52 protein-coding genes and 1 riboswitch (2 of these 53 running past the window's edge) are annotated in these 56,024 nt (G+C 63.7%); of the genes, 26 read left to right on the top strand and 26 right to left on the bottom strand.

Annotation, left to right across the window (positions count from 1 at the left end):
* The 4 genes from NDB2M4_RS04930 to NDB2M4_RS04915 all read left to right on the top strand — a co-directional run.
* Positions 1-3,982, top strand: partial view of an alpha-2-macroglobulin gene (locus NDB2M4_RS04930; RefSeq protein ID WP_072371879.1) — the 3' portion only. 1,349 nt of this gene lie to the left of the window's left edge; only the last 3,982 of its 5,331 coding nucleotides appear in the window; its start codon lies beyond the left edge, outside the window; it ends in the stop codon at positions 3,980-3,982.
* Positions 3,983-3,999: 17 nt separating this feature from the next.
* Positions 4,000-6,270 (top strand): penicillin-binding protein 1C, encoded by a 2,271-nt coding sequence (pbpC, locus tag NDB2M4_RS04925; RefSeq protein ID WP_072371876.1) that lies wholly within the window; start codon positions 4,000-4,002, stop codon positions 6,268-6,270.
* Positions 6,271-6,307: 37 nt separating this feature from the next.
* Entirely contained in the window at positions 6,308-7,372 is a 1,065-nt protein-coding gene (locus NDB2M4_RS04920; protein ID WP_083555773.1) for an extracellular catalytic domain type 2 short-chain-length polyhydroxyalkanoate depolymerase, read from the top strand.
* A 152-nt stretch (positions 7,373-7,524) separates the two neighbouring features.
* Positions 7,525-8,472, top strand: coding sequence for a hypothetical protein (locus NDB2M4_RS04915; protein WP_072370850.1), 948 nt, complete (start codon positions 7,525-7,527; stop codon positions 8,470-8,472).
* Positions 8,473-8,487: 15 nt separating this feature from the next.
* On the opposite strand, the gene NDB2M4_RS04910 is transcribed toward NDB2M4_RS04915, so the two are convergent.
* From NDB2M4_RS04910 to lysA, 3 genes are all read right to left on the bottom strand, one after another.
* The gene (locus tag NDB2M4_RS04910; RefSeq protein WP_072370847.1) at positions 8,488-9,198 is read right to left on the bottom strand and encodes a hypothetical protein; all 711 of its coding nucleotides are present in this window, start codon (positions 9,196-9,198) and stop codon (positions 8,488-8,490) included.
* A 74-nt stretch (positions 9,199-9,272) separates the two neighbouring features.
* Complete coding sequence (locus tag NDB2M4_RS04905) at positions 9,273-11,936, bottom strand: TIGR02302 family protein (RefSeq protein ID WP_072370844.1); 2,664 nt, start codon at positions 11,934-11,936, stop codon at positions 9,273-9,275.
* A gap of 103 nt (positions 11,937-12,039) precedes the next feature.
* Positions 12,040-13,308 carry a diaminopimelate decarboxylase gene (gene lysA, locus NDB2M4_RS04900; protein ID WP_072370842.1) on the bottom strand — a complete coding sequence of 423 codons (1,269 nt, stop codon included), beginning with the start codon at positions 13,306-13,308 and terminating at the stop codon, positions 12,040-12,042.
* Between the two features lie 85 nt (positions 13,309-13,393).
* Between lysA and NDB2M4_RS04895 the strand changes: the two genes are divergently transcribed.
* Positions 13,394-14,092: a class I SAM-dependent methyltransferase gene (locus tag NDB2M4_RS04895; RefSeq protein WP_072370838.1), complete on the top strand. Its 699-nt coding sequence runs from the start codon at positions 13,394-13,396 to the stop codon at positions 14,090-14,092.
* Positions 14,093-14,095: 3 nt separating this feature from the next.
* Here the strand turns inward: NDB2M4_RS04895 and NDB2M4_RS04890 are convergent, their stop codons facing one another.
* Positions 14,096-14,317 carry a lipoprotein gene (locus NDB2M4_RS04890; RefSeq protein WP_072370835.1) on the bottom strand — a complete coding sequence of 74 codons (222 nt, stop codon included), beginning with the start codon at positions 14,315-14,317 and terminating at the stop codon, positions 14,096-14,098.
* A gap of 105 nt (positions 14,318-14,422) precedes the next feature.
* Positions 14,423-15,832 carry an argininosuccinate lyase gene (gene argH / locus NDB2M4_RS04885; RefSeq protein ID WP_244536045.1) on the bottom strand — a complete coding sequence of 470 codons (1,410 nt, stop codon included), beginning with the start codon at positions 15,830-15,832 and terminating at the stop codon, positions 14,423-14,425.
* 54 nt (positions 15,833-15,886) lie between these two features.
* On the opposite strand from argH, the gene NDB2M4_RS04880 reads away from it, so the two are divergent.
* The gene (locus tag NDB2M4_RS04880; RefSeq protein WP_072370832.1) at positions 15,887-16,537 is read left to right on the top strand and encodes a TlpA family protein disulfide reductase; all 651 of its coding nucleotides are present in this window, start codon (positions 15,887-15,889) and stop codon (positions 16,535-16,537) included.
* Positions 16,538-16,714: 177 nt separating this feature from the next.
* On the opposite strand, the gene NDB2M4_RS04875 is transcribed toward NDB2M4_RS04880, so the two are convergent.
* The gene (locus tag NDB2M4_RS04875) at positions 16,715-17,203 is read right to left on the bottom strand and encodes a hypothetical protein (protein WP_139247087.1); all 489 of its coding nucleotides are present in this window, start codon (positions 17,201-17,203) and stop codon (positions 16,715-16,717) included.
* A 172-nt stretch (positions 17,204-17,375) separates the two neighbouring features.
* Between NDB2M4_RS04875 and dapD the strand changes: the two genes are divergently transcribed.
* The 4 genes from dapD (at position 17,376) to NDB2M4_RS04855 (ending at position 20,791) form a co-directional block, all read left to right on the top strand.
* Positions 17,376-18,230 carry a 2,3,4,5-tetrahydropyridine-2,6-dicarboxylate N-succinyltransferase gene (gene dapD / locus NDB2M4_RS04870; protein ID WP_171988024.1) on the top strand — a complete coding sequence of 285 codons (855 nt, stop codon included), beginning with the start codon at positions 17,376-17,378 and terminating at the stop codon, positions 18,228-18,230.
* Between the two features lie 21 nt (positions 18,231-18,251).
* Positions 18,252-19,013, top strand: a complete 762-nt coding sequence (locus NDB2M4_RS04865) for a hypothetical protein (protein ID WP_072370826.1) — start codon at positions 18,252-18,254, stop codon at positions 19,011-19,013.
* Between the two features lie 157 nt (positions 19,014-19,170).
* Positions 19,171-20,340 carry a succinyl-diaminopimelate desuccinylase gene (dapE, locus tag NDB2M4_RS04860; RefSeq protein ID WP_072370823.1) on the top strand — a complete coding sequence of 390 codons (1,170 nt, stop codon included), beginning with the start codon at positions 19,171-19,173 and terminating at the stop codon, positions 20,338-20,340.
* 103 nt (positions 20,341-20,443) lie between these two features.
* A complete protein-coding gene (locus tag NDB2M4_RS04855; protein WP_244536044.1) occupies positions 20,444-20,791 on the top strand; it encodes a cyclic nucleotide-binding domain-containing protein in 348 nt (115 codons plus the stop codon).
* Positions 20,792-21,070: 279 nt separating this feature from the next.
* Here the strand turns inward: NDB2M4_RS04855 and NDB2M4_RS04850 are convergent, their stop codons facing one another.
* A complete protein-coding gene (locus NDB2M4_RS04850; protein WP_072370817.1) occupies positions 21,071-21,733 on the bottom strand; it encodes a pyridoxamine 5'-phosphate oxidase family protein in 663 nt (220 codons plus the stop codon).
* A 209-nt stretch (positions 21,734-21,942) separates the two neighbouring features.
* Between NDB2M4_RS04850 and NDB2M4_RS04845 the strand changes: the two genes are divergently transcribed.
* Positions 21,943-22,428, top strand: coding sequence for a hypothetical protein (locus NDB2M4_RS04845; protein WP_139247086.1), 486 nt, complete (start codon positions 21,943-21,945; stop codon positions 22,426-22,428).
* A 43-nt stretch (positions 22,429-22,471) separates the two neighbouring features.
* On the opposite strand, the gene NDB2M4_RS04840 is transcribed toward NDB2M4_RS04845, so the two are convergent.
* Positions 22,472-24,067: a S1C family serine protease gene (locus NDB2M4_RS04840; protein ID WP_072370811.1), complete on the bottom strand. Its 1,596-nt coding sequence runs from the start codon at positions 24,065-24,067 to the stop codon at positions 22,472-22,474.
* Positions 24,068-24,238: 171 nt separating this feature from the next.
* On the opposite strand from NDB2M4_RS04840, the gene NDB2M4_RS04835 reads away from it, so the two are divergent.
* The 5 genes from NDB2M4_RS04835 to NDB2M4_RS04815 all read left to right on the top strand — a co-directional run bounded on the left by NDB2M4_RS04835 (position 24,239) and on the right by NDB2M4_RS04815 (position 27,946).
* Entirely contained in the window at positions 24,239-24,631 is a 393-nt protein-coding gene (locus tag NDB2M4_RS04835) for a hypothetical protein (protein WP_072370808.1), read from the top strand.
* Positions 24,632-24,718: 87 nt separating this feature from the next.
* Positions 24,719-25,363 (top strand): zinc uptake protein ZrgA, encoded by a 645-nt coding sequence (locus NDB2M4_RS04830; protein ID WP_072371864.1) that lies wholly within the window; start codon positions 24,719-24,721, stop codon positions 25,361-25,363.
* Positions 25,363-26,097, top strand: a complete 735-nt coding sequence (locus NDB2M4_RS04825) for an ABC transporter ATP-binding protein (RefSeq protein ID WP_072370805.1) — start codon at positions 25,363-25,365, stop codon at positions 26,095-26,097. The genes NDB2M4_RS04830 and NDB2M4_RS04825 overlap by 1 nt, the downstream gene beginning before the upstream one ends.
* A complete protein-coding gene (locus tag NDB2M4_RS04820; RefSeq protein ID WP_072370802.1) occupies positions 26,094-27,368 on the top strand; it encodes an ABC transporter permease in 1,275 nt (424 codons plus the stop codon). Before NDB2M4_RS04825 ends, NDB2M4_RS04820 begins: the two co-directional genes overlap by 4 nt.
* 11 nt (positions 27,369-27,379) lie before the next feature.
* Positions 27,380-27,946 carry a DUF3299 domain-containing protein gene (locus NDB2M4_RS04815; protein ID WP_072371860.1) on the top strand — a complete coding sequence of 189 codons (567 nt, stop codon included), beginning with the start codon at positions 27,380-27,382 and terminating at the stop codon, positions 27,944-27,946.
* A gap of 7 nt (positions 27,947-27,953) precedes the next feature.
* On the opposite strand, the gene NDB2M4_RS04810 is transcribed toward NDB2M4_RS04815, so the two are convergent.
* The 3 genes from NDB2M4_RS04810 to NDB2M4_RS04800 form a co-directional block, all read right to left on the bottom strand.
* Positions 27,954-28,250, bottom strand: coding sequence for a hypothetical protein (locus NDB2M4_RS04810; protein ID WP_139247116.1), 297 nt, complete (start codon positions 28,248-28,250; stop codon positions 27,954-27,956).
* A gap of 93 nt (positions 28,251-28,343) precedes the next feature.
* Positions 28,344-28,550, bottom strand: coding sequence for a hypothetical protein (locus NDB2M4_RS04805; protein ID WP_072370796.1), 207 nt, complete (start codon positions 28,548-28,550; stop codon positions 28,344-28,346).
* Positions 28,551-28,613: 63 nt separating this feature from the next.
* Complete coding sequence (locus tag NDB2M4_RS04800; protein ID WP_072370793.1) at positions 28,614-29,675, bottom strand: 2'-deoxycytidine 5'-triphosphate deaminase; 1,062 nt, start codon at positions 29,673-29,675, stop codon at positions 28,614-28,616.
* A gap of 87 nt (positions 29,676-29,762) precedes the next feature.
* A riboswitch (SAM riboswitch) is annotated at positions 29,763-29,841 on the top strand.
* An 88-nt stretch (positions 29,842-29,929) separates the two neighbouring features.
* On the opposite strand from NDB2M4_RS04800, the gene NDB2M4_RS04795 reads away from it, so the two are divergent.
* From NDB2M4_RS04795 to NDB2M4_RS04780, 4 genes are all read left to right on the top strand, one after another.
* Entirely contained in the window at positions 29,930-31,144 is a 1,215-nt protein-coding gene (locus NDB2M4_RS04795) for an O-succinylhomoserine sulfhydrylase (RefSeq protein WP_072370790.1), read from the top strand.
* 125 nt (positions 31,145-31,269) lie between these two features.
* A complete protein-coding gene (gene apaG, locus NDB2M4_RS04790; RefSeq protein ID WP_072370787.1) occupies positions 31,270-31,662 on the top strand; it encodes a Co2+/Mg2+ efflux protein ApaG in 393 nt (130 codons plus the stop codon).
* Positions 31,663-31,678: 16 nt separating this feature from the next.
* Positions 31,679-32,854 carry an acetylornithine deacetylase gene (argE, locus tag NDB2M4_RS04785; protein ID WP_072370784.1) on the top strand — a complete coding sequence of 392 codons (1,176 nt, stop codon included), beginning with the start codon at positions 31,679-31,681 and terminating at the stop codon, positions 32,852-32,854.
* A 110-nt stretch (positions 32,855-32,964) separates the two neighbouring features.
* A complete protein-coding gene (locus NDB2M4_RS04780) occupies positions 32,965-33,345 on the top strand; it encodes a c-type cytochrome (RefSeq protein ID WP_244536043.1) in 381 nt (126 codons plus the stop codon).
* Between the two features lie 25 nt (positions 33,346-33,370).
* On the opposite strand, the gene NDB2M4_RS04775 is transcribed toward NDB2M4_RS04780, so the two are convergent.
* The 3 genes from NDB2M4_RS04775 to NDB2M4_RS04765 are packed head-to-tail and all read right to left on the bottom strand — an operon-like array spanning position 33,371 to position 36,491.
* Entirely contained in the window at positions 33,371-34,363 is a 993-nt protein-coding gene (locus NDB2M4_RS04775) for an Hsp33 family molecular chaperone (protein ID WP_348533031.1), read from the bottom strand.
* The gene (gene argF, locus NDB2M4_RS04770; RefSeq protein WP_072370775.1) at positions 34,345-35,292 is read right to left on the bottom strand and encodes an ornithine carbamoyltransferase; all 948 of its coding nucleotides are present in this window, start codon (positions 35,290-35,292) and stop codon (positions 34,345-34,347) included. The genes NDB2M4_RS04775 and argF overlap by 19 nt, the downstream gene beginning before the upstream one ends.
* 32 nt (positions 35,293-35,324) lie before the next feature.
* Positions 35,325-36,491: an aspartate aminotransferase family protein gene (locus tag NDB2M4_RS04765; RefSeq protein ID WP_072371851.1), complete on the bottom strand. Its 1,167-nt coding sequence runs from the start codon at positions 36,489-36,491 to the stop codon at positions 35,325-35,327.
* A 730-nt stretch (positions 36,492-37,221) separates the two neighbouring features.
* Here NDB2M4_RS04765 and NDB2M4_RS04760 point away from each other — a divergent pair.
* Positions 37,222-37,761 carry a GcrA family cell cycle regulator gene (locus NDB2M4_RS04760; protein WP_072370773.1) on the top strand — a complete coding sequence of 180 codons (540 nt, stop codon included), beginning with the start codon at positions 37,222-37,224 and terminating at the stop codon, positions 37,759-37,761.
* A gap of 149 nt (positions 37,762-37,910) precedes the next feature.
* Here NDB2M4_RS04760 and phoB read toward each other — a convergent pair whose 3' ends face one another.
* From phoB to NDB2M4_RS04725, 7 genes are all read right to left on the bottom strand, one after another.
* Positions 37,911-38,597 carry a phosphate regulon transcriptional regulator PhoB gene (gene phoB, locus NDB2M4_RS04755; RefSeq protein WP_072370770.1) on the bottom strand — a complete coding sequence of 229 codons (687 nt, stop codon included), beginning with the start codon at positions 38,595-38,597 and terminating at the stop codon, positions 37,911-37,913.
* Positions 38,598-38,619: 22 nt separating this feature from the next.
* A complete protein-coding gene (gene phoU, locus NDB2M4_RS04750; RefSeq protein ID WP_072370767.1) occupies positions 38,620-39,330 on the bottom strand; it encodes a phosphate signaling complex protein PhoU in 711 nt (236 codons plus the stop codon).
* 89 nt (positions 39,331-39,419) lie between these two features.
* Positions 39,420-40,241: a phosphate ABC transporter ATP-binding protein PstB gene (gene pstB / locus NDB2M4_RS04745; protein ID WP_072370764.1), complete on the bottom strand. Its 822-nt coding sequence runs from the start codon at positions 40,239-40,241 to the stop codon at positions 39,420-39,422.
* Between the two features lie 23 nt (positions 40,242-40,264).
* On the bottom strand, positions 40,265-41,998 hold the full coding sequence (gene pstA, locus NDB2M4_RS04740) for a phosphate ABC transporter permease PstA (protein WP_072370761.1): 1,734 nt from the start codon (positions 41,996-41,998) through the stop codon (positions 40,265-40,267).
* Complete coding sequence (pstC, locus tag NDB2M4_RS04735; RefSeq protein ID WP_072370758.1) at positions 41,991-43,382, bottom strand: phosphate ABC transporter permease subunit PstC; 1,392 nt, start codon at positions 43,380-43,382, stop codon at positions 41,991-41,993. The genes pstA and pstC overlap by 8 nt, the downstream gene beginning before the upstream one ends.
* A gap of 113 nt (positions 43,383-43,495) precedes the next feature.
* On the bottom strand, positions 43,496-44,530 hold the full coding sequence (locus tag NDB2M4_RS04730) for a PstS family phosphate ABC transporter substrate-binding protein (protein ID WP_072370755.1): 1,035 nt from the start codon (positions 44,528-44,530) through the stop codon (positions 43,496-43,498).
* 224 nt (positions 44,531-44,754) lie between these two features.
* Complete coding sequence (locus NDB2M4_RS04725; RefSeq protein ID WP_171988023.1) at positions 44,755-46,116, bottom strand: ATP-binding protein; 1,362 nt, start codon at positions 46,114-46,116, stop codon at positions 44,755-44,757.
* Positions 46,117-46,253: 137 nt separating this feature from the next.
* Between NDB2M4_RS04725 and ppk2 the strand changes: the two genes are divergently transcribed.
* A complete protein-coding gene (gene ppk2 / locus NDB2M4_RS04720) occupies positions 46,254-47,129 on the top strand; it encodes a polyphosphate kinase 2 (protein WP_072370752.1) in 876 nt (291 codons plus the stop codon).
* Positions 47,130-47,169: 40 nt separating this feature from the next.
* Positions 47,170-47,655 carry a cupin domain-containing protein gene (locus NDB2M4_RS04715; protein ID WP_072370749.1) on the top strand — a complete coding sequence of 162 codons (486 nt, stop codon included), beginning with the start codon at positions 47,170-47,172 and terminating at the stop codon, positions 47,653-47,655.
* A gap of 13 nt (positions 47,656-47,668) precedes the next feature.
* Here NDB2M4_RS04715 and NDB2M4_RS04710 read toward each other — a convergent pair whose 3' ends face one another.
* Positions 47,669-48,544: a hypothetical protein gene (locus tag NDB2M4_RS04710; RefSeq protein ID WP_072370746.1), complete on the bottom strand. Its 876-nt coding sequence runs from the start codon at positions 48,542-48,544 to the stop codon at positions 47,669-47,671.
* Positions 48,541-50,301, bottom strand: coding sequence for an AAA family ATPase (locus NDB2M4_RS04705; RefSeq protein WP_072370743.1), 1,761 nt, complete (start codon positions 50,299-50,301; stop codon positions 48,541-48,543). The genes NDB2M4_RS04710 and NDB2M4_RS04705 overlap by 4 nt, the downstream gene beginning before the upstream one ends.
* Positions 50,302-50,459: 158 nt before the next feature.
* Here NDB2M4_RS04705 and NDB2M4_RS04700 point away from each other — a divergent pair, with 158 nt between their 5' ends.
* A complete protein-coding gene (locus NDB2M4_RS04700; RefSeq protein WP_244536042.1) occupies positions 50,460-50,999 on the top strand; it encodes an MmcB family DNA repair protein in 540 nt (179 codons plus the stop codon).
* Positions 51,000-51,018: 19 nt separating this feature from the next.
* Here NDB2M4_RS04700 and NDB2M4_RS04695 read toward each other — a convergent pair whose 3' ends face one another.
* Positions 51,019-51,588, bottom strand: coding sequence for an ActR/PrrA/RegA family redox response regulator transcription factor (locus NDB2M4_RS04695; protein ID WP_072370741.1), 570 nt, complete (start codon positions 51,586-51,588; stop codon positions 51,019-51,021).
* 253 nt (positions 51,589-51,841) lie between these two features.
* The gene (locus NDB2M4_RS04690; protein WP_348533030.1) at positions 51,842-53,200 is read right to left on the bottom strand and encodes an ActS/PrrB/RegB family redox-sensitive histidine kinase; all 1,359 of its coding nucleotides are present in this window, start codon (positions 53,198-53,200) and stop codon (positions 51,842-51,844) included.
* Between the two features lie 234 nt (positions 53,201-53,434).
* Here NDB2M4_RS04690 and NDB2M4_RS04685 point away from each other — a divergent pair, with 234 nt between their 5' ends.
* Together NDB2M4_RS04685 and NDB2M4_RS04680 are read left to right on the top strand one after the other, a co-directional pair.
* The gene (locus NDB2M4_RS04685; protein WP_072370730.1) at positions 53,435-54,043 is read left to right on the top strand and encodes an SCO family protein; all 609 of its coding nucleotides are present in this window, start codon (positions 53,435-53,437) and stop codon (positions 54,041-54,043) included.
* Positions 54,044-54,234: 191 nt separating this feature from the next.
* Positions 54,235-54,981 carry a M48 family metallopeptidase gene (locus NDB2M4_RS04680; protein WP_072370728.1) on the top strand — a complete coding sequence of 249 codons (747 nt, stop codon included), beginning with the start codon at positions 54,235-54,237 and terminating at the stop codon, positions 54,979-54,981.
* A 6-nt stretch (positions 54,982-54,987) separates the two neighbouring features.
* On the opposite strand, the gene NDB2M4_RS04675 is transcribed toward NDB2M4_RS04680, so the two are convergent.
* Positions 54,988-56,024, bottom strand: partial view of a transglycosylase domain-containing protein gene (locus NDB2M4_RS04675; RefSeq protein ID WP_072370725.1) — the 3' portion only. It continues 931 nt past the right edge of the window; the window shows 1,037 of its 1,968 coding nt (coding positions 932-1,968); its start codon lies beyond the right edge, outside the window; it ends in the stop codon at positions 54,988-54,990.

The following is a 56,024-nucleotide window of genomic DNA, read 5'->3' as shown; positions in this document are numbered from 1 at the left end:
GGTGCTGGGCACGGCAAAGACCGACGCACGCGGCTATGCGCGCTTCGAGGCCGGGCTTGTGCGTGGCGAGGGCGGTCTGCAACCGGCGATGCTGGTGGCAGAGAATTCCCGCGGCGAATACGCATTCCTCGATCTCACATCTGGTGCGTTCGATCTGACGGATCGCGGCGTGAAGGGCCGTGAGGCACCGGGGCCGCTCGACGGCTTCGTCTACACCGAGCGCGGCGTCTACCGACCGGGCGAGGACGTGCACCTTGCGGCGCTGGTGCGCGATGCGACGGGCAAGGCGGCGACTCTCCCCGTAACGCTGATCGTCACCCGGCCGGATGGCGTCGAGCATGCGCGCTATACGCTGAAGGATCGCGGATTGGGCGGTCGCGACATCACGCTGCCGCTGGCGCCTTCGGCCCAGACTGGTACGTGGCGTGCAAAGCTGCACACCGATCCGAACAAGGATGCGATCACGCAGGTTTCGTTCCTGGTGGAAGACTTCGTGCCTGAGCGCCTCGACATGAAGCTCGAGCCGCCGACTGCCGCGCTGACGCCGCAGGAAACGCAGACGATCAAGGCGACGGGCCGCTACCTCTATGGTCCGCCGGCCGCCGACCTCGCCATCGAGGGCGACATCATCGTCAAGCCGTCGAACAAGGACGTGGCGGGATATCCTGGCTTCACGTTCGGTCAGGCGGACGAACTGATCGAGCCGGTGCGCAAGCCGCTCGACGGTGTGACGACGACCGACAAGGATGGCGTTGCACAAGTTGCCGTGACACTTCCTGCCGTGCAGCAGACCGCAAAGCCACTCGAGGCCAGCGTCGTGTTGCGGCTGCGCGAGACGGGCGGGCGCACGATTGAACGCAGCGTGACTATCCCCGTCGATCTGAAGCAGCCGCGCATCGGCCTCAAGCCGCTGTTCAAGGGCTCGGAGCTCGATGAGAAGCAGACAGCAGGCTTCGAGGTCGTCGCGCTCGACGCCGAGGGCAAGCGCATTGCTGCCAATGGGCTCAACTGGGTACTGAACCGGCTCGACACGAGCTGGCAGTGGTATCGCCGGGACGGGCAGTGGAACTACGAGGCGGTGACGCTGACGCGCAAAGTTGCCGACGGCACGCTCAACGCCGCGGCGGACGGTGCGTTCGCGAAGATCGAAGCGGGCGTCGACTGGGGCCGCTACAAGCTCGAGGTGACATCGGCCGATCCGAGCGGACCTGCTGCCAGCATGACGTTCAACGCCGGCTGGTACACGACGGCGGATGAGGCCGAGAGCCCGGAAGTGCTCGACGTGGCACTCGACCGCGCGAGCTACAAGGTCGGCGAGACAGCGAAGCTGCGTATTGCCACCAAGGTGGGAGGCAAGGCTCTGATCTCGGTGCTCTCGGATGGTTTGCTGTCGCAGCAGGAAATCGAAGTCCCGAACGGCGGCGGCGAAGCCGAGGTGAAGGTTGGCGAAGAGTGGGGTCCGGGCGCCTACGTCACGGCGATGCTCTATCGTCCGCTGGATGAGAGCCTGAAGCGCATGCCCTCGCGCGCCATCGGCGTTGCTTGGCTCGGTCTCGACCAGGCAGAAAAGACGCTGACGGTATCGATCAATGCGCCGGAAAAGATCAAGTCGGGCACGACTCTGACTGTTCCGGTGAAGCTCGAAGGTCTCAAGCAGGGCGAGGAGGCTCGTCTCACGCTTGCGGCGGTCGATCTTGGCATCGTCAATCTCACCCGCTTCAAGACGCCGGCGCCGGAAAGCTGGTTCTATGCGCAGCGCCGCATGGGCCTCGAAATCCGCGACTTCTACGGCCGGCTGATTGACGGCATGCGCGCAGAACGCGGCACGCTGCGTTCGGGCGGTGACGGCGGCGCGGACATGGGTGCGCAAGGCAGCCCGCCCGTGGAAGAAACTGTCTCGCTGTTCTCCGGCATCGTCAGTGTCGGCGCGGATGGCACGGCGACTGTCAGCTTCGACATTCCTGACTTCAACGGCACGGTGCGACTCATGGCCGTTGCCTGGAGCGCGAACAAGCTCGGGCATGGCCAAGCGGACGTCATCGTGCGCGACGCCGTTGCGTTGACCGCGTCTGGTCCGCGGTTCCTGACACTTGGCGATGAAGCGCGTCTCGACATCGCCGTGCATAATGTCGAAGGGCCGGATGCTGCCTACAAGCTCGACCTGACGACGCCCGGCGCCGATGGTGAGGGTGCGGACAAGTCTGTCCACACCGCTAGCCTCGACCTCAAGGCGAACGAGCGCCGTGCGGTGCAGGTGCCGGTCAAACCGACCGACGTAGGCATCGTCAACTACGACATTCGCGTAACCGGCCCGAACGGCATCGATGTCAAGCGTCACCTGACGTTCGATGTGAAGCCGCCGGCCGCGGACGTGAAGCGCACGACGATCGCCAAGCTGAAGCCGGGCGCGAATATCACGCTCAGCCCTGACCTGGTGCACGACATGATCGCCTCGCGGACGCGCGTGTCGATGAGCGTCGGGCCGATGGCAACGCTCGACATCCCCTCGCTGCTGACCCAGCTCGACCGCTATCCCTACGGTTGCGCCGAGCAGACGGTGAGCCGCGCACTGCCGCTTGTCTATGCGAATGCGGTGGCGGCTCAGCTCGGCATCGCGCCGGACAAGGAGTTGAAGGAGCGGGTGCAGAAGGCGGTCGATCGCGTGTTCGAGATGCAGGATGCCAGCGGTGCATTCGGCGTGTGGGGGCCGTCGTCGACGGATCTCTGGCTGACCGGATACGTCACCGACTTCCTGACGCGCGCGAAAGAGCAGGGCTTCGACGTGAACCCGCAGGGCTTCACGCAGGCGCTCGACCGGTTACAGAACTTCATCGCCTACGCGGAGGACTTCCAGAAGGGCGGCGAAGACCGGGCTTATGCGCTGTACGTGCTGGCTCGCAACGGCCGCGCGCCGATCGGCGACCTGCGCTACTACGCAGATACGCGTCTTGACCGCTTCTCGACGCCGCTCGCGAAGGCACAGCTCGGTGCGGCGCTTGCGATGGTGGGTGACAAGGTGCGTGCCGAAACCGCGTTCGGCTCGGCGCTCGACGCGCTCGATCTGCCGGAGGCAACCGGGCTCGGCGGCTACCGTGCCGACTATGGCTCGGACCTGCGCGACAGCGCAGCGCTGGTGACGCTGGCAACGGAAACGCGTGTTTCTAACGTCGAGGCACCCAAGCTCGTCAACGTGATCGCCAAGGCGTACACGGGGCGCAGCTATACCTCGACTCAGGAGCAGGCGTGGCTGCTGCTGGCTGCGAATGCGCTGGCCGAGGAAGGCAACGACCTGAAGCTGATCGTCAACGGTGCGCCGGTCGTCGGTGCGGTGACGCGAGCGATGTCGGCGGGCGAGCTTCTGAAGTCTCCGTTGAGCGTGACCAACGATGGTTCAGCGCCGGTCGATGCCGTCGTGAGCGTGGTTGGCTCGGCGTTGACGGTCGAACCAGCGGTCTCGAAGGGCTTCACCATCGAGCGCACTTTCTACACGCTCGACGGCAAGCAAGTTGACCTCAAGAGCGCGACAGGCGGCGAAGGCGAGATCAAGCAGAACGAGCGCCTCGTCGCGGTTGTGAAGATTGAAGCGAAGGAGCCGGGCGGCCGCGTGATGCTGGTCGACCGGTTGCCCGCTGGCTTCGAGATCGACAATCCGCATCTGGTCGACTCGGGCGATGTGAAGGCTCTGCCCTGGCTGAAGACCTCGGTGCAGCCGGAGCATTCCGAGTTCCGCGACGACCGGTTCGTTGCCGCGTTCAACTTCTCAGGCGCGAATGTCGAGCAGGTAAGCCAGCAGTCGGAGTCGACGCCTGACGGGCAGACCAACACCAAAGGGCCGGCCGCTTCTGCGACCGTCGCCTATCTGGTGCGGGCAGTGACGCCGGGCACGTTCGTCCATCCGGCTGCGACGGTTGAGGATATGTACCGGCCCGAGCGTTACGCGCGCTCGGCGGCGGGCAAGCTCTCCGTCACGGCGGGCAAGTGATGGCAATGGGCGCGTTGATGAGAAAGCTGCTCCACCTATTTCCCTCCCCCCTTGCGGGGGAGGGGCAGGGAGGGGGGAGATTAAAGGCGGCATCCGGCTGCACCACCCCCACCCCAACCCTCCCCCATCGAGGGGGAGGGCGAAAGACGTGGGGGCGCGCTGCTGCATTTAGTGTTGCAGCGCTCGCTGGCCTATGCGGGCTGGGTTTCGGCGCAGGGTATGTTGCGCTCGAGGAGATCGGGCCGCCGGACCTCAAGCAGACGGAGAACATCTCCACCATCGTGCTCGATCGCAAGGACCGCTTGCTGCGCGCATTCACAACTGACGACGGGCGGTGGCGGCTGCCTGTCGAGGTTTCAGACGTAGATGAGCGCTATCTGGCGATGCTGATGGCGTTCGAGGACAAGCGTTTCTACCAGCACGGCGGCGTCGATATGCGGTCGATGGCGCGTGCGGCGGCGCAGCTCATCGGCAATGGGCGCATCGTGTCGGGTGCGTCGACGCTGACGATGCAGGTCGCGCGTCTTGTCGAAGGAAAGTACGAGCGCTCGAGCCGGGCGAAAATCCGCCAGATCGCGGGCGCGCTGCAGCTCGAGCACTTCCTGTCGAAGAAGGAAATCCTGGCGCTCTATCTGCGACTGGCACCGTTCGGCGGCAACATTGAAGGCGTGCGCGCGGCGTCGCTCGCCTATTTCGGCAAAGAGCCGCGCAGGCTTTCGGTCGGAGAGGCGGCGCTGCTGGTCGCTCTGCCGCAATCGCCGGAGTGGCGGCGGCCGGATCGCAACCCCAAGGCCGCGCGTGTCGCCCGCGACCGCGTGTTGCAGCGCGCAGTTGAAGGCGGCGTGATCACGGAGGCAGAGGCGGAACGAGCTTCGCACGAGCCGGTGCCGACGGCGCGGCGCGCATTCCCGAAGCTGGCGCCGCATCTTGCCGAAGCCGAGGTGATCGAGAAGCCAGCCGAGAGCGTGCATCACCTCACGATCGACCGAGGCGTGCAGCGTGCGCTGGAGGGGCTTGCCGAAGAGCAGACAAAGCTTCTGGGCCAGAAGCTCTCGGCGGCGATCCTCGTCGTCGATCACACTACGGGCGAGGTGATCGCGCACGTCGGCTCGGCCGGATACCTCGATGATGCGCGGTTCGGTGCCATCGACATGGTGGGCGCGACGCGCTCGCCGGGATCGACGCTCAAGCCCTTCATCTATGGTCTTGCGTTCGAGTCCGGCCTCGCGCACCCGCAGACGCTGATCGAGGATCGGCCGGTTCGCTTTGGCAATTACGCGCCGAAGAACTTCGATGAAGACTTCCACGGCACCGTCACCATTCACGACGCGCTGGCGCAATCGCTGAACATCCCGGCGGTGAAAGTGCTTAATGCGCTCGGTCCCGGCAAGCTCGCGGGACGCTTCAGGAAGGTCGGCGTCGAAGCCATGTTCCCCGACAGGAGCCAGCCGACGCTGGCGATGGCTCTGGGCGGCGTCGGCCTGACGCTGCGCGATATCGCGACGCTTTACACCGCGCTCGCGCGCAGCGGTGATGTGACGCCGCTGATCTACCGCAAGTCCGATCTCAAACAGTCGGCGGAAGCGTTGATTCACGGGAAACAGGCGGAGCGCAAGCGGCTGATGTCGCCGCTGGCAGCCTGGTACGTGACAGACATCCTGAAGGATGCACCACCGCCGCTGAACGCGAAGGCCGGCCGCCTCGCATACAAAACCGGCACGTCGTACGGATATCGCGACGCCTGGGCGGTTGGCTACGACGGCCGTCATGTGGTGGCGGTCTGGGTGGGGCGCCCGGATGGTGCGGCGACGCCGGGATTGTCGGGCCGCGTTGCCGCGGCGCCGATCCTGTTCGATGCCTTCGCGCGTCTCGGCGAGCGACGCTCGGCGCTGCAAAGCGCGCCGGCTGGTGCCCTGCGGGTCACAGGCTCCGAGTTGCCGCCACCTCTCAAGCGGTTTCGCGAGAACGGCGTCGAGGCTGTACAGGGGCCATTCCTGGAGCCGCGCGTGGCAATCTCCTATCCGCCAGATCGCGCGGAGGTCGAATTGGAGGCCGATGATCCGGTGCTGCTAAAGGCCAACGGCGGCGTGCTGCCGCTCACCTGGCTGGTGAACGGCGCGCCCATCACGTCCGATCCGCGCGCGCGGCAGGTGGTCTGGCAGCCGGACGGCAACGGCTTCGTCAATTTCTCTGTCGTCGATGCCAAAGGCCGCGTGGACCGCGTGACCGTGCGCCTGAAGCCGACGGCACAGCTCGTTCCAATGGCGGCAGAGGCGCAGAAGCGTTAGTGTTCGCCAGGAGCCATAAAGCAGCGGCGCAGCGGCGATGAAAAGACTGATACCGGCCATTCTTCTGGTGCTGACGGTTGCTGCCGCAGGTTGCAGCGAGCAGCCGGCCGCCGAGCTACCCGCGCTGGAGGCGAACCGAGCCGAGACTTCCGTTTCGGGCATCTCGTCAGGCGCCTATATGGCCGGGCAGTTCGAGATGGCGCACGCCAAGGAGGTCGTCGGCGCGGCAATCATCGCGGGCGGCCCTTACGGCTGCTCGGAGAGTCTCTATGCCGATGTCATCCCCGGACCGGGTACGGCGCTTCTGAACCTGACAAAGGCGATCAACGGCTGCATGCAGAACGCGCTGCAAGCGTTCGGCGTGCCGAACCCTGCGCTGCTGGCACAGCGCGCGAGCCGTCTCGCCGAGCACGATCGCATCGATCCGATTGCCGATGTGCTGACCGACCGCGTCTATCTCTTCAGCGGGAAGAACGACACCACAGTGGTGCCAGCGATCGTCGAAGCTGCGCGCAACTTCTATGTCGACGTGGGCGTTCCGGACGCAAACATCCTTTTCGTGTCGGACATTTCTGCCGGGCATGCGTTCGTCACCGACGATCGCGGCCCCGCGTGCGACTATACCGGCAAGCCGTACATCGTCGATTGCGACTACGATCAGGCGGGTGCGCTGCTGAAGCAAATCTATGGCGACCTCAAAGCGCCGGCTGACGTAGCTACCGGACGTTTGATGGCGTTCGATCAAGCTGCCTTTACGAAAGACCTCTCCAATCACGGGATGAGCGATCTCGGCCTCGTCTACGTGCCGCGTGGATGCGAGGCGGACGCAGGATGCCGCGTTCACATCGCCTACCATGGGTGCGGGCAGAACCGCACTTTCGTCGGCGATGCCTTCGCGCGCGATTCCGGTTTTGCACGCTGGGCGGACGCCAACAACATCGTTGTTCTGTTCCCGCAGACGGCGGCGACGCCGGTCAATCCGCAAGGGTGCTGGGACTGGTGGGGATATACCGGTGCGGACTACCTGACGCGGAAAGCGCCGCAAATCATTGCGGTTTACCGCATGCTGGAACGCCTCTCGGCGCCGCGCACCTCTTCTTGATATCCCTCACGTTCTTCCGACGCGGCAACGCGGCACAGCGGGTCCGCCGCGGGGTCCATTGGCGGGGCGGGCCAGCTCGCATAACTTGCGCCGCAGCATGCGCCGGCCGGCCACGGGCTGCCCGCAATAACGCATTGAGAAGGGGGACGCCGATGGCGCAACTACTCACGCTCGGCTGGACGGGCGAGGCGCCTCGATCGCCGGGACGGCGCACGTTCGATGTCGCCGCGGCGCTGGCGGCCGGGGTGATGATCACCGTGTCAACAGCCGCGGCCGTCATGGAGCAGGCGCGGATCGACGACGAGCCGGCACAGGCGCAGGGGAGGAAGGCCGGCGCCGGCAGCTCTGTTGCGGTCGGCAACGAGACGACCATCGGCGCCTACACAGGCGTTCCCTACACGTACCCGACTGCCGCGCACATCAAAGGCGCAGGCGACAATCCCGCGACGGACTTCACCATCGATCCTGTCGGCTGGTACACGGACCCGTTCAAGAGTCCGATCTATTACGGGGCGCGCGTTGCGCGTTGGTTCTCAGGCGGGAAGACCGGTACGGGCGTCGACTTCATCCATTCGAAGGCGATCGCGCCGCTGGACGACGAGGCCAACTTTTCGGGCACGCTCGACGGACAGCCGCTGCCAGCGCGTGCACGCATCCGCGATGTGGTGAAGAAGCTAGAGTTCTCACACGGCCACAACATGCTGCTCTTGACCGGCTTCCTGCGGCTCCCGAGCATCGGCGCGCGGATCAGTCCGTATGTCGGTGCGGGTGGCGGCGTGCTGCTGCCGCACACGGAGTTCGCGTACACAAATGGCAGCCGTCCGCGCACCTACGAATACAATTATGCAGGCCCCGCGGGGCAGGCGCTGGCGGGCTTCGAGATACGGCTTTCAAGGCTATCGGTGTTCGTCGAATACAAGTTCACCTACGGCCATTACGGCGCGCCGCTCAGCGAGGCAGAAGGGAGCTGGCTGCCGCTCGATCTCTGGCGGCAGGTGTCACGCTGGTTCGCAGGCGAAGCTCCCGCCGGTGGCCACATCTCGACGGAGGTGGTGAGCCATCAGGTGGTCAGCGGACTTACGGTGCGACTGGCGCGATAAGGATGGGCCGGGCGCTCAGCCGCGACACATCGCGGTGCAACCGGGCGCGGGCGCGAGATAGATGGTGCGGTCCTCGTGCATGAGGACGTCGCCAATCGTCTCGGTGACGATGCCGCTTTTCGATTCCCACAGGTCACGGCCCGTCTGCCAATAGCCACCGGTGTTCTCGATGATCGGCTTCAGGCGCTTCAGCCATTCGGCGGAGACGCCGGCCGGTACGTAGTAGCGGTCGTGGAACTGATCGATGGAGCTCTTGCCTGGCGCGCCAGTCTGCACCTCGTCGACACCGCCGGTGAGCTTGCGCCTCCAGGTGCGATGGAAGAACCACAGGCTGCTCAACGCGGCACGGCGATTATCGCTGGCGAGGAAAATCGGAATGCACGCGGACGCGCAGGTCGAGCCCTGATCGACGATGGTCGTCAGTTTGTGCGTTTCCTTGATGTGGTGCAGCACGGCAATGGTGCCGGCCATATAGTCGACGCGCCCGCCGCAGGACTTCAGCGAAAGCTCAACGGATTTGACGCGGTGCTTGTTGGCCTCGAACGCGTCGTCGATCGCGGTGGCCATCTTCTTGTTGACCTTGCCGGTCCAGCTCAAGACCAACTTTTCGCTGCCGACAATCCTGGCTGGCGAAAGCCGGCCGTCGGCGCAATCGTCGCCCGCCTCGGCAGGCTGCCACGGCAACGCGAACAACACGATGATGAAGAGAGCCCCCAGGGTACGCATGCCCCAATTGCTCCGCCACTCTCGTGGCGAAAAAAGGGTAAAGCGATGTTAACCAAGATAATGGTGAACGGGACTCAGAACCGGCGGAGCAAGCGCTCGTAGTAGTCCAGCTCCTGGGTGGGACGGGCTGGCTGGGCGAGGCGGCGGCGCAGCTCTTCGAGGATTTCGCGCGCGCGCTGCATGTCGATCTCGTCGGGCACCTTCACCGAGTTGCCGGCATCAGGGCCCTGGAAACGCTGCGGGCGGCCGAGCGGATCGCGCGGCTGATTGCCGTTCTGGCCGTAACGCGATGAGCCTTCCTTGGACATGCCTTCGGCCATCTTCTGCGCGCCCTGGCGCATCTGGTCGAGTGCTTCGGACTGATCCGAGAGCGCAGTGTCCATGTCGTTTTCTTCGAGCGACTTCTCGGCGTTTTCCATGGCGTCGCGCGCCTTGTTGAACTCGTCCTGGCCGGCGCCAAGCTCATCCAGCTCGCGGCGCAGTTTCTCGAGCTCGTCTTTGAGTGCCTGCTGCTGCTCGCTCAGGCTGCCTTTGCCGCCTTGCTGCCCCTGCTGTTGGCCTTGCTGCTGCCCGCCCTGGCCTTGGCCCTGCTGACCTTGGCCGCGCTGACCCTGCTGGCCGCTCTGCCCTTGCTGGCCGGGCATGCCTTGGCCCTGACGGCTGCGGCTCTGCTGCTGGCCATTCTCTCCGGGCATGGTGCCGCCGGGGGTCTGCTGCTGGCGGCGGTTCTCGCGATAGGTGTCGTCCATCAGGCGCTGCTGGCGTCCGACAAGACCGCCAAGCTCATCGAGCTTCTTCTGCATCTGCTGGCCGCGTTGGGCCTGCTGCTGGGACTGCTGACCCGACTGCAGACGCTCGAGCAGGTCGCGCAGCTCGGCAAGCATCTGCTGCGCCTGATCGCGCGAGCCGGACTTGGCCATGTTCTCCAGATTTTTCATCATCTGGTCGAGGTCTTGCTGGCTGATCTGCTGGTCCTGCTGGTCGAGGCCTTCGGGCGGAGCCTGATCCTGAGCGTTCTTCGCCATTTGCTGCATGTACTTGGAGAGCGCCTCGCGCAGCTCCTGCATGGCCTGATCGATCTCGCTGTCGGGCGCGTTCTTTTCGAGCGCCTCCGCGAGCTTGTCCTGAGCGTCCTTCAGCGCCTTCTCGGCTTCGGAAAGGTCACCGTCCTCGATGCGCAGGGCCATCTCCCACAGGCCATCGGTGATGCTCTTTAACCCTTCGCTAGAGGTGTCGCGGTCGAGGTTGCGCATCGCGGTGCGCAAGCCGAGGTAGACGGCCGTTGAATCGATGAAGCCTTCCGGCTCGATTGTCAGCGCATCGAGCGCGCGCTTGGCGAGCGGGGCGTAGCGCGGATCATCCATAAGCTTGGCGCGCTGCTCGACGACGGCACGGGCGAGCGGCTTCTTGAAGATGCGCTGAGGCAGCACAAGGCGCATAGGCTTGGAGCGGCCGACGTTGCCGGCGATGTCCTTGGCTTCGAGGGTCAATACGACCTCGCGCCCGGCGTAGGGGTGCGGACCGAAGTCGATATAGGTCTCCGCCTGCTTCTGCGAGGGACGCGGCAGGCGCAAGGTGATCTCGGGCGGTGGCTCATGCGGCGGGCGCGGGCCTTGGAGCACCTTGGGCTGAGCCCACGCCTTGCTGGGATCGACCGGCTTCTCTGCGCTGCGATCGCGTTTCACATCGGCGCTGGCGGAGACGACGCCGTAGTCGTCCTCGACGGTATAGGTGAGCTTCATCGAGCCGCGGCGTGTGCGCTCGGGCGCCTTCGCCACGGCGATGACCGGCGGCTTATCCGGCCGGACGTAGAATGCCCAGCGCGCCAGCTCGACGCCTCCGGCGAGGACACGGATCTCGGCCGACTTACGCAGCTCGTAGCGGATCTCGGAGATGTCGGCGCTCGGCGCGGTCGACTTGCCGGCATCGGGCGCCTTGGCTTCGACGTGCTGGCGCTCGGTCGAACCTTCAGCGAAGACGTCGAGCGAAGGCGCGCCGAGCCCCTTGCCGCTGGTGCGCACGATCAGCACGCTGCGATCAGGCACGTCATAGAGCTTGGGTTGAGTCTCAGCCGCGGCGGGGCCGCGAGCGCCATCGGCCAGCATGACCGGAGCCTTGCCCGTGTAGGAGGGCGGCGTCACCCAGGCATCGAGGCGAGCTTCGGCAATAGCCTTGGCAGCGTTGAAACGGAAAGCGGAGCGGAGGCGGTCGGACGCGCTGTCGCCAACGAGGACCAGCAGGGCGACAACGCCGAGAACGAGCAGCCCGCGCAGGGCGACGGGGTCCTGCCGGTCAGCGCGTGGTTGAGGCGGGCCGACGCGCAGCTTAGCGAGGGCCGCCGAGAGGCGCGCCCGATGCGCCTGCCAAATGGCGGCGGTGCGCGGGTCATCGGCATTGGCGGTGACAGTGTCCTCATAGGAGGACGCGGGACGATGGGGGACGCCCGAAACGCGTTCGATGCGGCGGACGGCCTCCTCGCGTGCCGGGTAGGGCGTGCGCAGCGCGTAAAGGACGGCGGCGACAGCCGCGATCGCGAAGGCCGCCAGCGCGATGTAATGCAGCGGGTCGGACATCAGCGGCCAGATGCCGGCGAGCGAGACCAGCAGGAAGAAGCCGACAAGGCCGAGAAGGATCCAGATGCGCGGCCACAGGCGCTCAAAGAAGAGCGCGAAACGGCTCATGCGCACTTTGCGTGCGAACTTGGCGTCGATGGGGGAAGCTGCCTGCGGCTCCGTCATGGGCGGAACGATACCCGGAACATTGCGGCGGGCCTAGCGGCGCTCCGCCGCGTAAGGATTAAAGTTTGGTCATTCTCGCGTGATCTGGCTTGGGCTGCAGGCCCTATTTGAGCCAAGCGGGAAGCTTGTCCAGGGCGATCTGGGCGTCGGGGGTAACGCGCGGGCGGACAACGGCATATTCATCGCCGTTCACCAGTACTTCGGGCACCAGAGAGCGCGTGTTGTAGGTCGACGACATGACGGCCCCGTAGGCGCCGGCCGTCATGACAGCGATGAGATCGCCGGAGCTGAGCGGCGGGAGCTTGCGGTCGAGAGCGAGATAGTCGCCCGTCTCGCAGACAGGCCCGACAATGTCCTGCACAATCGGCGGCATCGCGTTCTTTGCCTCGTCCACGGGCCAGATCTCGTGCTGCGCCTCGTAGAGGGTGGGGCGGATGAGGTCGTTCATAGCCGCATCTACGATGGTGAACGTCTTGTCGACGCCTTCCTTCGAATAGATGACGCGGCTGACGAGCACGCCGGCGTTGCCGGCAATGACGCGGCCGGGCTCCATGACGATCTTGAGCTTCAGGGCCCCGAGTTCTTCTTTCACGATGGTGGCGTAAGCGGCGGGTGGCGGGGCGACCTCGCCCTCCGACATGTAGGGCACGCCGAGGCCGCCGCCGATGTCGAGGTGGACGAGCTTGTGCCCGTCAGCGATCAATTCGCTGGCGAGCTCACGCATCAAGCGAAAGGCGTTGCGGAAGGGCTCCAGCTGCGTGATCTGGCTGCCGATATGCATATGAATGCCGGTGACGGCGATGCCGGGCAACTTGGCAGCTGCGGCGTAAATGCGGCGCGCATCGGCATAAGGGATACCGAACTTGTTCTCGGCCTTGCCGGTGGAGATCTTGGCGTGCGTCTTGGCATCAACGTCGGGGTTAACGCGCAGGGCGACGTGCGCAGTCTTGCCAAGGCTAGAGGCGACCTCGCTCAGAGCGCGCAACTCTGGCTCGCTCTCGACGTTGAACCCTAGTATGCCCTGCTGGAGCGCATAGGCCATTTCCTCTCGGGTCTTGCCCACGCCGGCAAAGATGATCTTGTCGGCGGGCGTGCCGGCAGCGAGGGCGCGGCGGAGTTCGCCTTCGGAGACGACATCCATTCCGGCGCCGAGGCGGGCGAGCGTCGCCAGTACGGCCTGATTGGAGTTGGCCTTTACCGCGAAGCAGATGAGCGCGTCCTGGCCGGCAAACGCCTCGGTGATGACCTTGTAATGCCGCTCCAGCGTGGCGGTGGAATAGCAGTAGAAGGGCGTTCCGACCTCGTCGGCGAGGCGTGCGAGGCTCACGCCCTCAGCGTGCAGCACGCCGCCGCGATAATGAAAATGGTGCATGAGACGGGGTCTCTCGTTGGCAGCGAGCTGCTAAGTCGTGCGCCGCTAATAGCGGGAGAGAGCAGGCAATGGCAATGGCGGGACGATGAGCGAAGTAAAACAAGCAGATCAGGTGGGTGTCGCGACGGACCTCGAGCGGTCCGTGGGGGTTCCGCTCGCTGAGTTCAATTTCACCATCGCCGGCCGGACGTGGCGCATCGAGGCGGCGCGGGACCATGCCTCGCTGCTGAGCGCGGTCGAGACCTACGCGGCTTTCCCATTCGGCCTGCTCGTATGGGAGTCGGCGCAGGCGCTGGCCGAGGCGCTGGCGGCAGAGCCCGATCTGGTGGCCGGCAAGACGGTGTTGGAGCTGGGTACCGGCGTAGGACTGCCCGGCATCGTGGCGCGCTCCCTCGGAGCCGCAGCGGTGCGGCAGACCGACAACGTCGCTCAGGCCCTGACGCTGTGCCGGGTGAACGCGCAGACCAACGGGGTCGAGGGCATCGAGCTTGCGCTCGCCAACTGGGATGCCTGGACCGACACGCGGACTTACGACGTGATCATCGGCTCGGACGTGTTGTACGAGCGGACGGCGCATGCGCCGCTGGCGGCGATCCTGGAGCGCAACCTTAGTCCCGGCGGCCGCGTGCTGATCGCCGATCCGGAGCGGCAGGATACGCCACTGTTTCTCCGCGAGTTGGAGTCGGCGGGGTGGAAGTCGACCCGGCGGCGGAGGGAGGTCCCGTCAATGATGCCGGGCGGCGCCGACATGGTCGACGTCGACATCATCGAGCTTTGGCGGTGATGATTAGCGCAGCAGCGGGTCGAGGATGAAGCCGTCGTGCGGCTTCGGCGGGGCGGCGCTGCCCGGCTGGGTGCCGGCAGCCTCGGCCGACTTGGCGGTGCCGTCAGCTTTGGCGGTGGGCGGCGGATCGAGCGAGCCACGGACGCCGCAGCCACCGAAGCCGAGGCAGAGCCCGGCCGCGATAAGCACGGCAACCATTGCCTTCGGTGTCAACGATACGCGCATGTCCCCGACGACCCCACTCCACGCGGCCAGCGCTGGCTAACGCCGCATAGCCAAGGAACCCCACCGCAAAGGCGGATCTAGGGCGCCTTGGCACCTTTGGCATTTCTAGCCCTTCGACGGGGCCTTTTCCAACCGCTTCCGCCAGGAGGCCGCCATTTTGGCGACGTTCTGTGGCGCAGTTCCCCCATGACTGATCCGGCTCGCTACCGAGTTCTCAGGGCTCAAAACCGTGAAAACATCGGCAGTTATGCGGGGCTCGATGGCCTGCATGGCGGGAAGCGGCAATTTATCCAGAGGAAGATTGTCGGCCTCGGCGGCGGCGACGATGCGGCCGGTGACGTGGTGGGCGTCGCGGAACGGCATCTTGAGGACGCGCACGAGCCAGTCGGCGAGGTCAGTCGCCGTCGAATAGCCGCCGCCAGCGGCAGCCAGCATCGGTGCCGCCTGAGGTTGCATGTCATCGACCATGCCTGTCATCGCCGCTAGGGCGAGGGCGAGGCTGTCGAGGGCGTCGAACGCGACCTCTTTATCTTCCTGCATATCCTTGGAATAGGCGAGGGGCAGGCCCTTCATCACCATCATCAGGCTCTGAAAGGCACCAGCGATGCGGCCGACCTTGGCACGCGAAAGCTCTGCGGCATCCGGATTGCGCTTCTGCGGCATAATCGAGGAGCCGGTGGTGAACTTGTCGGTCAGCTTGATAAAGCCGAACTGCGGCGTCGACCACAGCACGATCTCCTCGGCGAAGCGCGACAGGTGCATGGCGCAGATCGAGGCGGCGGCCAGCGTTTCGAGGATGAAATCGCGGTCGGAGACGCTGTCGAGCGAGTTGTCGGTCGGCTTGGCGAAATCGAGTGCCTTGGCCGTCGCGTGGCGATCGATGGGGAACGAGGTGCCGGCGAGCGCGGCGGCGCCGAGCGGGCATTCGTTGAGGCGCGCGCGGGCATCGGCGAGGCGGCCGCGGTCGCGCCCAAGCATTTCGACGTAGGCCATCAGGTGGTGGCCGAAGGTGACCGGCTGGGCGGGCTGCAGATGCGTGAACCCAGGCATTACCGTGCCCGCGTGAGCTTCAGCCTTGCGTACGAGGGCGAGTTGCAGCGCCGCCAGGGCAGCATCGAGGCCGTCGATGCGCTCACGGACGTAGAGCTTGAAGTCGGTCGCGACCTGATCGTTGCGCGAGCGGGCCGTGTGCAGGCGTCCGGCGGGCGTGCCGATGACCTCCTTAAGCCGGCTCTCGACGTTCATGTGCACGTCCTCGAGCGCGCGGGAGAACGGAAAATCGCCTTTCTCGATCTCGGCTCCGACCTTGCCCAGGCCGTCGATGATCGCCGCGGCGTCGGCCTTCTCGATGATCCCGGCGTCGGCAAGCATGGCGGCATGCGCCTTGGACGCGCGGATATCCTGCGGGGCCATACGCTTGTCGAAGCCGATGGAGGCGTTTATCTCCTCCATGATCTCGGCCGGAGACACCGTGAAGCGACCGCCCCACATGCTGTTCGCAGGCTTGTCCGTCACGGTTTTCTGTTCTCCGTAAAGGCCGCTCGATGAATGCTCGGCGAAAGAAGGCACATGAGCGATCATTCCCAGCCAAAGAAGCCAGACCGCTCGTTGGTCTTCGTTTGGATCGCCGCGCTAGCGGCTATCGTTGCGTTCGCGGCGGTATACGTCACGATGGGCGGCCCTGACAATCAAGGTGCGGCAACTTCCGGCGGGAAGGCGCACGAAGCGGCGGCACGGGGCAATCCCCTGTCCACCGGCGCGATGACGACGTTCGTGTTCAAGCCGCAGCCCGAGGCGCTGCCGGATATCCGATTTGTTAACGGCCAAGGCACGGAAGTGGGGCTCGACAGCCTGCGCGGCAAAGTCGTGCTGCTGAATGTTTGGGCGACTTGGTGTGCCCCCTGCCGCGAGGAAATGCCGGCGCTGAACCGGCTGCAGGAGGCGTTGGGCTCGGACAAGTTCGAGGTGGTGGCGCTGGCCGTGGACAAGAGCGGCATCGAGGGGGCGCGCAAGTTCCTCACCGACATCAAGGCCGACAAGCTCGCGGTCTATGCGGATCCCACCGCCAAGGAAGGGACGACGCTGAAAGTCATTGGCATGCCGACGACGATCCTGATCGATGCGGACGGGAAAGAGATCGGGCGGCTGATCGGCCCGGCGCACTGGGACAGCGCGGATGCTAAGCGGCTGATCGAAGCGCAGCTGCCGAAGCAGGGGTAGGGGGGCGAGACTCTGGTGTTTTGTCATCCCGGGCGAAGCGAGCATCGCGAGCGAGACCCGGGACCCAGCACAGGCCCCCGAAAGCTGTTTCGTGGCTGCGCCGCTCTTTGCGCTTGATCCCGGATTTCGGCTTTCGCCGCCTCCGGGATGACAGAACCTAGGCTGGTTGCGGGCCGGTTAGAAGAAGAAGCGGGAAGCCAGAGAGAATGCGGCGAGCGCGAGGGCACCGAAGAACAGGACCTCGTTGCGGCGGGCTGCGAACTCGATGCGGTCGATGTGGGCGCCAAGGCCGCTCAGCTCGGCGAGCTTGCGATCCACCGGCTCGAACGACTTGTAGGTGAGGCCGGCGAACTTGCTGCGATCCCCCTCGATGGCGTCTAGCCGAGACTTCAGGTCTTTGCAGGTACGCTGAAGGTCGGTGATCTTGTAGTCGCGGGAATTTTCGAGGCTCATTTCGAAAGCCTGGAAGCGCTTGTTGCGGCTCGCCTCCTCGGCCATCTCGGCGATAGTTTCGCGGGACTTCTCCAACTCGCGCTCGAGGCGGGCGATGGTGCCGCCGATGCGCTCGAACTGGATGGCCGCTTCGGCTACGAAGCCTTCCTTGCCGACCCACTTGCCGCTCGCGACGCGAGGGGCAACTGCAACCACTCTCTCACTCTGCAACACGACGCAACTCCACCCACGCCACGCAACTCCCGGAACCTTTTTTGAGTATCGCGTGATGGGCTTAACACCGCGTATCCAATTGAAGATATGAGCGAAAGAATTCGTTCGCATTGACACGAAATTACCCGCGGGCGACAACGCGGGCCGTTAACAGACAAAGACGGGGAAACCGATGTCAGCAAGCGTGAACACGACCGAGTTGCAGAGCGCCATCGAGGCCATGTGGGAAGAGCGCCAGGGCATCTCGTCCGGCACGACCGGCGTCGTTCGCGATACGGTCGATAAGGCGCTTGATTTGCTGGACAAAGGCATCGTCCGGGTAGCCGAAAAGGGCTCGGATGGTTGGACCGTCAATCAGTGGCTGAAGAAGGCGGTGCTTTTGTCGTTCCGCCTCAACGACATGGTGCCGATCTCCGGCGCGCCGGGCGGCGCGACCTGGTGGGACAAGGTGCCGTCCAAGTTCGACGGCATGACGCCGGACGATTTCCGCCGTGCAGGCTTTCGCGCCGTTCCGGGCTGCATCGTGCGGCGCTCGGCGTACATCGCGCCGACCGTTGTGCTGATGCCGTCGTTCGTCAACCTCGGCGCCTATGTCGACGAGGGCACGATGGTCGACACCTGGGCGACCGTCGGCTCTTGCGCGCAGATCGGCAAGAACTGCCACATCTCTGGCGGCGCAGGTATCGGCGGTGTGCTGGAGCCGCTGCAGGCCGGCCCTGTCATCATCGAGGACAACTGCTTCATCGGCGCCCGTGCCGAGGTGGCCGAGGGTGTCATCGTCGGTGAGGGCTCGGTGCTGTCGATGGGCGTCTATCTCGGTGCGTCGACGACGATCATCGATCGGGCGACAGGCGAGAAGTTCTTCGGCAAGGTGCCGCCGTACTCGGTGGTGGTTTCCGGCACGATGCCGGGCAAGCCGCTGCCGGACGGCACGCCGGGGCCGAACCTCTATTGTGCGGTGATCGTCAAGAAGGTCGACGCCAAGACGCGGTCCAAGACATCGATCAACGAGTTGCTGCGCGACTAGCTCTCCTGCGGGGGTTCGCCGATGAAGTCTTACCGGAATCTCGCCAGTCAGAACGTCGTCGAAACACTCAGCATCCTGGGACAGCGCATCAACGAGCGCTTTCCCAACTCAGGCTTATTGCGCGTGTGCGAAGAGCTCACGCGCATGGCCGAGCAAACCACCGAACGTGCCGAGAAGATCGCGCGCCCGAACATCCTGCTGCTGGCGGGGAGCTGGGGCCTCGTTGCGTTCGGTGCCGCAATGATCGTTTGGCTCGGCTCCAAGGCGCTTTCTCTCGAGGCGTCGACGGAGCTGACCAACGTGATGCAGGGCGTCGATGCGGCAGTGAGCCTGCTGATCGTGCTGGGCGGTGGTGCCTTCTATCTGTCGACGCTCGAGGGCAGGTTGCGCCGCGGCGCAGTGCTCAAAGCGCTGCACGAGTTCCGTTCCATCGCGCACGTCATCGACATGCACCAGCTCACCAAGGACCCGAGTGCCCTCGGGGGGCCGCGCACGAGTTCATCGCCCGAGCGAGATATGACGCGCTATGAGCTCGTCCGCTATCTTAGCTATTGCTCAGAGATGCTTTCGCTGGCGAGCAAGGCGGCTGCAGTCTACGCGGAGAAGATCTATGACACCGCAGTGGTGGATGCCGTCAGCGACATCGAGCGTCTAAGCACCGACCTCAGCCAGAAGATCTGGCAGAAGATCACTCTCGTAGAAACCGACGTGGAAGACATTCGTGGCGCGACCGCGGTTTCGGCCGGCGAGCTGGCGCTGTCGCGGCACGTGCCCGAGGGGTGAGCACGGGGCCGGCCGACGAGGTTTTTTGGTCGCGCGGTTCCAAGTGTTGACGATTGCGTCGCCAATGCCGACGTAGGGTCTGGGCATGGCGACCACCAGTGCGTTCAGAGCGAACATATTTGATCGACACCACTACTCTACTGACAGGTGAAGGTGCATGACGACGTCTCACGATCCGGTTCCCCTGGCGCAAGCGCTGATCCGCTGCGAGAGCGTGACGCCGGTCGAGGGCGGCGCGCTGACGCTGCTCGAAGGCGTGCTCAATGCCGCGGGTTTCGAGTGTCACCGGATGACGTTTTCGGAGCCCGGCTTCCCCGACGTCGAGAACCTCTATGCGCGCCTCGGCAATACCGGGCCGAACCTGTGCTTTGCCGGGCATACGGATGTCGTGCCGCCGGGGAACCTCGACGCCTGGACCTCGCCGCCGTTCGCCGCGGAAATCCGCGGAGGCATACTCTACGGACGTGGCGCGGTAGACATGAAGGGCGAGATCGCCTGTTTCGTCGCCGCCTTGAAGCGCTTTCTCGCCTTCGACAAGGGCGATCTACCCGGGTCGATCTCACTGCTGATCACGGGCGACGAGGAAGGCGACAGCGTCAACGGCACAGTCAAGGTGCTGGACTGGCTGAAGGCACGCGGCGAGGTCTTGCACGCGTGCATCGTGGGTGAGCCTTCGAGCCGCGATCGCGTCGGCGATGAGATGAAGGTAGGGCGGCGCGGATCGCTCAACGGCGAGATCATTGTCGCCGGCAAGCAGGGCCATGCCGCCTATCCGCATATGGCCGACAATCCCGTACCCAAGCTCGCGCGTATCATCGACCGCTTGTCGAGCCTGAAGCTGGACGAGGGCACGAAGCACTTTGAACCGTCACATCTCGGGGTGACCGTCATTTCGGTGCCGAACACGGCGACCAACGTGATCCCCAGCGAGGCACGAGCCCGCTTCAATATCCGATATAACGACACTTATACGCGGCCGAAGCTGGAGACGCTGGTTCGCGAGACTTGCGAAGCGGCGGCAGCAGAGCTTGGAGCAAAATACAAGCTATCGTTTTCGGGGACTGGCGACGTATTCGTGACAGAACCCGGCCCCCTCGTCGACACGATGCAGGCAGCTGTGGCCGAGATCACCGGAAAGGTGCCAAAGCTGTCCACTGGAGGCGGCACGTCGGATGCTCGATTTATCAAGGATCACTGCCCGGTGATCGAGATGGGGCTGGTGAACGCAACGATCCATCAGGTCGATGAGCGCGTTGCAGTCGCGGACCTCGAAACTTTGACGCGTATCTACGAGCGGTTCCTAACCATGTTTTTTGCCCGCGCCTAGAGCATCTTGGCACTGGCGTCGCGAGCGATCCTCTCGTAACATCTAACGTATACTGCATAGTAGAAATATTGTTGTAATTCATAAGATGAACTCTGGATTTGATGTGGGCGCAATTTTGCGTCTCGGCGTCCCTACGAAACTGTACAAGGCTGGTGAGCGCATCTTCCTGGAGGACGATGCTGGCGATGCCATGTACGTCGTTCTGAGTGGAGCGGTCGATGTGATTGGCTTTGGACGCGTGCTGGAGCGGGTGGGCGCTGGTGGCGTGTTCGGCGAGATGGCGGTGATCAACGATATTCCGCGCTCTGCGGCCGCGCTCGCAAGCGAGCCCACGGAAGTGGCGGTGATCGACAGGGCCACATTTTTGCAGCTTGCGGGCGAGGAACCAGAGTTCGCGCTATCGGTCATACAGCTCATGACTGAGCGCGTGCGCGCACGCATGACCCACTGACGGGCGCCCGCACGGCTATTGGCCTCGACGGGGCCGAGACCAGCCCCTAGTGCATGGCGGACACCCCGAGCTGCGCCAAAAGCAGTGGTTGTCCTTTTGCGATTTGGGGCTCAAATTCAAAGTGCTGAATTGCCCTGCCACTGGGTTGCGCTGATAAGCGCACCGGCTGGGCTGACGCGATAACGCGCAAGGAGAGCCGCCTCGCAAAAGAGGCAGCAACGCCGCGGGAGCATGCTCCGGCGGCGTTGTCTTCTCGTAGAAAGCTGGCTCGCGCCGCCCTCAGGCGTTTTCGTCCCCGGTGACGACACGGCCGATCCACTCATCGATTCCGATAGTGCCACCCGACTTTGCGACTTGATCGACTTCTTTGGGGCGCAGCACATCCTGGATGCCGTCGATGCGCTTCCATTCACACAACGGAGTCTCGACCCCGGGCTGGGGGACGTAGCGCGAGGACTTCACACGCTGATAGCGGTGGATGTAGCGCGGGCAGTTCATCCAAAGCTCGGTCAACTTCACGCGCACGACGAGTTCGGCTTCGTCGAACGCATCGAGGCACTCGGGCGCATCGGTGATCTCGGCTATGCCCTGCGCGCGCAGGCGAAACGGGCGCTCGAAATCGATGAACAGGAAGCCGACCTGCGGATGGGCGGTGATGTTGCCCATCGACAGGTACATGCCGTTGCCGTCGTAGCTCGGAAACATGATGTGCTGATCGTCGATGACGCGGACGAATCCGGACGCGCCGCCCTTATATGAAACCGTAGGGCGCCCCTCGCCGTCGACAGTCGTCAAGAAGAAGAAATCACGGCTTTCGATAAACGCCTTCTCCTCGGGGCCGATTTCGGTCTTGAGGGCGATCTGCTCGATGCGGTCGGCCATAGGGCGCGACGCAAAGCGATCCTGCAGGGCGCGGTGCTGGGGCTGGTAGAGATGGCTCATAGACTGTGCTTCCTCCCGAACTTTCTGTGATTTTTGTTTGGCATACTTTGGCACGCGTTCCGGCTTGGCGCGACGGCAATCGGCAAGAGCCATAACCGGTGTTGCATCAATGGAAACCATGATGTGCGACCGGGGATGGGTGCCTTAAGCCGCCGTCAAGCACCCCGAAAGCAAGCTCTACGCTCACTCGAAATCTTTTGGAGGCGACGGTGAAGCAGGACGGTGGGGGGCGCGGCAGGGCCCTGAGTTATTCAAAGCTGGCGTTGCTGGCGCTGCTCGTTGGTTCTGGCGCGGCGGCTGGGGCTGGCATCGCGAGCGCCAATGTCGCACGCCCTAGCCCGCGTCCTGACAGCATCGTCGGCTCGTGGGTCGGCCAGGCGGCGCAGCCGGACCAGGACCCGTTCGACGTGCGTTTGACCTTCGTTTCGCCGCGGGGTGGCGTGAGCCGCTATCCGGGCGATCCCGCGTGCGGCGGCGTGCTGACAGGCGACCTCGACGGCGATCACTACCAGTACAGCGAAACAATCACCTACGGCAGCTTCGAGGAAGTCGACCAGGGATGCCTCAACGGCAAGCTCAAGCTTACGGTCGAGGGTGACACGATGAAACTCGACTGGACGTCGGTGAATGCCGATGGCGAGCAGATGTCAGCCTCGGGCGAACTGCGCCGGCAGGGCGGAACGCGAAAGAACTAGGTGAAACGAGGCGGCGCCCTGCGGCGCCGCGCTCGCCTTTAGCTTATTGCTTGCTAGCCTCGCCGCTGTCGGCCTGACGCGATGCAATCTTGGCATTCAGACACGGCGCCAGCGCATCCTTCGAACCATCGAGCGAGAATGTCTCGTCGAGACCGACTTTCGGCTCCTCCAGCGTCATTACGCCACCGACCGTCAACTTGCCGAGCAGGTCCTTGTACCAGCCGCGGTCAGCTTCCGTTTCCTTGTGCAAGAGACCGGCAACCAGGCTGTTGCCGGCGACCTCGAGATCGAGACGGAGCGGCTCGCTGTAGTCGTCGATAGTCATCTGGACAGCTCGGGTTCCGGTCCAGCGGGCGCGCTGGCCTGCAGCGTCGTCGACCTCCAAGGCGCCATCCCCAGAGTTGTCGCCGCCGACAACACAGGTGACGATGAGCGCCGCGCCGCTATCGTTGAAGACGCGCGCGGTCCAGATGTTTTCTCGCGTTTGGCCTGCGCGCCAGATTCCAGGCGCCGATGCCTGCTTGCACTCGTCGGCTGCCTTGGCGCGGATGCGGTCAAACAATGGCCGGCGCTTATTCATGACATCCGGGCGGAGGGACTGCTCCAGTTTGGGCCCGCACTGCGCGTCGAACTCGCAAGCGTTCTCTTCCGCGCAGCTCTGGAACTGCGCGAATGCTTCGGTTTCGTTCTGCTGGGTGCAAAGCGGCCCTGCAGCCGTCATGCGCAAGCTCACATCGGCTTCGCGACCGCCTGCAAGCTCAGGTGAAACGCGCCGCTGGTAGCGGCTCTTGCATATATCTGCGTCGCACGGGCGGGCATTGATGCATGCGGCGAAGCGATCGAATGCAACAGCCTCCGCCTCCTTCGTGGTGGCAGGCGGCACATCGTTGCGGGCCTCTAGTCCGGGCGTGCAGGGTTTGGTCGCTATACGGGCGTCGATGAGGTTCTCCTCGAACATCGGCAGCAACTCGCGCACATCGATCGAGTAGAAAATGCCTTGCGCGTAGGAGCTCGCTTCGCTCGGCTCGATGGTCAGCGCGTTGATCCCGATGACGCGGCCACATGCATCGAACAGCGGGCCGCCGCTGTTGCCGTGGTTGATCACGGCCGTGTGCTGAATGAGCGTGTCGCCGCCAACGTTGGCAACGTTCGGCAGCACGCGGGCCACCGTGCCAACGCTATAGGACGGCTCCAGAAGCACTGACGCTACGTTGGAGCCGGGGACCTCGTCGGCCGCCCCGGGGTATCCAACGGCAGTGACTGTCATCGGTGGCGAGGTCTGGTAGTTGGCCAGGACGACGGGCTCGCCGAAGATATCGCTAGCCGCTTCAATGATGGCGATGTCCTTGTCCGGATTGGTATCGACGACGCGCGCCGGGACGGTCACCGGCTTGCCGCCGGCCATGAAGCCGATGGCGATCGATGTTGCGCCTTGGACCACATGATTATTGGTGACGATAATCCGGTGATTGTTGATGATGAAACCCGTGCCGGACGCGCCTCCGCCATCGGTTTCGACGATGATGCGGACGACGCTTTCGCGCATCTCGTTGGCATCCGGAAGCGGGTCGGCAAGGACAGGGGCGCCCGTCATAATGAGCGCCGGCAGCGCCAACCAAGAGATACGCGAGACAGACATTGAACTCCCCCAGGGACGAGATGCGGACCGAGCATCAGGTTCGGGGAACTCGATTACAGCCGCCTTACCGACCTCCGGATAAGAGAGCGCCAATTAGATTGGGCGTTAACGAAGAGTGTCTTTCGCTCGCCCCATTTTCGGCGCTATCGTCGCCGCTGCAACGGAGACCCCATGCGCTTCTTTCGGCGTCAATCGAGCCCGGTGATAGCGGCTCTGCTCGCGGTCGCGATGCAGGCCGCGGCGCTGATGGCGCACGCGCACGTGCATCCCCAGCCCTCCGGCAGCCGCACGCTGCACGTTTTGGCCAAGACGGACGTGCTGGCTTGCCGGGCCATGGTGCGCCCGGCCCACTGCGCGCCGGCAACCCCGGACAAGCACGACGACTGTCCGCTCTGCTGGTTGCTGCTGGCGACAGGCGCGGGTGTACTGCCGGCACCGATTGCATTATCCGCTGACGTTCCTCCAGCGCCGGTGCTGCGAGCGCCAGCGGTCGCTGCATTGGCTTGCGATGGCGCAAGCGTGCAGTTTCAGGCCCGTGCCCCGCCTGCTCGGCCAATCGGCTAAACCACCTAATCCGTTCATCCAACTGCTGCATCCGCTTGTGAGCGTGCCGATAGAGCCGCGCGAGCGTTCTTGATCGAGGATCACAAAATGCGCACGCATTTCCATTCGGCGCCGTTCATCGCTGCGATTGCCCTGGCCATGGCGCTGCCGAGCGCGCTAATGGCCGAGGAAGGCCATCGCGAGCTTGGGGCCCACGTGCACGGGCACGGCACTCTCAACATAGCCGTAGAAGACAAGAGCATCTCGATGGAGCTTGAGGCTCCAGGCATGGATATCGTTGGCTTCGAGCACGCCGCGACGAGCGATGCACAAAAGCAGATGGTGGACGAGGCGAAGATGATCCTGCAGCGCGTGCTCGAGGTGTTTCCGGTGCCCGAAGCTGCCGGATGTACGGTGGCTTCAGTGGACGTGGCAGTGGAGGCTGAGCACCACCACGACGATGACGGCCATGATCACGAAGATCACAAGGCTAAGTCGGGCGAGCAAGATCACGACCATGGTCATGATGCCAATGATGATGCCCATGAGGGGCACGAAGGGCACAGCCAGTTCCACGCGAACTATCAGCTCTCCTGCTCCAATCCCAGCGCGCTCACGAGCATAGGGTTCAACTACTTCAAGCATTTCGCCGGCGCACAGGCGCTGACCGTCAACCTCGTGACGGGTAAAGGCCAGAGCAGCTACGAAGTCAGCCGCAGCAAGCCGGCTCTCGACCTCAGCGGGCTGATGTAATGCAGCGAGCCCACACAGATGCGGGCAAGCCGGACGTCGTACGCATGACGGGCGTGCGGTTTCGCTGGCCGGGCAAGCGCGGATTCTCTCTGTCGATCGACAGCTTCGCGCTTCCCGCGCGCGAGCGTGTGCTTCTGGTTGGCCCATCGGGGACCGGCAAGTCGACGTTCCTCAGCTTGCTGTGCGGCATCGTTGCGCCGACGGCGGGCAAGCTCGAAGTGCTCGGCTCCGACCTCACGCAAATGGCCAACGCGGCGCGGGACAGATTCCGCGCCGAGCACTTCGGCATCATCTTTCAGATGTTCAACCTGCTTCCGTACGGCTCGATTCTCGACAACGTGATGCTGCCGCTGAGCTTCTCGCGCACGCGGGCGGAGCGTGCTGCACGAAACGGCTCTGCCGATGAGGAGGCGCGGCGGCTGCTGAAGAGCCTCGGTCTCGATGCCGGCGAACTGGCCGAGCATTCGGCGGCGAGCCTCAGTGTCGGCCAGCAGCAACGTGTGGCGGCAGCGCGTGCACTGATCGGGGCTCCGGAGCTGATCGTTGCCGACGAGCCGACATCGGCGCTCGATCGTAACCGGCAACTCGCGTTCCTCGACTTGCTGTTTGCCGAGGCAGAGGCCGCGGGCGCTTCCGTGATCATGGTGAGCCACGAGGAGGAACTCGGCAAACGTTTCGATCGGGTGCTGCGGCTCGATGAAATCGCCCTCTCGCAACGGAGCGCGGCGGCATGAGCGTGCACCGTCACATCGTTCCGCGCCTTGCGATGCAGTCGCTGCGCAACCGCGCCCTGACCGCGTTTCTCACCGTGCTCGCCATCGCGTTTTCGGTGATGCTGCTGCTAGGCGTTGAGAAAGTGCGCACGGGCGCACGGCAAAGCTTCGCCGATACGATCTCGGGCACCGACCTGATCGTCGGTGCGCGGTCAGGCAGCATCCAACTGCTGCTCTATTCGATCTTCCGCATCGGCAATGCGACCAACAACGTCACGTGGAAGAGCTATGAGGACATCGCCAAGCGGCCCGAGGTTGCGTGGATCGTGCCGATGTCGCTGGGTGACAGCCATCATGGCTTCCGCGTGCTGGGCACCACGCCCGACTATTTCGAGCACTACAAGTATCGGCACGGACAGGGGCTGAAGTTCGCTGCGGGCGGACCGTTCAAGGATCTGTTCGACGCGGTGATCGGGGCTGATGTCGCCAAGGCGCTCGGTTACAAGGTGGGCGATCCCATCATCGTGGCGCACGGCCTGGGCTCCGTTTCATTCGTCGAGCATGCGGACAAGCCGTTCCGGGTTTCCGGCATTCTCGCCAAGACGGGAACCCCGGTCGACCGCACGGTGCACGTCAGCCTCGAAGCGATCGAGGCCATCCACGTCGACTGGCAGAACGGGATGCCGCAGCCAGGGCAGAGCGTTTCGGCCGACGACGTGCGGAAAATGGATTTGCGGCCCAAGGCGATCACTGCGGCACTGGTCGGGCTGAAGTCTAAGCTCGCGACGTTCAAGCTGCAGCGGGCTATCAACGGCTACGTTGAAGAGCCGCTGTCAGCGATCATGCCCGGCGCCGCGCTGCAGGAATTGTGGGGCCTCGTCGGCACAGCGGAAACCGCGTTGTCGGTAGTGTCGGCGATGGTGGTCGCCACTGCGCTGCTCGGCATGGTGACGATGATCCTGACGACGTTGAATGAGCGACGGCGCGAGATGGCGATCCTGCGCTCTGTCGGCGCGCGGCCAACGACCGTTTTGGGGCTGCTCGCGACGGAGGCGGGGCTGCTGACCTTAGCGGGTGTGGTGCTGGGCGTGGCCATGCTCTATGGCGCGCTGCTGGTGCTGCGGCCGTGGGTCGATGCCACGTACGGCCTCAACCTCGATATCAACGCGCCGACGGCGCGGGAGTGGATAATGCTGGGTGGCATCGTCGTCGCTGGGTTCCTCGCCGGCCTGCTGCCGGCGATGCGGGCCTACCGGCTCTCGCTGGCCGACGGCATGACAGTGCGCACGTGATGGAGAAGACGATGAGAAAAGCCTATGCCAGCATTGCTGTTGCGCTGTTTGCGGTGCAGGGGATTTTTGCCCCCGCGTTCGCCGCGGATGCACCTATCGACATCACATGGGCGAAGCTCATGCCGCCCGCGCAGCAGATGAACGCGCTGAAGCCGAAGACGTTCTTTTCCGGTTCGCAGCCGGCGCCGGATGATGGCGGGCCGCCGCCTCCGGCCTTGCCGGAAGGCGGCTTCATGTCGGTGAAGCGCAAGCAACCGGGTAGCAATCAGCCGCCGCGCGTCGTCACCGAATACAACGGCAAGCGGGTGAAGATCGGCGGCTACGTGGTGCCGCTCGATTTCGAGGCGACGTCGGTGAAAGAGTTTCTGCTGGTGCCGTTTGTCGGCGCGTGCATTCACGTGCCGCCGCCGCCCGCAAACCAGATCGTCTATGTGAAATCGGAGAAGGGCTTCGAGATCGGCGGGCAGTTCGATCCCGTTTGGGTGACGGGCACGATCAAGACGGAGCCGGCGTTCACCGGCCTCGCCGATGCCGGGTACACGATCGATGCGGACACGGTGGAGCACCGCAAGGAGTAACGCGAGCTTACTCGCTGGCCTCGGGTGCGAGCGGCGCGGGCGGCTTGCCGGGCGGGCGGTGCAGGTACGTCATCGACAAGTATGCGCCGATCCAGGAGCCGAACGCGGCGAAGACCACGTACACCCAATTGTTGGTGTAGCTGATCACCGCGAACGAGGAGAGCGTGTACCAGAGCGCGCTGTAGTTGGCGGCGGCGAAGCGCCGGCGGTGGATGACCGAGGACGTGAACATCACGTAGACGGCGTCGGTGAGCGCCGTGGCGGCGACAACGCCGAGGGCAAGCCAAGGATCGATCTGGAGCAGGTGTTCCATGCCGCGATGCTAGCGTGCATGCCTTAAGGAACGGCGAGTTGTAGCAGCTTGCTCGTCGCCGCTGAGATCATTGCACTCGTCTCCTTACTCCGTCATGGCCGAGAAGTCGGCCATCCACGCCACTCTCCAGGCGCTCGACTGATGCTCACGAAATGCCGACGTTTCCAGGATTTCGCGGGAGCAACCGATGTCGAGAATGCTGAAGCTGGCGTGGACGGCCACCTGCGTGGCCGTGACGGGGGTATGGGCGTCGCTCTCGACCGATAGAGCTCCGGGCGGACGCGTACTCATTTTACGCTGGGTCCCGGGGCTCGCTCGCGATGCTCGCTGCGCCCGGGAGACAGAGGCGTCGCGCTACTTGAAGTGCTTGGAGAGCTTGAGGCCCTGGGCCTGATAGTGGGAGGCGAGGTCGAGGCCGTAGACGATCTCCGGCATCTCGGTGAGACGCTCGTAGACGAGGCGGCCGATGGTCTGCCCATCCTCGATGATGAACGGGACCTTGTGCGAGCGCACTTCGAGCACTGCGCGAGCTCCGGCGCCACCGGCCTCGGCGTGGCCGAAGCCGGGATCAAAGAAGCCGGCATAATGCACGCGGAATTCGCCGACGAGCGGATTGAACGGGACCATCTCGGCCGCCTGATCGGGCGGCACGTGCACAGCTTCCTTTGAAGCGAGGATGTAGAACTGGTCGGGATCAAGGATCAGGCGCTTCTTGTCGCGCACATAGATCGGCTCCCAATAGTCGAGGACCGAGCAGGCGCCGACGGCATCAACGTCAACGAGGCCGGTGTGGCGCTTGGCGCGATACCCGACGAGACCATCGGCATTGCCAGCCAGATCAACGGAGAGCGCGATATCCTGCACGGGCTTTGCTTCCGCTCCGCCCGCCCGGAAACGGATCTGTGACAGGCGCGAGCCTTTGCGCACCACGACCGGGAAGGTCTGCGGACAGATCTCGGCGTAGAGCGGGCCGTCGTAGCCGGCGGGGATCTGGTCGAAGGCGGATACGCCATCGGCGATCACGCGCGTGAACACGTCGAGACGGCCGGTGGAGCTTTTCGGATTGGTGGCGGCGCAGAGCTCGGGCGGCAGCGCGAGGCTTTCCAGAAGCGGGGCGACATAGACGCAGCCAGTTTCCAGCACCGCGCCTTGCGAAAGGGAAATGGCGTGCATCTGCAGGTCGTCGAGCTTAGTCGCCACCTTCTCGTCGCGGCCAGGCAGGAAGCTTGCGCGCACGCGATAGGCCACGGTGCCGAGGCGCAAATCGAGGCTCGCGGGCTGGAGCTGGTTCGATAAGAGTGGCTCGGGCAGCTTGACCTTATCGCCCTCAATCAGCGCAGTGATGGCCTGCGAGGGAAGGATGCCCTCCGCAGTCGCGGCCCCGCCTCCGCCAGCTTTAACCTCGGCCTTAGCCATCTTCGTTAAGTCCCCGAACGCAAGTGCTGCTTGTCGCTCTAGAGCAAGCAGGCCTTGACGCCAAGCGCGTAGCGGGAGTAATCCCCGCTGATACCTCGTGGTCATTTGGCCGGCCGGCTTGCAGCCACGTAAAACAACTCGCTAAAAGGGCCGTGCGCACCTCCAAGCTTCCACGCGCGGCTTTTTTTCGCGAGCAGCGCTTTAGCTGGCCGGGCTTTTTACTGGGCATCCAGGCCCCGGAAGGAAAGTGCGCTATGGCGAGCAACGACGACAATTCGACCGATCCGAACTCATGGGCCCCGGAAACGCGGCTGGTGCACGGAGGGTCGCTGCGCTCGCAGTTCGGCGAAACGTCGGAGGCGATGTTCCTGACGCAGGGGTTCGTCTATTCGAGCGCCGAGCAGGCCGAAGCGCGCTTCAAGAACGAAGATCCCGGTTTCCAGTACACGCGGTTCTCAAACCCGACCGTCTCCATGTTCGAGGAGCGCATCCGGCTGCTCGAAGGGGCTGAGGAGGCGCGTGCGACGGCCAGCGGCATGGCGGCGGTGAACGCCGCGATCCTCGGCTATCTGAAAGCCGGCGACCACATCGTCTCGGCACGGGCTCTGTTCGGCGCCTGTCGCTATATCGTCGACGTGCTGGCACCGCGCTATGGGATCTCCTCGACGCTGGTCGACGGGCGTGACCTCGACGCCTGGAAGAAAGCGATCCGGCCGAACACCAAGCTCTTCTTCTTCGAGACGCCATCGAACCCCACTCTGGAGCTGGTGGACATCGCGGCAGTGTCGAAGCTGGCGCATGAGATCGGTGCAATCGTCGTGGTCGACAACGTGTTTGCGACGCCGCTGCTGCAGCGCCCTATCGAGCAAGGCGCGGACGTGGTGGTCTATTCGGCCACGAAGCACATCGACGGACAGGGGCGGTGCCTGGGTGGCGTGGTGCTGGGCTCTACCGACTATGTGACCAACCACCTGCAAGAGTTCGTGCGCCAGACGGGGCCGACGCTGAGCCCGTTCAATGCATGGGTGATGCTGAAGGGCCTGGAGACGATGCCGGTGCGCATCCGCGCGCAGATGGCGACCGCGGCCAAGCTCGCGGACTACCTTGCCGAACGGCCGGAAGTGGCGCGGGTTCTCTACTGCGGCCGGGCCGATCACCCACAAGCCGACATCGCCAAGAAGCAGATGGCGGGCGGCGGACAGATGATCGCGTTCGAGGTGAAGGGCGGAAAGCCGGCGGCGTTCGCCCTGCAGAATGCCCTGCGGCTGATCAAGCTCTCCAACAACCTGGGGGATGCCAAATCGCTGATCACGCATCCGGCGACCACGACGCATTTCCGCATCGGGCCGGAGGCGCGGGCCGAGCTGGGCATAGGCGATGGCCTCTTGCGTTTTTCGGTAGGCCTCGAGGCCTTCGAAGACCTCGCCGCCGACCTCGATGCGGGCCTTGCGGCCAGCCGCCGTGCCTAAGAGCTGATCGCATCCCAAGCGATCATGGCCTGGGGCTTCCAGCGACATTGACCCGGCGCGCGGCGTCCTTAGTATGCGCCGCCGACGCGTCGGGCGAAACCGACGCCAGGAGCAGAGCCGCAACCATGTACGAAGCCGTTACCCGCGGTATCCGCATACGCGTTACACCGCAGTACCTGGAAGAGCAGTCCTCACCGGACGAGGGCCAGTTCTATTGGGCGTATACCATCGACATCGCCAACGAGGGCGAGGAGACGGTGCAGCTGCGCTCGCGCGTGTGGCTGATCACCGATGGGCTCGGCCAGACTGAGGAAGTTCGCGGCCCAGGCGTCGTCGGCGAGACCCCGGTCATTCAGCCGGGAGGATCGTTCAGCTATACTTCGGGCTGCCCGCTGCGCACACCTTCGGGCATCATGGTCGGCAGCTATCAGATGACCGACGAAAAGGGCGAGTTGTTCGACGTCGCTGTTCCGGCATTCTCCCTCGACAGTCCGTTCGTCGTGCGCAGCCTCAACTAGATAGAAGGCACAGGCGATGAACGGTCCCAGCTACTCGTCAGTAGAGCTGCTGGCGCGGCTCGTCGGCTTCGACACGACCAGCCACAAGCCAAACGTGGCGCTCATCCATTTCGTCGAGGACTATCTTCTCCAGCATGGCGTCGCCAGCGAGATCGTGCCCAACGCCGCGGGGACGAAGGCGAGCCTTTATGCCAGCATCGGCCCGCAGGGCGTGCCGGGTGTCGCCTTGTCGGGGCACACCGATGTGGTGCCGGTCGATGGGCAGGCCTGGACGTCCGACCCGTTCGTTCTGGCCGAACGTGACGGCAAACTCTATGGGCGCGGCACTGCGGACATGAAGGGCTTCATCGCGTGCGCGCTTGCCGCGGTACCCAAATTCCTGGCGCGGCCGCTGACGGTGCCGATCCATCTTGCGTTCTCGTACGACGAGGAGATCGGCTGCCTCGGCGTGAGGCCGATGATCGCGGAGTTCGGTACGCGACTGACGAAGCCACGCATCGTGTTCGTGGGCGAACCGACATCCATGAGTGTGGTCGATTCCCACAAAGGTCCGGTGCGCTGGCGCATCGACGTGCGTGGACGCGCAGCGCACTCGAGCATGGCGCCACTCGGCGTCAACGCGATCACGGTCGCAGGCAAGCTGCTGCGGGAACTGGCTGAGATAGAGAACGAATTGAAGCTGCGTCCTCAGGATCCGCGCTTCGATCCGCCTTATGCGACGCTGCAGGTGACCAAGATCGAAGGCGGCACGGCTACGAACATCGTGCCGATCAGCTGCACCATGCAATTCGACGTGCGGGCTATTCCGGGTGTCGATATCAGCGCGATAGACCGGCGCATTCGCGCGTTCGCTGCGAACGTATGCGTTCCGGAAATGCAAAAGATCGCGCCGGAGGCCGGCATCGACATCGACATCGTCAATCAGGTGCCGCCGTACTCTGCGGGCGCATCGTCCGAGGCCGTCGCGCTGGCGCTAAAGCTCGCCGGACAGAACGAGACGCATGCCGTCTCGTACGCGACCGAAGCCGGCTTGTTCCAGGTGGCGGGTTCGCCGGCGGTGGTCATCGGTCCCGGCGATATCGCTCAAGCGCATACCGCGGACGAGTGGATCGAGAAGGATCAGCTCGACAAATGCGATGCCTTCCTCGGTCGCCTCCGAGACTGGGCGGAGCATGGTTCCGCGGTGCGCTGATCGCAGCGCGATCACGAAATATTCAGAGCTGAACGCGGCTGAATTCGGGAACAACTGGCATCCGCGCGCGCTTATGCAGCCATCGACTGTTTGCAGTCATGGAGGCACAAGTGCGTCGCTCGCTAGCTTCATCCCTCGTTCTTGCCGTATTGGCGCTCACAACGGTGCCCGCCGCAGCGGAGCAAGAGGAAGGCGACGGCAAAGTCGCGTTCAACAACGCGTGCCGGACGTGCCATTCATTCAAGGAAGGCGACAATCGGCTAGGGCCGTCGTTGCATGGCATCGTCGGGCGCAAGGCTGGCTCGATCGATGGCTTTGAGTTCTCGTCCGCGATGAAAAACTCCGGCATCACTTGGGACGAGGCCAACCTCGACAAGTTCATCGCCAATCCCGACAACGTCGTGCACGGCAACGCGATGAAGCCGTTCGGCGGCATTTCCGATGCGTCGGAGCGCGCCAAGATCGTGAGTTATTTGAAGACTCTGAAGTGACACGAGGTCATCTGCGGGATGAGTGCTAGGTGATCTCGTCGGGCGCGAAGCGGTAGGTCTTGGTGCAGAACTCGCACGTGACCGAGATCGAGCCGTCGGGCTCGCGCATGTCGGTGAGATCAGCGGCGCCAAAGCTTTTCAGGAATGCTTCGACGCGCTCGCGCGAGCAGCGACAGAAAGCTTCGACGGGCGTTGCCGGGAATGCGCGCACGCCTTCCTCGTGGAACAGGCGATAGAGCAGCCGGTCAGGGGCAAGCATCGGGTCCAGCAGCTCGTGATCCTCGACCGTCGCGGCGAGAATACGCGTGCGCTCCCAATCATCATCGGCATCGCCGACGATCTCCTCGTCCTCTTCAGACGAAACGACGCGTTCGTCAGAGCCGCCTTCACGCGCGAGGTGCTGGATCATCAAGCCGCCAGCGCGCCATTGCCAGCGACCCGGCTCGCCGTTCTCGCCGGCCGTATAGTGGCGGGCTACGGCCAACCGCAGGAATGAGGGAAGTTGCTCGGACTGGCGGAAGTAGCTCAACGCGGCATCGCCGACGCTCTCGCCTTCGAGTGCAACGATGCCCTGATAGCGATCCATTTCCTCGCCGGGATCGATGGTGATGGCGAGGTGGCCGACGCCAAGAAGGATAGCGGGGTCGACGTCGTCGGCCTCTTCAGCCATGCGCTTCTTGTCGAAGCGCGCGTAGCCGCGCAACCGGCCGGGCGGCTCGAAGCTGACGACGAGAAAATCGAGGATGCCGTCGGTCTTGGTTTGCAGCGTCAGCTTGCCATCGATCTTGAGCGCAGTACCGAGCATGGCGGTGAGCGCCACGGCTTCGCCAAGCGCACGCGAGACGGCTTCTGGCGCTGCATGATGGGACAGGATCTCATCGATCGCTGGCCCGAGGCGCACAAGACGCCCGATGACGCCCGAGCTTTCGGTGCGGAAGGGCAGCACAAGGTCGTCGCCCGGCGTCTTGCGGGTCTCGGTTGTTGCCGCCGCTTCCACCATCACGATACTCCGAGACACCAGGCCAAAATTGCCTTCTGGGCGTGAAGGCGGTTCTCGGCCTCGTCGAACACGACCGACTGCGGGCCGTCGATGACGTCCTCCGAAACTTCCTTGCCGCGATAGGCAGGCAGGCAGTGCATGAAGATAGCGTCCTTGTCGGCCGCCTTCATCAGCTTGGCGTCGACGGCGTAGGGCTGGAGCATTTTCTTGCGGCGGGGCGCATCGGTTTGACCCATCGACACCCACGTGTCGGTCACCACGCAATCAACGCCGCGCACGGCCTTCATCACGTCGCTGCCATAGCTGACGACGCCTTTTTCGCGCTTAACCCAATCGACGGCGTCCTTCTCGGGACGCAGCTCGTCGGGACAGGCGAGGCGCAGCTCGAAGCCGAAGCGCACGGCGGCGTGCATCCAGGAAACGGCGACGTTGTTGCCATCGCCGACCCAGGCGACCGAGCGGCCTTTGATCGGGCCCTTGTGTTCCTCGAAGGTCATGATGTCGGCCATCACCTGACAGGGATGGCTCTTGTCAGTCAGGCCATTGATGACCGGGACCGAGCCGTACTTGGCAAGATCGAGCAGCGTGTCGTGCGCGTTGGCGCGGATCATGATGGCGTCGACGTAGCGCGAGAGAACGCGCGCTGTATCGACGATCGATTCACCGCGGCCGAGCTGGAGATCGTTGTTGCTGAGCGAGATCGTCTGGCCGCCGAGCTGGCGCATGGCGACGTCGAACGACACGCGGGTGCGCGTCGACGGCTTCTCGAAGATCATCGCCAGCGTCGTTTCCTCGATGCCGGCAGGCCTGAACTTCGCAGGCGTTTTCTTGCCCGCTTTCTTCATGGCGTGCGCCATGTCGATGATCTTGCGCAGCGTCGCTGCATCAAAGGCATCAAGATCGAGAAAATGTCTCGGCGTCGAAACGGTTCGCGATTTCGTGGCCATGGCACTCCGGCCGGCTAGGATGTGGATGGGTATCAGGTTGCAGTTGCCGACAGGCGGTCGAGCGCGCGCGACAGACGCTGCGCGGCCTCGGCAATCTCCTCGTCGGCAATGTTGAGCGGGGGCAGGAGGCGCACGACGTTGTCGGACGCGCCGACGACGAGAAGCTTCTCGGCAATGGCGGCCTTAACGACATCGGCAGGCAGGACCTTCACCTTGATACCGGTGAGCAAGCCCTGGCCGCGCACTTCCTCGACGAGATCGGGATGGGAATCCTTGATGGATGCCAGCGCCTGCTTCATGCGCAGAGCTTTCTGCTGCACGCCCTCGAGAAAGCCGGGCTCGAGCACCGCGCCCAGCACAGCGTAGCCGACGGCCGTCGCCAACGGATTGCCGCCGAACGTCGAGCCATGCGTTCCGGGCACGAGGCCTTTTGCTGCTTCCTCGGTCGCCAGCAGCGCGCCGAGCGGGAAGCCGCCGCCGATGCCTTTGGCGATGGGCATGAGGTCGGGCGTGATGCCGGCCCATTCGTGCGCAAATAGCTTGCCGCAGCGACCGACACCGCTCTGCACCTCGTCGAGGATGAGCAGCAGGCCATGCTTGTCGCACAGGGCGCGGAGCGCGCGCAGGAACTCGGCGCTGGCGACGTTGACGCCACCTTCGCCCTGCGTCGGCTCGATCATGATCGCAGCCGTCTCAGGCGTGATGGCCTGCTCGGTCGCGTCGATGTCGCCGAAGGGAACCTGATCGAAGCCTTCAACGGCCGGGCCGAAGCCTTCGAGGTATTTCGGATTGCCGCCGGCGGCGATGGTCGCAAGCGTGCGGCCATGGAAGGCGCCGGTGTAGGTGATGATGCGCCAGCGCTGCGGGTTGCCGTCGACGTAGTGGTAGCGCCGCGCGGCCTTGATGGCAGCCTCGCACGCTTCGGCGCCCGAATTGCAGAAGAACACCTTGTCGGCGAATGTCGCGGCGACGAGGCGCTCAGCCAAGCGCTCCTGCCCCTCTACACGATATAGGTTAGAGGTGTGCCAGAGCTTGCCGGCCTGCTGGGTCAGTGCCGCCACCAGAACCGGGTGCGCGTGGCCGAGCACGTTGACGGCGACGCCAGAGCCGAAGTCGAGGTAGCGATCGCCATCCGGCGTGATGAGCCAGGCGCCTTCCCCCCGCTCGAAGACGAGGTTCTGGCGCGCGTACGTGCCCATGACGGCCGCAGAGGGGCTCGTCGTCTGAACAGCAGCCTTGGGGGTGGATTCCGAGGCTGCCAAGGATGCGGACATCGTTGGCCCACTCCTCATGCAGCGAAGCGTCGCTGGAAACTAAAAAAGCCGCCTCCGCGGCGGCTAGGGAAGCGCTGTAGATACGCGCGCGAGGGTGCTCTGTCAACGGAACGGGCGCCGGTTGCCTGGATTTAGGGCCACAGCGCGGCGGTCCGTGCTCGCCGCACGGGTGAGGCTGCGAATCGTGGGGATTGCGAGAGAGTACTGGGGATTGCCGTGCGCACCTTCGAGCGACCGCTGCCGCGGGCCTGCAACCGCGGGCAAATCAGTCACGGGAGCCGATATTGCATGTTGCGAATATACCACCTGTCCCGTGGGATGCCCTGATGCAGTGCGGGACGTTCTTGTAGGCCCAATTCTGCCTGTTGTAGGTTTAGGCCTGTCGCGGCACGAGGTCTCGCGCTTGACGCGTGACACTCTTTGAGTAGCCCCGGCTCGACTCGGTGAACCTGTTGTTTGCTCAGTCGTATTCGCGCTTTTCGTCAAGCGCCATCTAGTACGCGTCACCCACAGTACAGCGTCCGTAACCGGTCAGGCATTGGCTTGTCGCGTCCGTAGCGTCCCCGCACGCTCCGCGCCGCGCCCCTGTCTGTCCCGACTGTCAATCGGTGTGCGCATAGGCGCGCGCCCCTGGTACCTCAGGGAGCGAGAATTTATGGCTTGGACGGATGAGCGCGTGGAGCTGTTGAAAAAGCTCTGGGGCGAAGGCTTGAGCGCAAGCCAGATCGCCGGACGGCTCGGCAGCGTCACCCGCAATGCCGTGATCGGCAAAGTTCACCGGCTCGGGCTCTCCGGCCGAGCGACCACCTCGCGCATGAAGAGCCACCGCCCCCGCCCGCGGATGGCTTCCAAGCGCATGGCGAAGACGCGCATGGCGCAGACGGGCAACCCCGCGTTCCGCGCCCTCTACCAGGAGGCGGATGTCTATGTGCCGCCCGCGGAAGAGATGGTGATCCCGCTCAACGAGCGCAAAACGATCCAGACGTTGACCGAGTGCAGCTGCCGCTGGCCGATCGGGGACCCGCAAGCCTCCGATTTCCACTTCTGCGGCAAGAACAAGGTCCCCGGCCTCCCGTACTGCGAGTTTCATGCCCGCCGCGCTTTCCAACCCCCGCAGGCTCGCCGCCGCGAGCGCGAGGTAGTGGAAATGCCGTCTGCAATGGAGATCGCACCTCCGCGCAAAGAAACCGCCTAAGCGGTCACGCGGCACTAAGCCAAAAATTAAAAGCGCGGGATCCAACCCGCGCTTCTTTTTTGTGCTGCATGCATGGCGAGCCGTTGAACGGCGCGCAAGCGTCCGCGCGCTGCGCGGGAAGCCTTCTTTGCCTGCAGTGAATGCTGGCTTTAGGCGTCGCCGAAGACGTAACCGGCGGAGCGGACCGTGCGGATCGGGTCGCGCTCGTTGCCGCGGATCAGCGCCTTGCGCAGGCGGCCGATGTGCACGTCCACGGTGCGTTCATCGACGAAGGCATCGCGGCCCCATACGCCGTCGAGCAACTGCGTGCGCGACAGGACGCGGCCAGAGCTTTCCATCAGGAATTCGAGCAGACGGAACTCGGTGGGTCCGAGACGAACCTGACGCAGCCCGCGGGTGACGCGATGGGCGGCGCGGTCGAGCTCGATGTCGCCGATCTTGATCACCTCGGCGACGCGATCGGGCGACGTGCGGCGCAGGATGGCCTTCACGCGCGCCATCAGCTCAGGAAGAGAGAAGGGCTTCACCACATAGTCGTCGGCGCCGGTGGAGAGGCCGCGGATGCGGTCGCTCTCCTCGCCGCGTGCCGTCAGCATAAGGATCGGCACGTTGCGGGAATCCGGCTTGGAGCGCAGGCGCCGGCAAAGCTCGATGCCGGATACGCCTGGCAGCATCCAATCGAGGACAACGAGGTCGGGCCGATCCTCGTCGAGAAGGATCAGCGCTTCCTCGCCGGTCTCCGCATGGGAAACGCGGAAGCCCTCGGACTCGAGGTTGTAGCGCAGCATCTCGGCGAGCGGCGCTTCATCCTCGACAATGAGAACCTTAGCGGACATTCGTGTCGTCCTGCCTCATCCCTCAAGAACCAGAGATCAGCGTCGAGCTGGTCTGATCGTCCTTGGGGCGGTCGTCGGTGATGTTGAAGCCGCGCACGAGGAAGTGGACCGTTTCGGCGATGTTGGTGGTGTGATCGCCGACGCGCTCGATGTTCTTGGCGCCGAAGAGCAGGTGCGTGGAGATGCCGATGTTACGCGGATCCTCCATCATGTAGGTGAGCAGCTCGCGGAACAGCGAGTTGTACATCGCGTCGATCTCGGCGTCGTTGCGCCAGACGTTGAGCGCCTTGTCGGCGTCACGCTCGGCGTAAGCGTCGAGAACCTCTTTAAGCTGATGCAGGGCGAGTTCCACCATGTGGCGGATGCCGGACATGAGCGGCTTGGGGTGCGATTCATCGGCGATCGCCAATGCACGCTTGGCGATATTCTTGGCGAGGTCGCCGATGCGCTCGAGGTCGGTGGTGATGCGTAGCGCGCCCATGATGTGGCGCAGGTCGTCGGCCATCGGCTGACGACGCGCGATCATGGAGATGACCTGCTCTTCGATGTCGCGCTCGAGAGCGTCGATCTGCTTGTCGGCGAGGACGACATCCTCGGCGAGCTGGGGATCGCGGCGCTCAAGCGCGCCGAGGGACTGCCCAAGCAGCTGCTCAGCCATGCCGCCCATCTGCGCGATCTTCTTGTCGAGCAGCGCCAGCTCTTCTTCGTATGATTTTACGGTGTGCTCGTTCATGGGGGATTCTCCTGCCGGACGGGGGGCTCGGGCTGGTTGTGTTGGTGCGGCGGCCGGCTGGCGGCCGAAGGGGAGGAATGCGCGTAGCATCAGCCAAATCGCCCTGTGATGTAGTCCTGCGTGCGCTTGTCCTTGGGGTTCGTGAAGATCTCGGTGGTTGGTCCTTCTTCGACAAGGGTGCCGAGGTGGAAGAACGCTGTACGCTGCGAAACACGGGCCGCCTGCTGCATCGAGTGGGTGACGATGATGATGCAGAAGTTCTTGCGCAACTCGTCGATCAACTCTTCGATTCGGGCGGTGGCGATCGGGTCGAGGGCGGAGCACGGCTCGTCCATGAGGATCACCTCAGGATTGACGGCGATGGCGCGCGCAATGCAAAGGCGCTGCTGCTGACCGCCTGACATACCCGTACCGCTCTCATTCAAGCGGTCCTTAACCTCCTTCCACAGGCCAGCCTTCTCCAGGCTCGACTGCACGATTTCGTCGAGGTCGGCCTTGGAGTGGCTAAGTCCGTGAATGCGCGGGCCGTACGCAACGTTCTCGTAGATCGACTTGGGAAACGGGTTCGGCTTCTGGAACACCATGCCGACGCGAGCGCGAAGTTGCACAACGTCGAGCTTCGGGTCGTAGATGTCCTGGTTGTCGATGGTGATCTTGCCCGTCACGCGGCAAATAGGAATGGTGTCGTTCATGCGATTGATGCAGCGCAGGAATGTCGACTTTCCGCAACCAGATGGGCCAATGAAAGACATCACGCCGCGATCGGGGATGTCGACCGATACGTCCATCAGCGCGCGCTTCTCGCCGTAGTATACGTTTACGTCCTTAGCGCTGACCTTCGGAGTCGAAAGTCCAGCAGCCAAGTTAGCGTGCACGACCGCGTCGGCGTGCTTGTCGACCAGGGTATGCATGAGTGCCTCGGTTGTTGAACTTCTTACCAACGTCTCTCGAATCTTTTGCGCAGCCAGATCGCGGCGCCATTCATCACGAACAGGAACATCAGCAGCACGATGATTGCCGCTGCCGTCTTGGACTTGAATGCTACTTCAGGCAGATCCGACCAAAGATAGATCTGGACCGGCAGCACGGTGGCAGCATCTGTAAAGCCATGAGGAATATCCACGATGAAGGCGATCATGCCAATCATCAGGAGGGGTGCTGTCTCGCCGAGGGCGTGCGCCATGCCAATGATCGTGCCCGTCATGATGCCCGGCATCGCTAGTGGCAGCACATGATGGAAGATCGCCTGTTGATGCGAGGCGCCGACGCCAAGCGCAGCCTCTTTGATCGATGGCGGCACGGCTTTGAGCGCAGCGCGCGAGGCGATGATGATCGTCGGAAGGACGAGAAGTCCAAGAGTGATGCCGCCTACCAACGGGGCGGATCGCGGCATGCCGAAGAAGTTAAGGAACACCGCCAAACCAAGCAGACCGAAAACGATCGAGGGAACGGCCGCAAGGTTATTGATGTTCACTTCAATGATGTCGGTAAGCCTGCCTTTGGGCGCAAACTCCTCAAGATAGATCGCGGCCATGACGCCGATCGGCAGGCAGAGAACGAGCGTAACAACAAGCGTCAGGGCAGTGCCGACGAGCGCGCCTCGGATGCCGGCGAGTTCCGGCTCACGGCTGTCGCCGGCCGTGAGGAAAGTCCAATTGAAGGATTGTTCGACGTGGCCAAGCTGCTTGAAGCGCTCCAAGAAGGCGACATCCTGGTCCGTCACCTTGCGGTTGCTCTCGGGCGTCTCGTAGGTCACGAGCTGCCAGGTGCCGGGCTTTGCCTCGTCCGTCGAGCGCAGGGGCAGCAGCACAATACCCGTGGCCGAGACATCACTGAGCTTGGTGATCTTCATCAGGCCGCCATCGATGGCGATCAGAAGGCTCGGCATCTTATTGTCGAGTTCTTCTTCGACTTTGGGCTGGTCCACGCGCTGCTGCAGTTTCTCAGCCTCATCGCGGAGAGCCTTGACCCTCGCGGTTACCGTGTCGCCCGCAAACAGCTCCAGTCGATCTGCTTCTGAGCGAAGGCTTCTCGCCTGCTCGGCGATCCGCTGCTTCAAGTGGACCAGTGCGTCGGCGAAATCATTAGCCGAGCTTAGAACAGTGATCTCGCCCGACGTCCCGCTGGGAGTCGCGATCCCTCGCATCTCGCGAGATTCGATCTGTGTGCCGGCGCCTTTATAGTAGAGGTCAGAAGTGGCCGACAGAATCAGAGGTGTCTTGACGGTTGTGCCAACGAGACTTGGATTCGCAACCAGCTCGTCGCGCAGCGGCATCGCGGCGTCTGTGCTCACAAGACGGACCAGCTGCTTCTGGGCCTTACGGCTCAATTCGCCGGGAAACATCGATTCCAGCGCGGCCTTCGTGAGCGGATAGAAATCCGCTGAACGAATGCTGGCCTCGTCGACCTTCCCGCCCGATGAGACAGCGGCAGGGTCGACGTGCACGTCGAGCACGAGCGAATACTGCCAGAAGGCAGGCAACCCGCGGCTGAGAACGTCACCAATGAGCACCACCACAAAGACGGCGGCGAGTGAAAGCGCAGCAAGACCATACAGCTTGAAGCGCGCCTCACGGCGGTAACGGGCTCGAATTCGGGCCTTTGCGGCCGACGAAGTCACATCGACCCGCCGCACGCGTGCGGCATCTGAGGCGGTGATATCAGTCATATTCCTCTCGATACCTACGAACGATGGTCAGGGCGATGATGTTGAAAACCAGAGTGACGAAGAAGAGTACGAAGCCTAGAGCGAAAGCTGCCAGAGTCTTGGCGCTGTCGAATTCCTGATCGCCAACGAGAATGGTCTTGATCTGCACGGTGATGGTCGTCACCGCCTCAAGCGGATTGAAGGTGAGGTTCGCGGCTAGGCCAGCAGCCATAACCACGATCATCGTCTCACCGATGGCACGACTGATCGCGAGCATGAAGGCGGATACGATACCGGGCAGAGCGGCGGGAAGGACCACCTGCTTGATCGTTTCCGATTTCGTCGCCCCCATGGCGTAGGCACCATCGCGAAGGGACTGGGGCACAGCGTTGATCACGTCATCGGATAGAGACGAGATGAATGGGATGATCATCATCCCCATGACGAGACCGGCCGCGAGAGCCGATTCCGAAGCAACGTCCAATCCGAAATATGCGCCCCAACCGCGGATCAGCGGAGCAACGGTCAGAGCCGCGAAAAAGCCCAGGACCACAGTTGGGATGCCCGCCAAGATCTCTAGTATCGGCTTCGCCCAGGCACGGAACCGCGCGGTCGCGTACTCAGATAGGTAGACGGCGGAGAACAGCCCCAGAGGACCGGCAACGAGAATTGCAATGAGCGTGATCAGAAGTGTGCCAGTCAGAAGCGGAATGAAGCCATAGGCAGTCTTGATGTCACCCTGATCAGCGCGCATCGCCGCCTGCGGGTTCCACTCTGTGCCGAACAAGAATTCAGTGACAGTTGGGCGGCCCTTCAGACTCGGGTCGAAGAAGAAGCGGATCGTCTCGTAGAGCACCGAAAACACGATCCCGATCGTCGTCAGCACGGCGACGGCCGCGCACAACATGAGCACGAGAACGACTAAGCGCTCGAAGTGATTGCGCGCTCTGAACGCGACACTGACCCGGCCCAGACTGAGGCCAATGGCTACGAGAGCCGCAAGGACTCCTCCGCCGAAGATGAGCGCGTTACCCCACCAGAGTGTGGATTTCATGCTGCGCGCAGCTTCAACGAGCGAGTCCGATGGCGTGCCAGAGTACTGGCCGGCAACGAGGTTGTGGATGTCTCGGAGCGTTGCGCCTCGATGCAAGGCGTCGCTCGCGGTCTCCGCACCAAAGAATGAGAGCGCCTGCGCCTGGGCAAATTTTTCCAGCAGCGGTACGCCGACGACGTAGATGAGTAGCATCGGCACGAACACGGCCGAAGCTGCAAAAAGTCCATGGTAGTTCGGCAACGAATGCAGTTGTCCAACGCCACCTTTGATTAGTCGTCCCGCTTGGGCGCGAGAAACAAGGAAGGCGATGAGAACCAGAACCGCCATCGTGACGAAATAGTAGCCGGACATGTCAACTCGCTTCTTAGCCGTTAGGGCGCAGCGACGGACTTTCTAAGCGTAGCGTAGCGCGAGTGAAAGAAGGCCACCGCTGAATATTTTCCAGCGGTGACCTTCACTCAAGCTTAGTTCACGAGGTCAGCCGACAGCGTCTTCATGCCGATCGCCGATTCGCGAACCTTGTCAGCTTCTTCCTTGGGAAGAGCAACGAGGCCCTTGCGAGCAAGGTAGCCGTCCTTCGACATCGCCTTCTCGGAGACGTACTCCTCGACGAACTTGTCGATGCCGGGCACGACGCCGACGTGCTGCTTCTTCACGTAGATGAAGAGCGGACGGGCGCCCTTGTACTTGCCAGCCGAGATCGCGTCATACTCGGGCTCAACACCCTCGATCGACACGCCCTTGAGGTTGGCGCCATTCTCTTCCAGGAACGAATAACCGAAGATGCCGTATGCGTCCTTGTTGGCTTCGAGCTTCTGGACGATCACGTTGTCGTTTTCGCCAGCCTCGACATAGGCGCCGTCCTTACGGATCGACTTCCACACCTTGTCGAATGCCTTGGAGTCGGCCTTCTTGAGAGCCTTAAGCGTCGGGAAAGCCTCGGCGCCCTTTTCCATGAACAGCTCATGGAAGGAGTCGCGCGTGCCAGAGGTCGGGGGCGGGCCGAGAACCTCGATCTTCACGTCGGGGAGCGAGGGGTCAATCTCCGACCACTTCTTGTAGGGGTTCGGGATGAGCTTGCCGTCCTTATCCGGAACCTGCTCGGCAAGAGCCTGGAACACCTGCTGACGGGTGAGGTTGGTGTCAGCGCCGTTCTTCGACTGAGCAATGGTCAGACCGTCGATGCCAACCTTGATCTCGACGATGTCCTTGACGCCGTTCTTCTGGCAGTCCTCGAACTCGCCCTTCTTGATGGCGCGGGAGGCGTTCGTGATGTCAGGATTGGCTTCGCCAACGCCGGCGCAAAACAGCTTCATGCCGCCGCCGGTGCCCGTCGACTCGACGACCGGGGTCTTGCCGGCGCCAGACTTGCCGAACTGCTCGGCAACCGCGGTGGTGAAGGGGTAAACCGTCGACGATCCGACAATGCGAATCTGGTCGCGGGCGACGGCAGCGCCGGCGAACGCGAACGAGCCAACGACGGCCGCCGCGGCCGTCATGGCGATAAGCTTGTTGCTCACACTGATCTCCTGATCCTGGAGGTGACTAACGGGGCGTGCGGCCTACCCGCACCTCGTAACCTCCCCCCGCCCGGCGCCTTTGCGCCGTGGGGCTTAGATAGACCAATGCAGCTATACTTTAGTGACAGGTTAATGCGTTGAACTTGTTTGTCTATTCTAGATTTGCACGCATGTCGCAGGGCCCAGGGCGGATTTAGCCCGGATCAAGAATTTCCGCCAAGCTCGTCGAAAATTGCCGTGAAGGTCGAGCCGACGCCGAGGCGCGAGGCGATACGCAACTCGGCGCGATGGCGATTGAGGATGTGCTTGACGATGGCGAGACCAAGCCCGGTGCCGCCCTTCTCGCGGCTGGAGGCGACATTCACCCGGTAAAACCGCTCGGTGAGGCGCGGCAGGTGCTCCGGGGCGATGCCATGGCCCTCATCGGTGACGCTGACCCAGACTTTGTTGCTCCCCGAGCTGCGCGGAGCGTCGCGCCCGACGCGGACCTCGATGGCGCCGCCTTCGCGGCCATACTTGATCGAGTTCTGGATGAGGTTCTGGAGGACTTGGACGATTTCCTCCCGGTCGGCACGGATGCGCGCAGGTGCGTCATCGCGAACGAGGTTCACTTTGGCTTTGGCCGCTTCGGCGACGGGCTCCAGCGACTGGCAGACGTAAGCGGCGGTCTCGTTGAGGTCGACGATGCCGCGCGGCGGGAGGTGAACACGCATCTCGACACGGCTGAGGGAAAGGAGGTCGTCGATCAGGCGGGTCATGCGCTCGGCCTGGCTGGCCATCAATTGCAGGAAGCGCTTGCGGGCGTTGGCGTCGTCCCGCGCCGGGCCCTGCAGGGTCTCAACAAAGGCGCGCAAGGAGGCGAGCGGAGTACGCAGCTCGTGGCTGGCGTTGGCGACGAAGTCCGTGCGCATCTGGCCAAGGCGGTCTTGCTCGGTCAGGTCGCGGAAGGTGACGAGCACATGCGGTGCCGAGGGGCGGGAAGAGCCCGCTAGACGCGATACCGTGGCGGCTATGCGGCGCTCGACCGGCACCCGTTCGATCAACTCGACGTCGATGCGATCCTCGTCGCCAAACAATGCCTGATCGACGGCAACGAGCAGATCGGGGCTGCGCGAGACCTGACTCATTGGCATGCCGTCACGGGTCTTCGGGAACATCTCGGCCGCCAGGCGATTGTGGTGCAACAGCGTTCCGGCCGCGTCGAGGGCCAGAGCGGCCGTTGGGATCGCATCGACGACAGCGCGCCAGCTGTTACGCTTTTCTTCCGTGACACGTACCCCAACATCCATTGTCGGCGTCCCTGCGAGTGCGTCGATGATGGTGCTCGCGTCGAGCGGCCATATCGCGGCTGCGAACATCAAGGAAAGTGTAGCGATGATGGCTGCGAGCGAGCCGAGTGCACCGAATAGGACGAGAACTGCGAATATAGCTATGGCAGCGGCGACTGGCATCCAGCGCGCTGCCAAACGGCGTTTGCCAGAGCACCATTCCTCAGCCGCCCAAGTCTCGAACTCGGCCCTGCGCTCGGTCCAGCGTATCCCGGCGAGCACCGCACCTAACGACATCTTCCATCCGGGCTTTCGATCATTCGATAACGCCATTGCTGCTAAATACCGGGGATCATAACGCCTTTCAAACATGACAGTCTGACGTCAAGCGATTCACCTTACGATGATCGTACACAGCCGGGCGGGCCAAAGACATGAATGCCAAGAGCGACAATGCGAAATCAGCACTTCCCTATGGGTTCGACATCGAAAACCCGGTGCTGGCGCCGGAGATCATCGAGAAGGCGCTGACATCGGGAGGCTTTCCCTATGACCAGCAGCTGAAAAAGAAGGTCTACGAAGAACAGCTTGAGGCTCTGCAGCTCGAGCTATTGAAGCTGCAGACGTTTGTGGAGGCGGAGGGCGAGCGGGTTGTGGCGCTGTTCGAAGGGCGCGACGCCTCGGGCAAGGGAAGTTGCATCCGCCGCTTCCTGGAGCGGCTCAATCCGCGCCATGCGCGATCAGTGGCGCTGACGAAGCCGACCGAGACGGAGCGTGGCGAGTGGTACTTCCAGCGCTACGTCTGCCACCTACCGACGGCCGGCGACATGGTCCTGTTCGATCGCTCCTGGTACAACCGGGCGGGCGTCGAGCGGGTGATGAGCTTTTGCACGCTGGCTCAAGTGGAGGCCTTCCTGGAAGCGGCGCCGGACTTTGAATCGCTGCTGGTGCGCGATGGCACTAACCTGTTCAAATTCTATCTCGTGATCGGGCGCGAAATGCAGCTCGAGCGCTTTCATGAGCGACGGCACAATCCGTTCAAGCGCTGGAAGATCACCGAGATCGATCTCGCAGCCATAGACAAGTGGGACGACTACACGCGCGCGCAGCGCGAGATCTTCAAGCGCACCAGCACTAAAGAAGCGCCGTGGATCGTGGTGAGGGCCAACGATCAGCGGCGCGCCCGCCTCGAAACGATCCGCTGGGTTCTTTTCCATTCGGAGTACGAAGGAAAGGACGCAAAGATTGTCGGCGAGCCGGATCCGAAGATAATCGGCACAGGCGCGAAGTATTTCGATACCGCGCCCTGAGTTTCACACTGGCGTCGAACGCGCCGACGGGGAATGCAGCATGAAGCCGTTCTTGAACCTCGATGAGATCGTCGAATTCGATGACGTGGAAGAGAACGGCCTCTTCACGTCCAAACGTGCCTTGTTCAGCGACGGTATCGGCGCGCGGAAGCTCGGTTACAATCTGACCGTTCTGCCTCCCGGCAAGGCGCAGTGTCCTTTTCACTCTCATCGCGGAGAAGAGGAGATGTTCTTGATCCTCGAGGGAGAGGGCGAGCTGCGCTTCGGGGAACAGCGTTACCCGATCCGCAAGCACGACATCATCGCTTGTCCTACCGGTGGCGCCGAGGTTGCGCACCAGATCATCAACACGGGCGCGAGCGATATGCGCTACCTCGCGCTGTCGAACCTATGTGAGGTCGAAATCTGCGAGTACCCGGACTCGGGCAAAGTTTCGGCGGTTGCGGTGCGCGACGGCGAGCAACGCCTGGGGAAAATATTCAGGGCGGAGCAGACAGTCGATTACTACGACCGGGAAAAGAACTAGCTGCACTCTTCGGCTAACGGACGAGCAGCAGCGGGCATTCCAGGGCGGCCGTCAGCGGACGCAGGCTGGCACCAGTAGCGACGAGACGGCCACCATATTGCGCGAGCGCGAAACCGGGCTTGTAGCGCTGCAGCACGGCGGCAAGGGGCGCTGGATCATCGTTGGCGGCAAGGACACTTTCGAAGGCGATGACGTCGTCTTCGCTTCGGGTGGCGCAGAGGAGGCGCGCCTCGCCTTCCATCCAGCTCAGCTCGTCGCGGCGATCGCCGACGAGCGTCAGCTTCACGTCTCCGCCACACGCGGGCGCTAGCCGTTGGGCGGCGCGCAACATGGGCCCGAGGCGCTGGAAATCCTCAACGACCGCGACAACAGAGCCTTGCGAGCGGCGGCCGAGTGGACCGGTGATGACCGCACCCGTGGTATCGCGCACCCGCTCGAACAGCTGTGCGAGGCGCGGGCCATCGCTCGGGGTCAACGGTTCGCCGAGGACGACCAGGTTCCAAGGACCATTCTCGGCACAGGCACGCGAGACAGCGCGCAACGGCTCGTCGCGCACGATGCGCGACCGGCAAGGAACGGAGGCATCCGAGCCCACCTCTGCCACCTGCCGATGGAAGGCCGCAGCGGCAAAGCGCATCTCGCGCTCTAGCGTCTCGTGCGGAAGCGCGCGCCATGAGCCTCCCGATGCGCCAATGACGCGCGCAAAGGGAAACGCGGCGAGATCGAAGAGCTGCGTATCCTCTACGTAAAGGCTTTCGACTTCCGCCTGAAATGACTGCGCCAGAAGCATCGCGGCGTCAATGGCGATGCGGCTCACCGAGGCCGAGCCGCCATGCCAGAGCACCACGCGCCCTGAGCGCTCGTCGGCAGCTGCGACGTGGGCGATCATGATGCCTCCGCCAACTCGGCGGCGTTTATCGCACGGCGCTGCTTCAGGGCACGCTCGACGTCGGCGGCGGAAATGGTTTTGCGCTTCTCCGTGTCGGCCCAGTGATCGGCTTCGCGGCAGACATCAATCACATCGCCGATGAGAAGCGACAGCTTGCGCGTGCTGCCGGCCCGGTGTGCGGCCTCGTCGATCAACAGGGCAACGCCTGCTGCATCAATGGGACGAAGGTACTGCTTGTCGACGACGCCGGCGACAATGCGCGCGAAGGTGTCGACGGTCTCCTTGGTGCGATCGACAGCGTGGTCGAACACCGCTTCGACCTTCAACAGGCGCCGCAGTCCCGGGAAACTCGCCGCGAGGCGGCGCTGCGTGCCGGCATTGGCGAAGACGACAAGGCGGAGGTTGAGCGGAATGGGTTCGAGGTCAGGCACCTCATCTCCCACGGCACCGACGGGACCTGCGGGCGGGTCGAAGCGGATCTCATCTGCTTCGAGAGCACGGCGCAGTGCATCGGCGGCGGCAGGGCTGTCGATCAACGCGTCACCGTCCACCAGCAGGAAGCCGCCGTTGGCACGATGAAGCGCGCCATGCTTGATGCGGACCACCTGGGTGCTGCCGTCGGCAGCGGTACCGAGCTCGATGCGGCCGAAGAGGTTGGCGTAGGTCGGGTTCTGCTCGTGGATGATGGGCGCACCTGAGCCTTCCGAGCTCGTCGCGAGCACGTGCACCAGATAGCGTGCGAAGCTTGGATGCGAGGCGGATACGCGTGCCGCCTGCGCGCCCGTCGATGCCGTCGCGCCTGAGACGAACATCGCCGCGTTGCGCACGAGATCGCGCGCGGCTGCCTTCAAGTAGCTCTCGACACCGGCAACCTCGGCGAAATCTGCCTTGATCTCGTCGAGCGCGGCGCGGACGTGGCGGCCGGCGACCTGCTCGTTGAGTGCGACGAGGCGCGCGCGGCGTTCTTTTTCAGCTTCCGGGCGCTCAGTCAGAATGGCCTCGATCTCCGCTTCGAGAGCGGCAATCTTGGTCTCGACCTCGCGGCGCAGCACCTCGGGGACGGAATTGAAGACGTCGGTCTTCACGACCTTGCCTTCGAGGACCGGGGCGACGGCGATGCCGGCAGGCGTGCGCAGGAGGGCAATGTTCTGGGCTTCGGCTTCGCGGCGGAGTGACTCCAGAGCATCCTCGCGGCTGAAGCGGAATTCTTCTTCGATGGTGCGGCGCTTCAAGTCGTAGTCGTCGGCGGTGAAGGCAGCGGGCAGGGCGTCTGCGAGTTGGTCGATGGCCCGCGCCATCATCTCGGCGAAGCGCTTGGCGGTGCCGGACGGAAGCTTCAGCGCGCGGAACCCGCCGGTCGGATCGAACGAGCTGACATAGGCCCAGTCGGACGGGCGGACCGACTTGTCGGCCGCAGGTTGGAGACGCGCGCGCGCTACCGTGCGGCGGCCGGAGCCCGTCGGGCCGACGACCAGCAGGTGATAGCCAGGTCCTTTGATGCCGGCGGCGAAGTCGATCGACTCGATCGCCTTCTCCTGCCCGAGCGGTCCATCGGCTGGCTTAAGGTCGGCGGTGGTGTTGAAGCCAAGGCTGTCGGCAACGGTGGCGCCAGCCGAATCCATGTAGGCGCCAAGAGGCAGCCCAGGCTCGCCATCTGCCTCGGCGGGCTTTTCCGCTACAGCTTGTTCGCTTGAACTGCTGTCGGATGGGGCCTCGGCGGCCTTGCTCTTGTCTGACTTGAAGAGTTTGAAGAACATGAGGTCAGGCGCTCGTCCCTCGATGAGTTGCCCGCGACTCCTAAGAGCAGATTCGAGCCGGCGTGGGCCAGCTCGATCGGCAGAGGGCCCGAGTCGATGTGTGTGCGACTCATTCCCAGAGCTGCTGCCGGCAATGCTCACCTGCCCATGGTGGTCAAATGACGGCAATGAACGATAAAGCCGGGGAAACTGGCAACGGTGTGGCAGAGCCTGCATGCACGGAAGCCACCACATCGGATTCAGACGGCGAAAGCGTCTGCGAAGGCCGCGATGCCGTGACGCGCGAAGTGTGCCGCGGGGTGGGCCGCCTGTTGCGGGCCATGTCGTTCGCGATTGTGACCGAGCTGCCGCTGCCAAATGGCCGCCGCGCGGACGTGGTCGGGTTGTCGCCATCGGGCGACATCTGGATCGTGGAGGTAAAGTCCTGCCTCGACGACCTGCGCGTCGACGCGAAGTGGCCAGAGTATCGCGACTACTCGGATGCCCTGTTCTTCGCCGTGGCACCGCACTTTCCGCGCGAGGCCCTTCCCGAAGATACCGGTCTTATTCTCGCCGACCGCTACGGCGGCGAGATTATCCGCGAGGCCCCACTTTCACGGCTGGCAGGTGCGCGACGCAAGGCGATGACGCTGCGCTTTGCGCGCTCTGCCGCATTCAGCCTGCAGTTGCTGGCCGATCCAAGTCTCAACGTCCTGTGACGCGAACTGCGCGCCGAAATTACTTCGGCGCGCGCTTGGCGAGAATGCGCTGCAGAGTACGGCGGTGCATGTTGAGGCGACGCGCCGTCTCCGACACGTTGCGATTGCACAGCTCGTAAACGCGCTGGATGTGCTCCCAACGGACGCGGTCGGCCGACATCGGGTTCTCCGGTGGCGGGGCCTTGTCGTCGGAAGGCGCAAGCAGTGCGTCGGTCACATCGTCGGCATCCGCCGGCTTGGCGAGATAGTCGACGGCGCCGAGCTTCACGGCGGTCACCGCGGTCGCGATGTTGCCGTAGCCGGTCAGCACAATGGCGCGAGCATCCGGGCGAGCGCGAGCAAGCTCTGCGATGACGTCGAGGCCGTTGCCATCCTCAAGCCGCATGTCGACCACGGCGAAGGCGGGGGCGCGTTCGCGAATGAGGTCGATGCCCTCGGCAATCGAGTGTGCGCCACGCACCTCGAAGCCGCGAAGCTCCATGGCGCGGACGAGACGCTGCGCAAACGCGCGGTCGTCATCGACGATGATCAGCGATCGATCCTCGGGCAGTTCGTCTTGACGGAAGGAAAGATCTTCAGGTTGGTTCATTGTTCCTCCGGCCAGCCCGGAATCGGCGGCAGCGTGTTTCGCCTCCACGAACGCCTCCTACTTAAGCGTGGTTGTCTTCAAGGGGCCGGCCCCGGGTTGGGACCGGCTCGTGCGGAGCCTTGCTAGATTTACCCGGTAAGGTCGCACCTTGTCGCAGGTCTGTCAGCATCAAGATAGGGATTTTGTCAACGCGGAATTAGCCCTGGAGCGGCCTAAGTGCCTAAAAAGGTCAAAGATTTATTCTGTTTAGCGGCTACGAAGTGAGAATGAAGGCCCTCGGCCAGCTCACGGTGACCACGGCACCCATGCCCCCGCGGGTGCGATTCGCAAGGCTAACGGTCGCTCCGGAGCGCTCCAGCAGTGTCTTGGCGATGAAGAAGCCAAGCCCCAATCCCGCTGAATCTTCCTCCAGAACCCCATCGACGCGCTCAGCCGGCCGCGTGGTGACATAGGGCTCGCCGATGTTGTCCATGATTTCGGCGGGGAAGCCGGGGCCGTCGTCGGCGATGGTGACCACGAGGCCTGAAGGGCCCCACTCAGCGCCGACGTCCACCCGCGACTTGGCGAACTCGGTCGCGTTCTCGATGATATTGCCCAATCCGTAAATGACGCCTGGGCGGCGCTCGAGCTCTGCCTGGCGGCGGCCGGCATTGGCCATCTCGGTCGTGGGCGCCGCGGTGATATTGATGGCAACCTTGTCGGAGAAATAGGGAGCGGCCGCTTCTTCCAGCATCGCGCGCACACTGACCCTTGCGTGCATCGGGTCTTCTTCTCCCGGATGGCGGGTCAGCTTCTGCAGGATCTCGCGGCAGCGGAGCGCCTGCGCCTTGAGGAGCACGATGTCCTCGCGGATGGGGTCGTCCGGCTTGATCGTGTGCTCGAGCTCCTTGGTCACGAGCACGATGGTCGACAGCGGCGTGCCGAGTTCGTGAGCGGCCGCGGCAGCGAGACCATCGAGGGCGTGCAGCTTCTGCTCGCGTGCCAGCACGACGTCGGTCGCGGTGAGCGCAGCGGACATCTGCCGGCCTTCCTTCGTCAGCCGCCACGCGTAGAGGCCGATGAATGTGGTCGATACGCACAGTGCTGCGAACGCGCCCACCTTGTAGATGACCGGCAGCTCCAGCTCGACGCCTGGATACCAGGGCAGGGGCTCGTGCGCGACGACGAGAACGGCAGCCGACATCAGTGTCAGCAAGCCGAGCGCAATGGTGTTGCGCAGCGGCAAGGTCGCCGCCGAAACCACGACCGGGGCGACCATCAGCATGGCAAATGGGTTGTCCATGCCGCCGGTGAGGAAGAGCAGCGTTGCGAGCTGGAGAATGTCGTAGCCGAGCAGGCCCGTGGCGTAAGGAACGGTGAGCCGGTGACGCGACGGATACCAGACCGCGAGAAAGACGTTCATCCACGCCGAGAGCGCAATAACCGTCAGGCACGCGCCGATCGGCACGTAGAAGCCGAGGCCGAACGAGACGAACGAGATCGCGGCGAACTGGCCGAGCACGGCGATCCAGCGCAAGCGAATGATCGTGTGCAGGCGAAGGCGATTGCTGATCGGATCGGCCAGGACTTGCTGGCCCAGCTTCTTCTTGCGGCGGTCGGAGGTCTTCAGCACGGTCGTTTCCTTGGGGCGGCTCGTCCCTCGAATATGCTAGCGGGGCCCGATGATCCACCAGCTATTTCAAATCGCGGTTACGCGCGCCCCAATATAGAGCCGGTCTGAGGCAACTAGCACAAGGCGCAGGGTTCGGGTCGCTCGGCTCCTCCGCGCCGGTTAAGGCGGCGAGGCAGAGTTGCGCGAAGCGCTGTTACGGCTTAACTGCGGTGGCGGAAGAGGAAACCCAGCCCAATGCGTGCAAAGATGATTGCGAGCGTCATCGCAGGTCTCGTTCTCGGCGGGATTGCCGCCATCGCGATCATTCCTGGAGTGCAAGATCGGGTCTTGGGCCCAGCGGGCACGGCAGGGTCGGGCAAGGCGCTCGTGGGCGGGCCGTTCACACTCACCGATCAGGCGGGGAAGACCGTCACCGACAAAGACTTCCGCGGCCGCTACATGCTGGTGTTCTTCGGCTATACGCACTGTCCAGATATTTGCCCTGCCGGATTGCAACTCATCTCAGCAGCGCTCGACAAGATCGGCAGCAAAGCTGACAAGGTCACTCCGATTTTCGTGAGCGTCGATCCGCAGCGCGACACGCCCGAGACGCTCGCGACGTACGTGAAGAACTTCAACGACCGTATCGTGGGCCTGACCGGCACACCAGAACAGGTCGCAGCTATCGCCAAGGCTTACCGCGTCTTCTACGAGAAGACGCCGAATGAGAACGATCCATCGTCTTACGGCATGAATCATACATCGATCATTTACCTCATGGGACCGGACGGCGAGTATGTCTCGCACTTCACGGCTATGACGAGCCTCGATGATATGGCCGCTAAACTGGGCAAGATTCTCTAGCGGACACGCGCTGCGCGCTGCGATGCGGCCACAGTGTTGCTCCATCGACTATGCCGCATGGCTTTGTCACTGGCGGGACGCTGTAATTTCGATTAGGTGAGGAAGTGCTCGTCTTCCAAAGTGTGGCGCTTTGGTTGAGTTGAGTTTCCGACCAACGTCGTGTTGTTCGAATTTGCACGAGGGGGAAGTCGGTGCGGAAGTCAGTTCGGGGGCCTGCATTGAAGCGTCCGCGCATCGAAGAGCTCGATTGCCCGGTTGAAGTTCGACGACATCCTGGCGCGCGCCGCCTGACGCTACGAGTCAGCCGCACGAGACGCGCCGTCATCGTGACTCTTCCTGTGCAGTGTGACCTTGGCGAAGCTGGATCGTTTCTCGACCGAAATATCGAATGGGTGCGCGAGCGCCTCAGCAGCATCCCGCAGCCAGTGCAATTCGTCGATGGCGAGCGTCTGCCGGTGCGCGGTGAATTCCACAAGCTGACGTTTACGGGACGGCGCGCCGCCGGCGGTGGCGTAGTGCGCGCACATCGGACTTCCGACATTCCGGAATTGCGCATATCGGGCCGCGAGGAGCACGCTCCGCGTCGGTTGCGCGACTGGCTCGCCGAAGAGGCGCGGCGCGATCTCGACGAACGCGTGCAGGTGCATACGCGCGCACTCGGCGTCAAGGCGAAGCGTATCGCCATCCGCGATCAGGCGACGCGTTGGGGCTCATGCTCGACGACGGGTGTGCTGTCGTTCTCGTGGCGTCTGATCCTCGCGCCGCCGCGCATTCTCGACTATGTCGCTGCGCACGAGGTTGCGCATCTGGCCGAGATGAACCACGGCCCGCGCTTCTGGGCGCATGTGGAGCGGCTCGTTCCTAGCATGAAGGAAGACAAGCTGTGGCTGCAGCATTACGGGCTGGAGCTTCACCGTTACGGACCAACCGCCGACTGAAGCGGGTTATTGTCCGTCGAGAAATTTACTGATTGAGCCAGTGTCAGAGACCGGCGTGTCGTCCGTTGCGCGGGCGAAGAAGTCATCGCCGATGCGCTCGCCCGGATGGGCGCTGCCGGCCACCGCGGTAGCGGCCGAGGAGACACCCAGAGGCAAGGGCTTCCGGCCCGCATGCGCGCCGAGCATGATGGAGCGCCAGACTTCCGCAGGAAGTGCGCCGCCAACGACATGGTTCATTGGCGTGCCATCGTCATTTCCGACCCAGACGCCCGCTGTGAGATACGCGGTGTAGCCGATGAACCAGGCATCGCGGAATCCTTGCGAGGTTCCGGTTTTTCCGGCCGCTGGGTAAGGCGGGATCGCAGCGCGGCGTCCCGTGCCTTCGGAAAGCGTGGCGGCAAGCATGTCGTTCATAGCGGCGATTTGCGCGGGCGCGACGACCGGCTGTGGTGCCCCATCAGGATGCGTGAAAAGAACCTCGCCTTTGGCGCTGCGCACGCGGCGCACGACGTAAGGCTCGGCGGCGCGGCCACCATTGGCGATGACGTTGTACGCACCCGTCAGCTCGAGTAGCGAGACCTCGGAGGTGCCGAGTGAGATTGTTGCATCCTTGGCCAGCGCAGACTTGATGCCGAGTCGACGCGCGGCTTCGGCGACGCGTTTGGCTCCGAGCTTGAGCGTCAGGCGCGCGGCTACGCTGTTCACCGACTTTGCCAGCGCCGTGCGCAACGCCATCGGCCCCAGGTACTGGCCGTTATCGTTGCGAGGCGCCCATCCCGAAATGCTCAGCGGAAGATCGTCGACAACGCTGTCGGGCGTGTAGCCGGCTTCCAGCGCGGCCAGGTAGACAAACGGTTTGAAGGTCGAGCCGGGCTGGCGCATTCCCTTAACGGCACGATTGAACTGGGTCTCGGCGTAAGAGCGTCCGCCGACAAGCGCCAGGAGCGCTCCATCGTGATCGAGGACCACTGCTGCCGCCTCGCTGGCGTTGAGTTCAGGGCCGCGAAGGGCGATCACCTGCTCAACGACGGCGGATGCGTTGG

The organism is Hyphomicrobium sp. NDB2Meth4 (assembly GCF_900117445.1).
GTDB lineage: Bacteria > Pseudomonadota > Alphaproteobacteria > Rhizobiales > Hyphomicrobiaceae > Hyphomicrobium_A.
Note: the sequence above shows the minus strand (reverse complement) of the source record. Positions and strands in the feature narration are given on the sequence as shown.

Bases quoted from the DNA above. Each gene is read 5' to 3' on its own strand.
- NDB2M4_RS04915 (WP_072370850.1), top strand. From the start codon at position 7,525: ATGGCGCAACTACTCACGCTCGGCTGGACGGGCGAGGCGCCTCGATCG.
- NDB2M4_RS04905 (WP_072370844.1), bottom strand. From the start codon at position 11,936: ATGACGGAGCCGCAGGCAGCTTCCCCCATCGACGCCAAGTTCGCACGC.
- pstA (WP_072370761.1), bottom strand. From the start codon at position 41,998: ATGACTGATATCACCGCCTCAGATGCCGCACGCGTGCGGCGGGTCGAT.
- NDB2M4_RS04830 (WP_072371864.1), top strand. From the start codon at position 24,719: ATGCGCACGCATTTCCATTCGGCGCCGTTCATCGCTGCGATTGCCCTG.
- NDB2M4_RS04815 (WP_072371860.1), top strand. From the start codon at position 27,380: ATGAGAAAAGCCTATGCCAGCATTGCTGTTGCGCTGTTTGCGGTGCAG.
- NDB2M4_RS04805 (WP_072370796.1), bottom strand. From the start codon at position 28,550: ATGAGTACGCGTCCGCCCGGAGCTCTATCGGTCGAGAGCGACGCCCAT.
- NDB2M4_RS04835 (WP_072370808.1), top strand. From the start codon at position 24,239: ATGCGCTTCTTTCGGCGTCAATCGAGCCCGGTGATAGCGGCTCTGCTC.
- NDB2M4_RS04765 (WP_072371851.1), bottom strand. From the start codon at position 36,491: ATGGGCACGTACGCGCGCCAGAACCTCGTCTTCGAGCGGGGGGAAGGC.
- NDB2M4_RS04710 (WP_072370746.1), bottom strand. From the start codon at position 48,544: ATGATCGCCCACGTCGCAGCTGCCGACGAGCGCTCAGGGCGCGTGGTG.
- pbpC (WP_072371876.1), top strand. From the start codon at position 4,000: ATGAGAAAGCTGCTCCACCTATTTCCCTCCCCCCTTGCGGGGGAGGGG.
- argE (WP_072370784.1), top strand. From the start codon at position 31,679: ATGAACGGTCCCAGCTACTCGTCAGTAGAGCTGCTGGCGCGGCTCGTC.
- NDB2M4_RS04685 (WP_072370730.1), top strand. From the start codon at position 53,435: ATGCGTGCAAAGATGATTGCGAGCGTCATCGCAGGTCTCGTTCTCGGC.
- argF (WP_072370775.1), bottom strand. From the start codon at position 35,292: ATGGCCACGAAATCGCGAACCGTTTCGACGCCGAGACATTTTCTCGAT.
- NDB2M4_RS04700 (WP_244536042.1), top strand. From the start codon at position 50,460: ATGACGGCAATGAACGATAAAGCCGGGGAAACTGGCAACGGTGTGGCA.
- NDB2M4_RS04715 (WP_072370749.1), top strand. From the start codon at position 47,170: ATGAAGCCGTTCTTGAACCTCGATGAGATCGTCGAATTCGATGACGTG.
- NDB2M4_RS04895 (WP_072370838.1), top strand. From the start codon at position 13,394: ATGAGCGAAGTAAAACAAGCAGATCAGGTGGGTGTCGCGACGGACCTC.
- pstC (WP_072370758.1), bottom strand. From the start codon at position 43,382: ATGTCCGGCTACTATTTCGTCACGATGGCGGTTCTGGTTCTCATCGCC.
- NDB2M4_RS04705 (WP_072370743.1), bottom strand. From the start codon at position 50,301: ATGTTCTTCAAACTCTTCAAGTCAGACAAGAGCAAGGCCGCCGAGGCC.
- ppk2 (WP_072370752.1), top strand. From the start codon at position 46,254: ATGAATGCCAAGAGCGACAATGCGAAATCAGCACTTCCCTATGGGTTC.
- NDB2M4_RS04880 (WP_072370832.1), top strand. From the start codon at position 15,887: ATGAGCGATCATTCCCAGCCAAAGAAGCCAGACCGCTCGTTGGTCTTC.
- NDB2M4_RS04920 (WP_083555773.1), top strand. From the start codon at position 6,308: ATGAAAAGACTGATACCGGCCATTCTTCTGGTGCTGACGGTTGCTGCC.
- dapE (WP_072370823.1), top strand. From the start codon at position 19,171: ATGACGACGTCTCACGATCCGGTTCCCCTGGCGCAAGCGCTGATCCGC.
- NDB2M4_RS04910 (WP_072370847.1), bottom strand. From the start codon at position 9,198: ATGCGTACCCTGGGGGCTCTCTTCATCATCGTGTTGTTCGCGTTGCCG.
- NDB2M4_RS04760 (WP_072370773.1), top strand. From the start codon at position 37,222: ATGGCTTGGACGGATGAGCGCGTGGAGCTGTTGAAAAAGCTCTGGGGC.
- NDB2M4_RS04840 (WP_072370811.1), bottom strand. From the start codon at position 24,067: ATGTCTGTCTCGCGTATCTCTTGGTTGGCGCTGCCGGCGCTCATTATG.
- NDB2M4_RS04890 (WP_072370835.1), bottom strand. From the start codon at position 14,317: ATGCGCGTATCGTTGACACCGAAGGCAATGGTTGCCGTGCTTATCGCG.
- NDB2M4_RS04795 (WP_072370790.1), top strand. From the start codon at position 29,930: ATGGCGAGCAACGACGACAATTCGACCGATCCGAACTCATGGGCCCCG.
- NDB2M4_RS04800 (WP_072370793.1), bottom strand. From the start codon at position 29,675: ATGGCTAAGGCCGAGGTTAAAGCTGGCGGAGGCGGGGCCGCGACTGCG.
- phoB (WP_072370770.1), bottom strand. From the start codon at position 38,597: ATGTCCGCTAAGGTTCTCATTGTCGAGGATGAAGCGCCGCTCGCCGAG.
- phoU (WP_072370767.1), bottom strand. From the start codon at position 39,330: ATGAACGAGCACACCGTAAAATCATACGAAGAAGAGCTGGCGCTGCTC.
- NDB2M4_RS04825 (WP_072370805.1), top strand. From the start codon at position 25,363: ATGCAGCGAGCCCACACAGATGCGGGCAAGCCGGACGTCGTACGCATG.
- apaG (WP_072370787.1), top strand. From the start codon at position 31,270: ATGTACGAAGCCGTTACCCGCGGTATCCGCATACGCGTTACACCGCAG.
- pstB (WP_072370764.1), bottom strand. From the start codon at position 40,241: ATGCATACCCTGGTCGACAAGCACGCCGACGCGGTCGTGCACGCTAAC.
- NDB2M4_RS04865 (WP_072370826.1), top strand. From the start codon at position 18,252: ATGAAGTCTTACCGGAATCTCGCCAGTCAGAACGTCGTCGAAACACTC.
- lysA (WP_072370842.1), bottom strand. From the start codon at position 13,308: ATGCACCATTTTCATTATCGCGGCGGCGTGCTGCACGCTGAGGGCGTG.
- NDB2M4_RS04850 (WP_072370817.1), bottom strand. From the start codon at position 21,733: ATGAGCCATCTCTACCAGCCCCAGCACCGCGCCCTGCAGGATCGCTTT.
- NDB2M4_RS04730 (WP_072370755.1), bottom strand. From the start codon at position 44,530: ATGACGGCCGCGGCGGCCGTCGTTGGCTCGTTCGCGTTCGCCGGCGCT.
- NDB2M4_RS04725 (WP_171988023.1), bottom strand. From the start codon at position 46,116: ATGTCGTTAGGTGCGGTGCTCGCCGGGATACGCTGGACCGAGCGCAGG.
- dapD (WP_171988024.1), top strand. From the start codon at position 17,376: ATGTCAGCAAGCGTGAACACGACCGAGTTGCAGAGCGCCATCGAGGCC.
- NDB2M4_RS04820 (WP_072370802.1), top strand. From the start codon at position 26,094: ATGAGCGTGCACCGTCACATCGTTCCGCGCCTTGCGATGCAGTCGCTG.
- NDB2M4_RS04695 (WP_072370741.1), bottom strand. From the start codon at position 51,588: ATGAACCAACCTGAAGATCTTTCCTTCCGTCAAGACGAACTGCCCGAG.